This window comes from Pelomonas aquatica, from assembly GCF_026712205.1.
GTDB lineage: Bacteria > Pseudomonadota > Gammaproteobacteria > Burkholderiales > Burkholderiaceae_C > Pelomonas > Pelomonas aquatica.
Genome location: NZ_JAPPUW010000004.1, coordinates 221,206 through 273,808, shown reverse-complemented (window position 1 = coordinate 273,808; position 52,603 = coordinate 221,206). Strand labels below are relative to the sequence as shown.

The following is a 52,603-nucleotide window of genomic DNA, read 5'->3' as shown; positions in this document are numbered from 1 at the left end:
CGAGCTGCGCCGGCTGGACGCGTCGCTGCAGGGCATCAGGCGCAACGAGATCTCGGGGCTCTCCTTCGCGCCCGATGGATCGCTGTGGGTGGCCTCCACGCAGGGCGAGATCTACAAGCTGCACAAATGAAAAAGCACCCTGCGCCAATCCGCGAAATGCCCCCTGGGTACGGGGTGTGGCCTCGCCCGGCCCTTTCTTATCATGGGGAGCCCAGCCTGGACTCAATCGGAGGTCTCGCATGAAGTTCCGAACTCAAACAAAGCGTGTGGCCCAGACGAGCACCGGGCCAGCCGGGCGGGTGTTGCGGGCGATGGCGCTCGGTGCCGGGCTGCTGATGTCGGCGATGGCCTGGGCGGGGCCTTCGGTGACCTATGTCGCCACCCAGGGGGCTGGAATCAGCTGGAGCTACGACTACACCGTCACCGGCCCCATCGACCAGTTCGGCGGCATCGACCTGGTGTTCGGCTACGCCAGCTATGCCAATCTGGCCTCGTCTTCGATCGACCCGTCGATCGTGATCACTCAGCCCGACTCGGTGGTGCTGCTGGATGGCGATGTTTTGGCGACGTTCGATAGTGCCGCTTTGGGCAGTGGCAGCACCGCGATGTTCTCGGTGAGCTTCGACTGGCTCGGTGCCAAAGGGTCCATGCCCGGCCCCCAGGCCTTCAGTATCTTCGATGCGAACGGCGGCTTTGTGCTTGCGGGGCGCACGACCCCTACCGGATCGAACCCCTCGCCGCTCCCCGAGCCCTCGGAAGCCACACTGGCCGTCGTCGCTCTTCTGGCGCTGAGCCTGACCCGTCGCCGCGCCGCCTGAGCCGATGGTTCGCGCTCGGGCAAGCCGACTCCAGGGACTGGCCTTGGCGCTGGGGGGCCTCGGCCTCGCGGCTTGCGGGGGCGGCGGCGGTGGGGGAGGTGGGGGCACGCCCAACCAGCCGCCCGTGGCGTCGGCCAAGTTGAGCGGCGAGGCCGTGCTGAACGCGTCGACCCTGTTCGACATCAGCGCGAGCAAGGATCCCGACGGCAGCATCGTCAGCCACAGTTGGGCCTATGGCGACGGCCAGAGCGGCAGCGCCGACACTCACGTCTACACGGCCACCGGCAACTACACGGCCACGCTGACGGTCACCGACAACGGCGGTGCCACGGCGACGACCACGGTGGCCGTGGCCGTGGCCAAGTGCAGTGCCGCGGGCACCAAGGCCTCGACGCTCAGCCCCTGGCCCAGCGTCTGCGTGCAGACCAGCAAGGGCGAACTGGTGTTCGAGGTCTACGACAAGACCTCCCCGATCACGGCCGCCAATTTCCTGACCTATGTCGGCGAGGGCTTCTACAACGGCGTGATCTTCCATCGCGTGATCCCGGGCTTCGTGATCCAGACCGGCGGCTATGCCAGTGGCCTGGTGGCGAAGCCGCCGACGCACGCACCCATCACGCTGGAAAGCAACAACGGCCTGAAGAACTGGCAGTACACGCTGGCCATGGCGCGCACCAGCGTGCCGGACTCGGCCACCAGCCAGTTCTTCATCAATCTCGTCGACAACCATTCGCTGGACTACGACCCCAAGCAGGCGACGCCCAACGGCTATGCGGTCTTCGGCCAGGTCATCTCGGGCACCTCGGTGGTGGATGCGATCGGGACGGTTGCGACCGGCGCGGCCGGCGGGCTGACCGACGTGCCGGTGCAGGAAGTGCTGATCCGCTCCGTGGTTCGGATGCCATGAGCCATCAGGGCGGCCCGGTCCGGACGATGCGATGGCCCGGCCTGCTCGTGCTGGCACTGCTGGCCGGCGCCGGGCCTGCCGGGGCCGCGGGGTGGCTGTCTGCCGTGCGCGACGACGCGCTCGGCCTGGATCCCGCGGTCGCGGCTGCCCAGGCCCAGCTGCGGGCCGTCGAGGAAAAGGTGGTGCAGGCGCGCGCCGGCTTCGGGCCCACGGCCAACATCACGGTGGATCAGAACCAGACCCATTACGCCGAGACCCTGTCGCGGCGCAGCTTCCATGGCACCGTGACCACGCTGCAGGTCACCCAGCCCCTGCTGCACAACGAACTGTTTCCGGCGCTGAAGTCGGCCCAGGCCCAGTTCGAACAAGCTCGGGCGAGCCTGGCGCAGGTGCGCGACGAGTCCACCGTGCGCCTGCTCGAAGCGGTGTTCGACGCCCTCAAGGCGCGCGATGCGGTCACGCTGGCCAGCGCCCAGCGCCTGGCGGCCGAGGAGCAGCTGGCTTCGGCGCGGCGCAGCTTCACGGTCGGCAATGTCTCGGTCATCGACGTGCGCGAGGCCGAGGCCAAGATCGATACCGTCGATGCCCAGGCCATCGCGGCGGCGGCCGACCTCGCGCTGAAGCAGCAACTGCTGACCGAGCTGGCCGGCCGGCCCCTGCCGGAATTGCTGGAACGCTCGCTCGACGGCGACCGCATGCCCGACCTGCCGCCGGCGTCCATGCTGGAGTGGCTGGCCGATGCGCAACTGCACAACCCGCAGCTGCAGGCGGCGCAGCGCACGCTCGAAGCCTCCGAAGCCGAGCTGCGAAAGGCCTGGCAGGGGCATGCACCCACCGTCAACCTGACCTACACCTACACGAACAACGCCGACACCGGCACCGTGACCAGCATCTTCCCGCGCCAGGGCCAGGCCTCGGCCGTCGGCGTGAGCCTCAACATCCCGCTGTTCGCCAGCGGGGCCACGCAGGCCCGGGTGCGCGAGTCCATGGCCCTGCGCGACAAGGTCCGCGCCGATGTCGATGCCGTCAGGCGCACCGTGCAACTGGGCGTGCGCCAGAACTTCAGCGCGGCCCTCAGCTCGGTGAGCCTGGCGCATGGGCTCGAGACCGCGACCCGCTCGCTCGAAGTGGCCTTCCGGGCGAACCGGCGCGGCTACGAGGTCGGCATGAAGGTGAACGCCGAGGTGCTGGACGCCCAGACCAAGGTCTTCGAGTCGCGGCGCAACCTGTCGCGTGCCCGCTATGACGCCTGGCTGAGCTACGTCAAGCTCAAGTCCTATGCCGGCATGCTCGGCGACGAGGACATCGACGCGCTGGACCGCCTGCTCGTGGTCTCCCCGTCGCAGCAGCCCCAGCCGTCCCGCGCCCGCACGCCGGCGCCGGGCGAGGAGGCGCCGCAATGAGCGCCGCGCCGGGCCGCCCCAAGCAAGGTCGCTCCCGCCTGGCGGGAGTAAGCCCAGGCACCGGATGCCCAGTGGGCATCCGGTGCCTGGCGAACGCCTGGCCGCGTCGTCGGCCAGGCAAGGCCGCAGGCCCAAGGGTGCGCCCATGAGCGCACTGCCCGCACCCAACGCCGATGCGTCCAAGGGCCGCGAGGTCCAGCCTGCGGCCCTGCCTGCCCCCGGCCTGAACGAGGCGATCGAGTCCTGGCGTGCCAGGCTGGCGGGCGCCGGCGTCGCCTGCCGCGCGGTGGCTCTGCACGGCAGCGATCCGCAGTTCCAGCTCAGCCTGCCCGAGACCCTGTCCGAACTGGCGCCGCGCTGGGCCGAGTTGTGCACCCAGGTGCAGGCCGGCGGGCCGCTGGGCCTGGTCCGCGCCGACGAGCGGCCCGGCAGCGACCTGCTGGTCGTCAGCGCTATCCAGCTGCCCGACGGCGAGCTCGGCGCGGTCGGCGCGGTGCTGGCGCCGCCGCATAACGACCGGGTCGTGCAGTTGCTGCTGCTGTCGCTGGGCTGGCTGCAACTGGCGCTGGCGCTGCCCGGGCTGAGGATCAGCCAGCGCGCCACCCGGCTGCTGGAGCTGATGGGCCATGTCGGCGCCCAGTCCGATGCGCGTGCCGCGGCCCAGGAATGGCTGAACCGCAGCGCCGCCTGGGCCCGCGAGGAAGCGGGGGAGCCGCAGCCCGACCTCGGCCTGATGCTGTTCGAAGTGCGCGCCGGGCGCCCGTCCTGGTGGGTCAGCGCTGACAGCGCCTGGACCGAGAAGGCGTCGCCCGCGCTGGAGGCGGCCGCCGAGATCGCCGTGCAGGCCATCGCCGAGCAGCAGGAGGTCAGGCCCGAGGGCGGCTGGGCGATGCCGGTGCACGACGATGGCCGCGTCGTCGCGGTGCTGGTCGCGCGGCTGCAGCGGCCCGCCGGCACCGCGCTGCCCGAGCCGGCCCTCGACGTGCTGCGCGCCAGCCTCGGCCTGGTCGAGCCGCTGCTGCGCCACTGGCGCGAGGCCGACCGCCCGCTGTGGCGGCTCGCGCTGGGCCGGCTGGGGGCCGCGCGGCGCAGGCTGTCCGAGCCCGGCCATCTGGCGTGGAAGCTGGGGTTCGCGTCGGCAGTCGCCGGCCTGCTCGTGCTGCTGGCCGTGCCCGTGACCGACCGCGTGACGGCCAATACCGTCATCGAGGGCCGCCAGCGCCAGCTCGTGACGGCGCCCTTCGACGGCTTCGTCCAGCAGGTCCTGGTGCGGCCCGGCGCCGAGGTCAAGCGCGGGCAGCTGCTGGCGCGCCTGGACGACCGCGAGCTCAAGCTCGAACAGGCCCGCCATCGTGGCGAGCGCGAGCAGGCGGCGGGCCATCTGCGCCAGGCCATGTCCGACCGCGAGGCCAGTGCCGTGGCCCTCGCGCTGGCCGAGGTGCAGCAGGCCGAGGCCCAGCTCTCGCTGGTCGAGGCCAAGCTGGCCCGGACCGACCTGGTGGCGCCGGCCGACGGCCTGCTCGTGAGCGGCGACTGGGTGCAGCAGATCGGCGGTCCCGTCGAGACCGGCAAGGAGATGTTCGAGATCGCTTCCGGCCAGGGCTACCGCGTCGTGCTGCAGGTGCCCGACCGCGACATCGCGCGCGTCCACGCCGGCCAGACGGGCACGCTGCGCCTGACCGGCCAGCCGCACGAGGCCCACGAGTTCCGCGTCGAAACGGTCACCGCCGTCGCCAGCGTGCAGGACAGCGTCAACGGCTTTCGCGTCGAGGCCGGCTGGGTCGGGCAGGCGCCGCCGCTGAGTCCCGGCATGCAGGGCATCGGCAAGATCGAGGTCGGCCGCGCCAACCTGCTGACCATCTGGACGCGCAGCTCCGTCAACTGGCTGCGCCTGAAGCTGTGGTCCTGGTGGTGAGGCGGGCAGGCGATGACGGCGATCTGGTCCGAACACTGGCATGCGGTCCGCTTCCTGCGCCCGCGCCTGCGTGAGGGCGTGCAGGCGGTGCACCGCCGCCTGCGCGGCCGCCATTGGGTGCTGCTGGTGGACCCGCTGACCCAGCGCTTCCACCGCATGCCGCCCTCGGTCTGGCGGCTGCTGCAACTGCTCGACGGCCGGCGCACCCTCGACCAGGTCTGGCATGCCGCCTGCGCGCTGCCGGCCGACGCGGCCGGGCAGGCCGGGCACGAGGCCGTGTCGCAGAACGATCTCGTCCAGCTGCTCGCCAACCTGCACGCCAACGACCTGCTGCAGAGCCAGGTGGCGCCGGACGCGGCCGAGGCGCTGGAGCGCTACAGCCGCCAGTCCAGCCTGCGCGCCCGCCAGAGCTGGATGAACCCGCTGAACATCCGGCTGCCGCTGCTGCACCCCGATGCCTGGTTCCAGCGCCAGGCCGGCCTGGCGCGGCGCATCGTCTCCTTGCCCATGCTGGCGCTGTGGCTGGCCCTGGTGCTGCCGGCCGCCGTGCTGGCCTGGCAGCACTGGAGCGAGCTGACCGACAACCTCTCGGACCGCGTGCTGGCGGCCGACAACGTGGTGCTGCTCTGGCTCGTCTATCCCGTCGTCAAGGCCGTCCACGAATGGGCGCACGGCATCGCCGTCAAGGCCTACGGCGGCACGGTGCGCGAGATCGGCGTGATGTTCATGATCTTCACGCCGGTGCCCTATGTCGACGCGACCTCGTCCTACCGCTTCGCGTCGAAATGGTCGCGCGCCTTCGTCGCCGCGGCCGGCATCATGGCCGAGCTCGCACTGGGCGCCATCGCGATGTGGGTCTGGCTGCTTGCCGAGCCGGGGCTGGTCACGGCCGTGGCCTTCAATGTGGTGCTGATCGCGGGCGTCTCGACCGTGCTCGTCAACGGCAACCCGCTGATGCGCTACGACGGCTATTTCATCGCCTGCGACCTGCTCGAAATACCCAATATGGCCCAGCGCGCCAACCAGTATTGGGTGTACCTGCTGGACCGCTACACCTTCGGTGCGCGCGATGCACAGCCGCCGCTGCAGGTGGGCGGCGAGCGCGCCTGGCTGGCGGTCTACGGCCTCGTGTCGCCGCTGTACCGGGTTTTCATCACGATCAGCCTGATCTGGTTCGTCGCATCGGAATACCTGCTGGTCGGCGCCGTGATGGCCCTGCTGGCGCTCTGGTCGACGCTCGTGCTGCCGGTCTGGAACGGCTGGAAGCATCTGAGCCAGGGTGCCTCGCTGGCGCAGCGCCACGACCCGGCGCTGCGGCGCAGCGGCCTCGCGCTGCTGCTGCTGTTCATCGTCTTCTTCGTGGTGCCCATGCCCTTCCATTCGGTGCATCAGGCCGTGGTTTGGGTGCCCGATGAAGCCATCGTCCGCGCGCCGGTGGCGGGGCAGGTCCGCTCGGCCGGCGTCGAGCGCGGTGCGGCCGTGGCGGCGGGCCAGGTCGTGCTGGCGCTCGACAACCCGAGCCTGAGCGCCGACGTCGCGCGGGCCGCCGGCGCGCTGGCCCAGGTGCAGGCCGAGCTGCGCCGGGCCGAGGTCGAAGCACCGGCGCGGCTGCAGGCGCTGCGCAGCGAATCGGCATCGCGCAGCGCCAAGCTCGGGGATGCCGAAGCGCGCGTCGCCGCCCTGCAGCTGCGGCCCAGCGTTGCCGGCCACTGGGTGCCCAAGGCCGCCACCGAGCCGGTGGGGCGCTATGTCAAGCGGGGCGAGATCGTCGGCTATGTCGTTGCCGGCCCGTCCAGGGTCGTTCGCGTGGCCGTGCCCCAGGAAGACATGGACCTGATCCATTCGCGCCTGCAGGCCGTCCAGCTGCGCCTGGCCCGCGAGCCGGCCGAGGCCGTCGATGCGGAGCTGAGCCGGCGCGTGCCGGGCGGCGACTTCGAACTGGTGTCGCCGGCCCTCGGCACCTCGGGCGGCGGCGAGATCGCGGTCGACCCCGCCAAGCCCGGCGCCGTCCACACCCTCAGACGCGTGTTCGACCTCGAACTCACGCTGTCGCAGCCGACGACCCTGCCGCTCTTCGGCGACCGCGCCTATGTGCGCTTCGACCTGGGCGATGCCCCACTCGGCTGGCAGTGGTTTCTGCGCCTGCGGCAGCTCTTCCTGGCGAGGCTGAATGTTTGAACCCCGACTCGCCCGCAGCGCCGCCGGCAGCCTGTTCCGCCGTGCCGACACCCAGCGCGACGAACGCGCGGGCGAGGCGCCACGGCCGCTGGAAGACCTGCTGCGCAACACGGCGGGCTGGCTGCCGCCGGCACGGCTGTCGCAGCGCGAACTGCGGCAGCTGGTGGATGCGGTCGCCCAGGCTGGCGTGGCCTTGCGTGCCGCCAGCGACGCCGAGGTGGCGAGCCGCTTCCGCGCCGAGGTGCAGGGCCTGCGCAACGGCGACGCCGTCGACTCGCCGCATCTGCCCAGCGTGCTGGCCTGCGTCGCCCAGGCCAGCGAGCGCCGCCTGCAGCTGCGCCCGCACCCGGTCCAGCTGGCCGGCGCGCGCGCGCTGCTGGCGGGCCGGCTGGCGGAGATGCAGACCGGCGAAGGCAAGACCCTGGTGGCGGCCATGGCCGCCACCGCCATGGCCGGCACGGGCGCGGCCGTGCATGTGATCAGCACGAATGACTATCTGGCGCGGCGCGATGCCGAGGGCATGGCGCCGCTGTTCGGCTTCTTCGGGCTGAGCGCCGGCTGCATCCAGGGCGGCATGAGCGAGGCGCAGCGCCGCAGCGCCTACGCCCACCCCATCTGCTATGCGGCGGGCAAGGAAGTCGTGTTCGACTACCTGAAGGACAGCCTGGCCGGCCACGGCCTGCTGCCGGCGCGCGTCAGCCATCTGCAGCGGATGCTCGCCCCGGCCCAGCGCGCGCGGCAGCAGCCGCTGATCCCGGCCCTGCACTTCGCGATCGTCGACGAGGCCGACAGCGTGATGATCGACGAGGCGCGCACACCGATGATCCTGTCCCACCCGGCGCCGCCCTCGTTCGAGGTCGCGCTGCTGGAGTGGGCCATTGCGTCGGCGCGCCGCCTGAAGGCCGGGCGGGACTTCAAGATCGGCGCCGGCCGCCAGCTCGAACTGCGCGCGGGCGCGCTGGCCCATGCGCTGCCGCTGCCGCAGGACACGCCCGCGGCCTGGCAGACCGCGGCCTGGCGCGAGCAGCTGCTGCGCCAGGCGCTGAGCGCGCTGCACCTGTACCGGCGCGACCAGCACTACATCCTCGCCGAGTCCAAGGTCGTGATCGTCGACGAGTCGACCGGCCGCGTGATGCCCGACCGCTCCTGGGAGCAGGGCCTGCACCAGCTGATCGAGACCAAGGAAGGGGTGCCGCTGACCCAGGGCCGCGAGACGCTGGCCCGCATGACCTACCAGCGCTTCTTCCGCCGCTACTACCTGCTGTCGGGCCTGACCGGCACGGCGGCCGAGGCTTCGCGCGAACTGTGGTCGGTGTACCGGCTGCGCGTGCTGCGCATCCCGCCCAACCGGCCCAAGTGCGTGACGCGCCGCGCCGACCTCTGCCTGCCCGACGCCGACGCCAAATGGGCCGCCGTGGCCGCGGCGGCCGTCGGCAGCGCGGCCCTCGGCCGGCCGGTGCTGATCGGCACGCGCAGCGTGCAGGCCTCGGAGCAGATCGCCCAGGCGCTGTCGCAGGCCGGCGTGCCGCATGTCGTGCTCAACGCGCGCCAGGATGCCGAGGAGGCGCAGATCATTGCGCGCGCCGGGCTGGCCGGCCACATCACGGTCGCGACGAACATGGCCGGCCGCGGCACCGACATCCGCCTCGACGAGCAGGCGCTGGCCGCGGGCGGGTTGCATCTCATCCTGACCGAGTTCCACGAGTCGCCGCGCATCGACCGCCAGCTGTTCGGGCGCAGCGCGCGCCAGGGCCAGCCCGGCGTCGTGCAGGCCATCGTCAGCAGCAGCGATGCGCTGTTCGACCACCAGCCGCGGCTGCTGCGCCGCGCGCTGCACCGGCCCGGCTGGCTCGGGCGGCTGATGCTGCGCGGCCTGGTCAGGCTGGCCCAGGCGCAGGCCGAAAGGCGCGCCTACCGCGTGCGCCTGCAGACCCTGAAGCAGGACCGCGAACTCCACCGATTGATTGGCTTTGCAGGGCGGGTGACATGACACAGAGACGAGGGTTGATGGCGGCGGCCAGGGTGCTGTCGGGTGCACTGCTGGCGCCCGGCCTGGTGGCGCCGGCCGCTGCGGCCGAGTTCGACTGCCTGATCGAGCCGGCCCAGGTCGTCGAGGTGCGCAGCCCGGTGGTGGGCCTGCTGGAGCAGGTGCATGTCAGGCGCGGCACGGGCATCCGCCAGGGGCAGGTGCTGGTGACCATCGAGTCCAGCGTCGAGCGCAGCGGCGCCGATGCGGCGCGCTTTCGCGCCGGTGCGCAAGGGCCTTTGCAGCAGGCGCGGCACAAGGTCGCGGCCACGCGCGAGAAGGCGCGCCGCATGGCCGAGCTGTATGGCGAGGAATTCGTGTCGGCCCAGGCCCGCGACGATGCCGCGGCCGATGCCAGTCAGGCCGAGGCCGAGCTCAAGACCGCCGAGGAAAACGCCGAGCTGGCGCGGCTGGAAGAGCGCCAGGCCGTCGACACCCTGAACCGCCGCCAGCTGCGCAGCCCCTTCAACGGCGTGGTCGTGGATCAATACCTCTACCCCGGCGCGCTGGTCGAGCCCGGCGACAACAAGAAGCCCATCCTGAAGATCGCCCAGACCCAGCCGCTGGCGGTGCAGGCCATCCTGCCGTTCCGCTATCTGCCGCAGGTCAAGGTCGGCGGGCGCGCGACGGTGATCCCCGAGAAGCCGTTCACGCGTTCGCTCGACGTGCCGATCACGACGGTCGATCGCGTCGTCGACTCAGCCGCCGGCACCTTCGGCGTCATGCTGCTGCTGCCCAACACGGGGCAGGAACTGCCGGGCGGCATCCGCTGCAGGCTGAGCCTGCCCGGGCTGGATTGAGGGCGGCGGGCCCGCCCGCCTCCTGCAGCCTTCCCCGGCCGTCGCGTCGCACGCGCACCTGATTTCGGACGGGGCCTGCGGCAACCCGCCTTGACCGCGCCCTGTCGTCAGCCCGGTCATTGTTGAACCCCTTGACTCCGTACCCTGTACGGTTCCTAGACTGCGAGGCAACGACGAATTCAGGACTGCCGATGCCAGCGCTCAGGTTCGGGGGACTACTCGCCGCCGGGGCCGCATGCGCCGACCCGACGATGCTCAAGCGTCGGCGGCTGATCTTCCGGATCGTCGGCATCGTGCTCCTGGCCTTGTTGGCGGCGCCCGGGGCGGGCCATCCCTCGACGGTGCGCATATGACCGTCGCGCCCGTGCTCGAATCGGTCCTGACCTGCCCTCGGTGCGGCCATGCCGAGGCCGAGCTCATGCCCACGGACGCTTGCCGGTTCTTCTACGAGTGCGGGCAATGCAAGACCGTGCTGCGCCCGCTGCCGGGCGACTGCTGCGTGTTTTGCTCGTTCGGATCGGTGAAGTGCCCGCCCGTGCAGCTGCAGCAGGGCTGCCCAGGCCGGCAGGCATGAAGGCCGTCCGTGGCGCGGCAGGGGCGCGTCGACCCTGCCCGCCGCCAAGCCGCTCCGGAGCCCCGGCTCAAGCGCAGCAGGCCGCGCCGCCCATGGCCGGGTCGGTGATGCCGTCGCGGCCGTTCTCGATGCGCCCGGCCAGTTCGAACCTGAAGTCGGCGTCACCGTCCACCGTGACGACGAGGTCGTACCAGGCGCCATGGCGCACGGCCGTCCATGCGCCGTGGTGGCTCTCGCCCGGCTGCAGTTCGTGGCTGCGGGTCTCGCCGCTGTAGCGGTCGGTCAGGCGCACGAGGGCGCGCTGCGGCGAGAGGTTGCGGATCCTGATCCGCAGGCCCTGGGCGGCGCGCTCGTAGTGCGAGCGCAGCTCGAGGTTGGCGCGGCTGGCGCCGGCCGATGCGCCGCGGAAGGCGCGCAGGAAGCCGTTGGGGCCGTGCACCTCGAGGTCGTAGCGGGCCAGGCCGGCGGCGCTCCATTGGCCGGTGAGCTGCTTGCCGGGCTCGACGGTGTAGCAGCGCGGCAGGTCCGCGGCGTTGGCCGAGCGCACCTGGAAGGCCGCCGTCGCGGTGCCGCTGTTGGCCATCGCGACGGACAGCTGGCCGGTGGCGGTGTCCAGCGTCGCGTCGGCATGCAGCTCGTAGGGCAGGGCGCGCGACGGGCGCACGCCGCGCTCCTGCCGGGGCAGGGCCTGCGCCGCGGGCACCGCCAGCGCGAGGTCGGGCTGCTTGGTCTTGTCGACCGGCATGTACTGGGACACGTCCATCAGCTTGGGCGGCGCGGCATTGGGCGTGCGGAAGTCGAAGGCCGACAGCAGGTCGCCGGTGATCGCACGGCGCCAGGGCTGGATGTTGCTTTCGACGAGGCCGGGGTGCTCGTCGGCGAAACGCCGCTCGATGAACTTGATCAGCGAGGTGTGGTCGAAGAGCTGGGAGTTGACCCAGCCGCCGCGGCTCCACGGCGAGACGACCAGCAGCGGCACGCGCAGGCCCAGGCCGTAGGGGCCGCTCGGGTGGTGCGCGTCGCCGGGGAAGATCTCGTTCGTGACCGGCACCGTGGAGGCGCCCATGTCAGGCGTGGCCGGCGGCGTCGGCGGCACCATGTGGTCGAAGAAGCCACCCTCTTCGTCGTAGTTGATGAAGAGGGCGGTCTTGCTCCACACCTCGGGGTTGGCCGTCAGCGCGTCCAGCACGCGCGCGATGTACCAGGCCCCGAAGTCGCTCGGCCAGTTCGGGTGCTCGCTGTAGGCCTCGGGGGCCGCGATCCAGCTCACCTGCGGCAGGCGGTCGGCGGCGATGTCGGCGCGCAGGTCGGCCAGCAGCTGCAGCGGGTCGCGGTTCTGCAGCCTGACCTCGGTGCCGCTCTTGGCGCGGTCGGCCAGTGGCGTGCCGGGCAGCGCGTCCTGGTACTGCTTGAAGTAGAGCAGCGAGTTGTCGCCGTAGTTGCCGATGAAGGCGTCGCCGGTCCAGCCCCACCAGACGCTGTCGCTCTGGAACAGGCCGTCACCCTTGTCCTGATAGACCTTCCAGCTGATGCCGGCCTCCTGCAGGCGCTCGGGGAAGGTCTTCCAGCCGTAGCCGGCCTCGGCGTTCGTGATGACCGGGCCGCCGCCCTTGCCGTCGTTGCCGACCCAGCCGGTCCACATGTAGTAGCGGTTCGGGTCGGTGGAGGTCATCGCCGCGCAGTGGTAGCCGTCGCAGACGGTGAAGGCCTCGGCCAGCGCGAAGTGGAAGGACAGGTCGCGGCGCTCGTTGTGGGTCATCGTGACGATGCCCTTGCTGGCGATCCACCGGTCGTAGCAGCCGCGGTTCCAGGCCCCGTGCCCGTCGTTCCAGCCGTGCGGCGGGTCGGGCAGATAGGCCGAGCCCAGATGCGGCACCTGCGGCCGGTAGGGCAGCACGTCGCCGCCCGGCGCGGGCTGCATCCACACCGGCTTGCCCGAGGCCAGCTTCATCGCGCGCGGGTCGCCGAAGCCGCGCACGCCGGCCATCGTGCCGAAGTAGTGGTCGAAGGAGCGGTTCTCCTGCGTCAGGATCACGATGTGCTGGACGTCCTTGATCGTCCCGCTGCGATGGAAGGCCGGCACGGCCAGCGCCCTCGTGATGCTGTCCGGCAGGGCGGACAGCGAACCCGCGGCGGCCAGCGCCTTCAGGACCTCGCGGCGCGAGCGTGAGTCGTTCTTCATGAGCTTCTCCTTGGATGTCGTGCAGGGCCCGGCCGGCGCGGAGCGTCGGACCGCGCGGCCGGCCGGGTGGATGGGATGGGGTTGAGGCGCGGGGCGGCTCAGCGGCGGCCTTCCGCGAACAGGTCGGACATCACGTCGACGCTCGCGTCGCAGGCGTGGTTCAGGCAGGGCAGGCCCAGCGCGCCCTCAATGGTCTTCAGCAGCGAGAAGTGGTTGTAGCGCCTGCTGCTGACGACGCCGTGGGCGCCGTAGTTGGTGTCGACGATCAGCATCACCTGGTTGGTGTTGGGCACGGTGCTGTAGTCGTTCTCGTCCCACAGCACGACGATGGCGCTGCGGCGTTCATCGTTTTTCCAGGCCTTGGACGCGCGGATGGCCTGCACGATCTTGCGCACGGCCACGTCGCCGGCCTGGATCAGCGCCGGGTTCAGGCCGGCCTGGCTGCCGTTGTCGGTCGGGTCGTAGGCGCAGAAGGCGCCGGCGTTGCCGCGGCCATGCTGGTCATTGCACTGGTTGGGCGCGATGAAGGAGAAGCTGGGCACATGGCCGGCGGCCAGGTCCGCATAGAGCCCGCGCTCGCCATCGAAGCCGACGATGTTGCGATAGCCCAGGTTGTGGTCGCTGCCCTCCTGGACGCTGCGGAAGTAGACGAACGGGTTGTGCTTGGCCGCGTACTGCTTGACGATGTTGGCCCTCGTCAGCGGCGGGTTCAGGGCCGGCGTGATCTTCGTGAAGTCGGTCAGGTTGCTGTAGACGCCGTCGCTGTAGTTGATGCGGTCGGCGCCTTCGAGCGGCAGGTTTTCCTGGTAGCTCTTCCAGCTCTTGCCCATGCGCGCGAGCTGGTCGGCGATGCTGATGCCGCTGACGCCCGACATGGCCGGGATGGACTGCACGCCGTCGATGTTGATCGTGCCGGGCGCGCCGCTGGCCTCGTTGGTCGTGTCGATCGCGACGACGGCCGCATCCGTGCCGACGCCGTAGATGGGGCAGATCGCCGGGCTGGGCGGGTTGTCGGTGTTGGCCACGCCGGTGGCGAGGTTGGTCGCGCAGGCGGCGTTGTGCCAGTCCGGGTCGTTGTCGCTGAGCACGCCGAAGTTGGAGCCGCCGACGACCTCGAGGTAGTTGTTCAGGCTCGGGTGGGCGATCGCGAAATAGTTCGCCGACAGATTGGCCGAGCGCGCCAGGCTGTTGATGAAGGGCGCGTTCGGGTTGTTGGCGATCTGGCCGTAGCCGTGGTTCTCCATCATGACGACGAAGACATGGTCGAGATGCGGCACGCCGTGCGGCGTGGCGCCTTCGCCGGCAAAGGCGCCGGAGACGAGGCTGGCCAGCGCGAGGCTGGTGGCGGCGAGAGCGAGCTTCATGAGGTTCTCCTGGTGTGACGTTGGCGGCGGGAGCGATGACGCGTCCAGGGCATTCACGCGGGTCGGGCGACGCGGCGGGTCGGGAACGAACTGCACGTCAGGGCTGTGCCAATGCTTGTTGCCGGCGATGACGGCGCGGTGACATGGGCGTTGCAGGGCGGAGGGGCATGGCGAGGCCGCTCAGCCGCGCCGGGGCCTCGGCGCCTGGGGCGTCGCGGCCCGGTGTCGCGCCGGGCGGGCTCACAAACCGATGCAATTGCGACCCTGCCGTCACCCGAACGCGGGACGCGGTCCGGCGCCCCGCAAGCGTCATCCGCAGCGGTGGATGGCCGCCGCGGCGCGCGTCCTCAAGGCCGGTAGCCCAGCACGTAGAACTCCCGCGCAAACACGAGCCGCTCGGCGACGCCCGGGCGGGTGACCCGGCCCAGCGGCGTCTGGTCGGTGACGTTGAAGTCGCCGAAGTGGCGCTCGTACTCCCGCAGCATCAGCCGCCAGCGTTGGCCTTCGGGCATGGGTGGCAAGGCCATCAGGCCGCTGAAGAGCAGGTCGTTGCGCAGCAGATGCAGGTTCTGCAGCCCGGCCTGGAAGATCTCGGTCGAGATCGCCGACGTGCCGAGCGCCGACGCCGCAACGTTGAAACCCTGGCCGGCAGCGGCCGCGTCCACGGCGCGCCGCGGGCCGCCGGGCGCGATCTGCCCTGGCCTGGCCTCGCCGCCGAGCGGAGGCACGCCGGCGAGGTCTGCCCAATCGAGGTCGGTGGCCAGGCCGCTGGTCTGGTGCTGCACCACCAGCTCGATGCGGTTGCGCCCGCGGTCGTAGCCGAGCAGGGGGCCGAAGGCGTCGGCCAGGCCCGGGTCCGCATCGAGCCGGCCGACGAGTTCGCCGCGGCCGGATGCCGGGCCGATCTCGGGCGCCGGGCCGAAGACCCGAAGCGCCACGCCGGACTGGCGGCCGTGATCGAGCCGGGACAGATGCAGCTCGCGTGTCGGCGGCAACTGGGCGTACTGCGTGTGCTGCACCGGCGACAGCGCGCAGCCCTGCAGGGCATGGGGCTGTACGCGCACGAGGGCCAGCCGCACGAAGGGGCTGTAGCTGGAGCCGGCGTCGATCTCGATGTCGGCGAACCAGAGGCGACGCTCGAAGTCGTAGTGCACCCGGTGGGCGGCCACCACCATGTCATGGGAGGCCTCGGGCAACCACAGCCTGAAGTCGGCGACCCTCGCGCTGAAGGCGCCGGGGTGCATCACCGGCCGCGGCCGGATGCTGTCGAGGATCGGGTCCTGGCCCCACTGCGAGACCAGGCCGACCAGTTCGGGCTGCAGCTGGTCGAAGCGCTGCCGGCTGGGGTCCGACGTGCCGCAGATCACGCCCAGCAATTCGCCCTCGCCGCTGGAGAACCAGGGCCGCTCGAGGTAGACCCGCAGGCCGTTGCCGCGGCGGATGCAGGCGATGCCCTCGGCCAAACTCGTGCCGTGCTCTTCCCAGCGGAAGGTGGGCACCGCATAGGCGATCCTGGGTGCGTCGGGGCGACGGCTGGCGGGCACCGCGCTGCCGGCCCGCGGGGGGCCGGCGTCGTCCAGCAGCGGCGCGCCGAGTTCGACGTCGGGCGGCAGGGCGGCTGGCGGCAAGGCAGCCGGGTCGGGATATTGGGTGGCGTAGTTGGGGGGCAGGTCGAAGCCGCGGCCGGCGAATACCGGCCCGACGCGAATCATCTGGGCCGGGTCCTCGCGCAGCGACGCCGGCAGGTATTCGGCAAAGCGCGTGCTGGCGCGCAGGCTGTACTGCACCAGGCGGAATTTGTGGTCCCCGAACTCGTGGCGGATGTGGGCATGCGCGGCCTCGGCGCCGCCCCTGCCGAGGGCTTCGAGCAGCACGCCGCTGGCGGGCTCCTGGCTGCGCAGCGGCGGCGAGGAGATGTCGACCTGGGGCAGGCGTGCGCTGAAGGCGCGGCGCACCGGGGCGGGCTGGCTCGGGTCGTCCTGCCACTCAAGCCACGCGGCCAGCACCTCAAGCTGCGCCGTGGAGCGAGCGTGGTAGCGCACCAAGGTGCGGCGCAGCTCTGCCCAGGTCTGGCCAGGGTTGCGCATCGGGTTGAGCCGCTCGAACAGCGGTTCGCAGACCGGCTGCTGGGTGGCATGCACCAGGGTCAGGGGCCGGTCGGGCGTGATCATCCAGTGCGCGCCCAGCACGCTCTGGATCGCCACCTTGGCGGGGGTGGCCGCCAGGCGCGGTATCGCGAGCTGGTTGACCGCCTCCGGAGCGATCGCACTGGCGTAGCGCACATGGGCCACTTCGCCCTTGCGCAGGTAGACGGTCAGCACACGCGCCGCGGAGTCCCAGGTCGGCAGCCGGTCGGGCAACTGGGCGCCCACCGCGCAGCCGTCGAAGCCCGACAGCTCATCGGGATGCTCGGCCACCGCCAGGCGCAGGCCCCGCCGCCCGGGCCAGGCGCCGGACAGCGGCACGATGACGACGCACTCCTCGCTGCCCGGGATGCGCACCGCACGCACCTCGTCGGCGGCATCGATCACGGCCTCGGCGAAGACGCCGGGCAGGCCGCGCAGCGCCACGGCCGCGGCGATGGGGTCGGGCAGATAGGGCGTGGCCAGCGCCGCCTCGGTGTGGATCAGGTACTCCCCCGGTGCGAGGCGGAAGCCCTCGGGCGGCGCCACGGCCAGGTCGCGTGCCGGCGAGCGCGGTACCGCGCCGTCCTTGGGCGGGGTGACGATCTGCACCGCGGCGCCGCCGTCGTAGAGGGTGCCGGCCTCCAGCGCGGCGATGAGCTCGTAGGCGTCGGCGATCTGGGCGGGCGTGGCTGCCGCTCCGATGGCGGTCTCGAAGGCGCCATGCTGCTCGGCCATGGACTGGCTGGTCTTGGGCGGCACCATATGCCGCTCGTTGACCGCGGCATAGGCGAAGCCGCTGTCGGTGGGCAGGTTGCCGGCATAGGGGGCGCCCGCGAGATAGCTCGCACAGCTCTGGCCGAAGTTGCTGCGGATGACCATGCGCTCGAGGGACTCGCCCTCGCTGACGCGACCGCGCAGGGACAGGACCGGCGGGTCCAGCGGTTCGTAGCGCAGATAGGCGATGGGTTCGCTGGCCTCCTCGAGCTTGTCCAGCGAGCCGTCGTCGAAAGCCAGACTGTTGCCTGCCAGGTCGACCAGGCGCATGCGCATCCGGTAGGCCTGGCCGAAACGCAGGCGCGGCAGGCTGCCCGGGGCGGCCTTGACGTCGCGGGTGACCGGCGAGCCGTCAGGGTGGGTGTCGGCCGCGGTCTGCTCGTCGACCCTTTCCTCCTGGATCAGGCCCAGCTTGGCGCGAGCGGCGGGCGGCGTGCTGCTGTCCGGAAAGGGGCGGATGCGCCGGCCCGGCCGCGGGGCGACCAGGCTCCAGCCGGCCCATTTCACGAGGGCCTCGTGCAGATAGTGGTCCTGCGTGGCGCCGGGGGGCAGCTCGGCAGCCGGTTTGCTGGTGGTCGATGCGCCGCTCACGTAGCCCTCGTCCCTGGCTTCGTCGAGGGCGGGCGCGGCGGCGTGGCCGGCGGTCCAGCCGTAACGCGCCAGGCGCTGGCACAGCGAGCGCCACTCGCCGCCGGCTTCGCTGAAGATGTCGACCCGGTAGCCGCGCAGCACGTCTTCGGCAAACCAGACGATCTTGTGGCCCTGATGGGCGTCGACCGCGTCGTTCTTCAGGCTGGAGGCGATGGCGTCGTCGGCGACGTGGCCGGCGCGCCCGTGCTCGACCAGCGTGATGCCCTGGCTGCGCAGCGCGGCCAGGCTCTCGCCCTGGCTGGTGGTGTAGCTGAGCTCGCCGGGCCGGCTCAGGGTGCCGGGGTCGCCGGCATCGGCGACCTTGGCGAGATGGTCCTGCAGGCTGAGCGCAAAGCCGACGGTCTTGAGCGCGGCGCCGTCGGGGTCGACGGCGGTGAGGGCGAAGCCGCGGTCCTTGCCTTGCAGCTCCTGGGCCTGGGTGCCGATGGGCCGGGCGCCGCCCAGGCGCAGCAGACCGGCGCGATGGCGATCGGTGCGGGTGTCGCAGGCAAAGCGGCGCGGCGTCAGCCAGAAGGCCGTCGAAGGCAGGCTCTCCTCGGTGCCGACGCTGTAGGCCGGGTGGGCCACTTCCAGCGTCATCGTGGCGCGCAGCAGATGGCCGGGCAGGCCGGCCGCCTGGTCGACGAGCTCGCGGCTGCCGACCACGACGGCATCGAGCACCAGCCCGAGCCGGCGCATCACCGAAGGCGCGTCGGCAAAGCTCGCAGCCATGCGGTGGAAGTCGAACTCGGGCGCCTTGACCGGGGCGCTGGCCGAGCCGGCGACGGGCAGGGCGCTGTAGGGACGGGCGTTCTCGGGGCGTTGATAGAAGCGGTTGGCCTGGTAGAGGGCGTACTCGCTGTCGCTGTGGAACTGGCCGGCCGCCGCGCCGCTCAGATTGGCGGGCAGGGCGCGGCGCAGCTTGCGCGCGCTGACGTAGCTGCTGCCGTTGTCGCGCGGCCTGCCGTCGATGCCCACCACCGTGGGCGGGGCCACGCCCTGGTCGCTGAAGTAGAGCTCGTCGAGCCTGGCTTCGAGTTCGGTGACGCCGGTCTCCTTGCTGCGGCCGTCGCTGAACCAGCGGCCGATGCCGCCCCGCTGCCGCCCGAGGCGGCCGATGCCGATCTCGGCCAGCATGCCCTGCAGGCGGCTGCCGGGGCCGAAGAGGCTGGGCCGATCCAGCCCGTCCGCCTCGGCCAGTTCGCCGTAGTGGGTGTGCAGATAGCTCACCACGGTGCGCACCGGGAAGGAACGCAGGTTCTGCCGCGAGAAGTCGTTGTAGGCGTAGCCGGCAACGGGCAGGCGGGCCGGAAACACCTCCTGCCACACGTCGGTGCCCGGGGTGCTGACCGGCTTGAGCTCGAACGCCCTCGCGCCCACGCGCAGCGCGAAGCGGCTCCGGGCCAGGCGGCCCGGCCAGTCGAGCAGATCGGGGAAGGCCGCGAGGACCTGCTCGTCGGGCGCCTGCGGCGTGAGCCGGAACGAGGGAACCAGCGAGACGATCAGCTCGCCACGCGTGTCGAGGCCCTTGGGCAGGACGGTCCAGATGATGCTTTGCTTGGCCATCTCGGGCTCCTCAGGCGAAGGCTTCGCAGTAGTCGCGCCAGGCGTATTGCGTGGCGGGCGTGATGACGCCGCCGTCGTCGGGGCCCATCAGGGCCGCGAAGGAGGGGTCGCCGCTGGACCCCGCGAACTTGCGCTCGGCGGAGATCTGGACGCTGGCCGAGAAGAACAGCACATGCACTTCGATGGTGAGGGTGGCGTGGCCGATGCACTTGCCCTCCTCGAAGATGTAGACGAGGTCCATGTAGAGCTCGATGGACGCCGAGATCAGGCCCAGCACGTCCACGAAGCCGCCGAGCCGGAAGTAGCCGGTCAGCGAGGCCTTGTCGGGCTCCATCTTGAAATAGATGCCGGCCATCACATGCACGCCGCCGCTGGCCACGCCGAAGTCGATGGCGATGGCCGCGCCGAACTCGAAGCTGGCCTCGAGCTTCTGCACCCCGTGCGGGTCGATGCAGATGCCGAAGAAGCCGCCGCCGCCGAACAGGGAGACCGTCAGGTTGAAGGGCTGTTCGCGGGTGCAGAAGAAGAAGCGCACCGACAGCGGCTGGCCGATGAAGGGCACGCTGAAGCCGGCGCCGAGCGACAGGTTCGTCAGGCTCATCACTCCGACGGCGAGATTGGGCAGGGCCATCGAGAACTGGGCGTCGATGCCGTGCTCGTCGACCGTGAGGCTGGGCGGATCGGAGAAGCCGTCGAGCGGGATCAGCGAGCGCAGCGATTCGACGAAGGACAGCACGCCGATGAAGTGGATGCCGGAGAAGCCGACGTCGACATTGGTCTTGAGCGAGGAGTCGGCGCTGAACTCGATCTTCTCGAACTCGAGCTTGATGAAGCCCGAGTCCTTGTCGCCCAGCAGGTTGAGGTCGAAGTGGGTGAGGGCGCAGCGCACCTTGGCGACCGGCGTGCCGCCGCTTTTCTTCACGCGGGCTTCGACCGCCACCACGAAGCCCTTGGGATCGTGCGGGAAGAACAGGTTCGGGATGCCGCCGAGCGAGAAGGGCTTGAGCGTGGGGTTGAAGGCGAAACGCACGACGATCTCTTCGCCCACCAGCGATTCGAGGATGGGCAGCAGCTTGTCCACCGCGCTCAGCACGGTGTCGAGGTCGGCGATCAGGCCGAGCAGGGTGCTCTTGACCGCCCCCTCGATGAGCTGCAGCGGCTTGAGCGCGCCGGCAAAGCTTCCCAGGGCGGTGTTCAGCGCGGTGAGCAGGGGGCCGAGGGTGCCGGCCTTGATCAGGGCCAGCAGCTGATCGGGGGTGACCAGGACCTGGGTCAGCGCGGTGAAGGCCGCCCTGGCCTGGGTGACGACGGCGGGGATTCGCGTGAAATCGGCCAAGGTGCCCTGCGCCTGCTGCAGCCGCTGCTGCACCAGGGCGATCTGCTGGCGCACCACCTGGATGGTGGCGCCCGAGAGGCCGTCGGCACCCGGGATCGCGAGGGCGGTGTCGCGCGCGGCGAGCGCGCCGGCGAGGGTCTGCAGGGCGTTCAGCAGCGGATCGAGCGCAGTCTGCAGCGCCGCCGGGTTGGACAGCAGGCTGGTGCCCGCGCTGCCCAGTGACGCCGCCACGCTGCCGGCCGCGCTCGCCACCGCCTGGGCCTGCGCCTGGAGTGCCGCGGTGGTGCTGTCCAGCACCGCGAGCTGCCTGGCTGCGGTGTCGAAGGCGAGCTGCATCGCCTGCGTGATGACGGCCTGGGCGGCCTTCTGCACCAGCTCGACGATCACGTCGTCGAGCTTGTCGAGCTGGCCCAGCCGGCTGAAGAGCGCCTCGCCCTCCTGCAGGGCCTCGGTGACGAAATTGGGCATCTCCTTGAAGCCCAGATCGCCGGCGATCTCCTGGATCAGGCCGCCCAGCGGGATGCAGCCGAACAGCAGGGGCGCGAGGCTGCTGAAGAAGTCCGTGGGCTTGAACTGCCCCGCCGCGACCTGGCCCAGGTCGCCCGAGACCGGCCCCTTCAGGCGAGACAGCCCGCTGGGCGCGAGATTGGGCTGCACGAAGCCGCCCGAGCGATGGCCGCAGCTGGTGAAGTCCAGCCCCTGGCCGCCCATGATCCGGGCGTAGACCTCGCCGGGGCCGAAGCCGCTTTGCCGGGCCAGGTAGCCGCTCTCGTAGGCCAGCGCGTTGCTGCCCGCGCCGCCGGTGAGCGCGCCCACCGCGGGCAGCCGCACGTTCGCCTGGAGCAGGCTGGCGCGCATGAAGGGGCTGCTGATCCTGCCCTGCAGGCCCTCGGTCTCGGCACCGAACTCCAGGGAGTCGATCTCGCTGGCGGTGTCGCCGGGCTTGGTCGACGGGGCCAACGCCACCTTCTGGCGGTTGAGCAGAGCCGTGCGCCGGGCGGGTTTGTCGGCCCTCAGCCAGTCGTCGCGGGCGGCGACGAAATGGGGCATGGGGTCGCCATGGCCCGCCGGATTGGCCAGCGTGTTGTCGATGAAGATGCCGCCCAGCCCGAAGCGGATCTTCTTGCCGTCCAGGTCGGTCGCCTCGTACTGGAACTGGAACGGCTCGCCCTGGCCCGGCAAGGTGGGCCAGAACAGGCTTTGGCCGTTGGAATCGATCTGGGTGAGGTTGGGGTCGGCGATGTCGGGCGTGACCTCGGTGAGCAGGCGCACCACGGGGAAGGGCATGGCCCGGTGGAAGTAGTGCGGCTGGCCGCTGACCATCTTGAACAGATTCGTTTCGGGAAACTCGCGCAGCGGTTCGCGCACGATGAAGTACATGCGCTGCAGCACATAGGCGGCGTTGCCCGGCTGCTGGTTCATGAAGAAGCGCTCGCTGACCTTGACCAGCGAGACCCGGTGGCCGAAGGGCAGCAGATAGCCCTTGTAGATGATGCGCACGTAGTGATCGCGCGCCTGGGCCGCGTGGTGCACCCATTGCTCGACCGACAGGCCGTTCGGCACCGCCCAGTTGCCGCGCGCGTCGAGCCAGCCGCCCAGGGAGGAGAGCATCAGGCGCTGGCAGTCGACCGCTTCGTGGTGGCCGCCCGGCAGCGCGAAGTTGCCGCTCAGGTGGGCGATGTTGCAGCGGTCGGCATCGTCCATGGTCTGCCGGAACAGCGGCGCGGGCGTGGGATCGTGCGCGGGCACGACGGGCACGGCAGGCCAGTGGTCGGTGAAGACGCTGTGGTTCGACTCGGGGCCGCCGCGCGCCCAGATCGCACGGATGGGCTCGTCCAGCGGCTGGTGGATGCCGGTGTCGGCCTCGCCGGATTCCGCCAGGCGCGTGTGCCAGAGCGCGGTGTGGCCGGTGGGCGCAAAGGCGGCGGGCCGGGTGTCGTGGGTGAAGCGGGCCACCCCATTGGGCGAGATCAGCAGCCGGAAGGGCAGTTCGAGCGCGGTCTCGTCCGCATTCGGCTTGCGCGGCCTTGGCACGGTCAGGTACTTGGTGGCCGGCGGGTGGAAGACGCTGATCGCCTCGGCGGCGCTGCCCAGCGCCATCGCGCCGAAGGTGCTGGGCAGCCGGGGCGCCTGCGCGCCGGCCGCGGACTTGTCGGTCTGCGAAGCCGCCTCGGCAGCGCCGGCGGGATCGTGGAAGGGGATGTCGGCCCGCCTGAGCAGCACGGTGCCGGCGGCGGTGCCGAGCTGCCGTGCGAGCTGCTGATTGCGTTGGGCGCTGGCCAGCAGGGCGCCGCGCTGGGCCATGCTCAGGGCGGCATGGGCGGCCGCCACGTCGCCCTTGAGCGTGCGCCGGTAGATCGGCCACTTGCGGGGGCGGCGCGGCGGTTGATAGCGGGCGTTGGCCGCCACGTTCAGGGTCAACACGCGGCAGGCCTGCAGGATGCCGGCCTGCGTGTAGGGCACGGGCCAGATGCCGGCCTTGCGCAGCTTGGACTCGTCGAAGATGAACACCAGGCGGCTGGGGTAGGCGATGCGGCTGCCGATCGGCGGCGGCGCCAGGGGTTCCAGCGGCGGCGGAGCCGGCGAGGGCGGCGGCTGGTCGGTGTTGCTGTCGACATGTCCATCCTGGTACTTCAGCGCGGGCGAGGCCGCGAAGAAGACCCGCTCGGCAATCGCCTGGGGCGCGAAGTGCAGCCCGATCAGGGCCGGGCCGCGGCCCGCCAGGGCCAGCACCGGCGGGCCGCCCGCCGGGTCGGGCCAGGCCTGCAGGCCGCTGAGTTCGAGGTGGAAGGAGAGCAGATCCTGCGAGCGCAGCACCCATTGGCCGGGGTGGCGCAGGGCCTCCGGCGTGATCGGCCCGCCGAGCCGCACCGCGGCGATCAGATCGGGCCTGGCGATCAGTTCCTGGAGGAACTGGCTGGCCGCCAGCTGGCGGTGGCGCGCCGGCCGCAGTTCGCCGCGTCTCGGGGTTGGGCTGGCCTCGGCATCGCGGGCGCCGTTCTTCTGGACCTTGCTGTTGACCGGCATATCTGGCCTCCCTGCGTCGCTGCGAGGTTGACGCGCACGGGCTGCCCGTGGCGGCTTGACAGGGCGCACCCACGGCGTGGCTTCACCCATGGCGCGCGATTGCCGCCCTTCCTTGCGCCGCTGTCCATCCCGAGAATCAAGTTGCAGGCGGGAGTCGGGCCGTCTCGCCGCAGGCCCGGCTCGGTCCAGGCATCGCGGGCGACGCGATGCCGTTGCGGCACGCCCCGTCGTTCCGTCGGGGGCGATGGCGAACTGCTTCCCGAATGGCCCCGACTCGCGGACCAAGGCTTCCGCAACCCGGATGTTATTTATGTAATGAGAATGAGTTCGATTCGCATTATGATTTAACAGTTCTTTGCGTTGAACGCTTCCCTCGTCCTAGCCGCCCCCCTTCCGATGCCCTTCTCGTCCGCCCGATTCCCGCGTCCCAGCCTCCTGGCCCTTGCCCTGTCCGCGACGCTTCCCGCCCTGGCCCAACAGGCCGCCGACCCAGCCCTGGAACGCGTCGTCGTCACCGCGACCCGCGGCACCAAGGCCATCGACAAGATCCCGGGCGCCGTCAGCGTCATCACGGCCCAGGAGATCGAAACCCAGACCCTGGTCGCCGAGGACCTGAGCCAGGTGCTGTCCGTGCTGGCACCGTCCTATGCGCCGTCGCGCCAGAAGCTGACGAGCTTCGGGGAGTCGATGCGCGGCCGCACCGCGCTGCTGCTGTTCGACGGCGTGCCCCAGAGCAACCCCCTGCGCAACGGTGCCCGCGAGGGCTACTTCGCCGACCCGTCGTTGATCGAGCGCATCGAGGTCATCAGCGGCGCGTCGGCTGCCCAGGGCCTGGGCGCGACCGGCGGCATCATCAACTTCATCTCGCGCACGCCGCGCGAGGCCGGCACGCGCCAGCGCGTCGAGCTGAAGTACGGCACCCAGGGGCACAGCGACGACGCCCTGTGGAAGGCCGGCTACACGCTGGAACACAAGAGCGGCTTCGACGCACTGCTGCACGTCGGCGCGACGTTGCGCGGCGTCGGTGTCGACGGCGATGGCCGGCGCCTGGGGCTGGAGGCCGTGCAGGGCGACACCCAGGACTCGCGCGCCGGAGACGTCTTCTTGAAGCTCGGCCGCGACTTCGGCCCGCAGCGCCTGCAGCTGTCCGTCAACCGCTTCCGCGTCGCGGGCGAAGGCGACTGGAAGCCCGTCGCCGGCAACCGCGCGACGGCGCTGCCGACCAGTGCCGCACCCGGCACGCCGCCTGGCCGGCCGCCGCGCAACGATGTGCGCACCGTGTCGCTGGACTGGAGCCACGGCGAACTGGCCGGCGGCCAGGCACACGCCCAGGTCTACAAGCAGGACTTCAGCGCCCTGTACGGCGCAACTGCCGCGACGACCTTCCAGGACACGAGCATCGCGCCCCAGGGCCGGCTGTTCGACCAGTCCGAAGTCGTCGCCGACAAGGCGGGCGTCAAGCTGAGCTGGGTTCGGCCGGATCTCTTCGTCGACGGGCTGGAGCTGACGACCGGCCTCGACTGGCTGAAGGACACCTCCCAGCAGCGCCTGGCGCTGACCGGCCGCACCTGGGTGCCGCCGTTGAAGTTCACGAGCACGGCGCCCTTCGCCCAGCTCGAGTACGAGGTCGGCGCCTTCACCGTGCGCGGTGGCGCGCGCCGCGAGAGCGCGAAGCTCGCGGTCGACGGCTACCAGACGCTGGCCTTCTACAAGAGCACCGCGGTGCAGGGCGGCGAGCGCAGCTTCAGCCAATGGGTCAAGAGCCTCGGGGCGGTCTGGCGCCTGGGCGGTGGCTGGTCCACCTTCGTCTCCTACAACGAGGGCTTCGGCGTGCCCGACGTCGGCCTCGTGCTGCGCGCGGTCAACAAGGCCGGCCAGTCCGTCGACAAGCTGATCGCGCTCGAGCCCGTCGTTACCGACAACCGCGAGCTCGGCCTGGCCTGGCGCGGACGCCAGGGCAGCTTCTCGGCCTCGGTCTACGACTCGCGCTCCGCCCTCGGCTCCCAGATCCGCGTCGACGCAGCGACCGGCATCGGCAGCGTGCTGCGCGTGCCGGTGCGCGTGAAGGGCTTCGAGTTCAGCGGCGAAGCGAGGCCGCTTGCGGACTGGACGCTGAGCGCCAGCTATGCCCACACCCGCGGCAAGACGGCCGCCCAGCCCGACACGCCGCTGGACGTCGAGCTCGGCGCGCGCTCGCAGGGGCCGGACAAGCTCGTGCTCGCCGCCGCATGGCAGTTCGCGCCCAAGGGCAATGTGCGCCTGCAGGCCACGCGCCTCGCCTCGCGCGACATCAACGTCGGTCGCGTCGTCGGCACCTCCAAGCTGGAGGAGCACTTCGGGGGCTACACGCTGGCCGACCTGGCCGCCACCTATGGCACGGCCTGGGGCGAATTCGGCCTCGGCGTCGAGAACCTGTTCGACCGCCAGTACATCGGCTACTACGCGCAGTCCAACCCGGCCGGCACCAATGACGATCTGTTCGCCGGCCGCGGCCGCACGCTGACGGTCAGCTGGCGGCGCAGCTTCTGATGCGGCGCTTCTGGCTGAAGCTGCACCGCTGGGCGGCCCTGGCCCTGGGATTGCCGCTGACGGTCGTGGCCCTGCTGGGCAGCAGCCTCGTCGTGCTGAAGCCGCTGGACCGCCAGTTGAATGCCGAGCTGTTCAGCGTGCCCGTCGGCCCCAGTGCGCCGGATCTGCTGGAGCGCACGCGTCGGCGACTGCGGGCCGAGTTCGGCCCGGACGCGTCCTTCGTGCTGCGGCCGCCGCGCCAGGCCGGCGAAAGCCTTCGTGCGATGGTGCGCGGCGGTCCATGGGAGGGCTATATCTATGTCGACCCGCGCGACGCCCGCGAACTGGGGCGGCGCGGGGAGCGCGAGGGCAGCTTCAACTTCGTCTTCGAGTTGCACAGCTCGCTGCTGATGAACGCCGCCGGCAAGCCCCTGCTGGCCGCGTTGGCGCTGACCTATCTGGTGCTGCTGATCGGCGGTCTGGTGCTGTGGTGGCCCAAGCGCTGGAAGCAGGCGTTCGTGCTGGCGCTGGACCGCGGCCTGCTGCGCGGCCTCTTCGACCTGCACCGCACCGGCGGCGCCTTGCTCGGCCTGCTGATCGCCATGCCGGTTGCGACGGGCGCCTATATGGCCTGGAAGCCGCTGGGGCAGGCGCTGACCTCGCTGTCCGGCCAGACGCCGCTGGCGCCGCCCCAGGTCAGGGTCGCCGACCCGGCACTGCCGCCACAACCGCTGGACGTGCTGGTCGCCAACGCAGCGGCAAGCAGCGACGGTGCGCCGGTGGGCTATGTCGCGCTGCCGGCCGACATGGCCAAGCCGGTGCGCGTGCGGCTGAAGCTGCCCGACGACCCGCACCCCAACGGCCTGACCTCGGTCTGGATGCACCCGCAGACGGGCATCGTGCTGCGCACGGATCGCTGGAGCGAACTGGACCCGGGCGCGCGTTTCAACAGCGTCATCTATCCGTTGCACACCGGCGAACTCGGCGGCTTCGCACTGGAGACGCTGAACGTGCTGCTGGGCCTGGCGCTGGCGGCGCTGGGTGTGGCGGGCCTAGGGCTGTGGTGGCTTCGGCGGACTTGGAGCCGCTGACGAAACCCACCATCCGCTGCGACTCGAGAATCGTTGAGGCAGATGCCTTCATGGCATCCACGTAGCCCAGGAAGCCCAGCCGGACCAGTTCGCTATGAATGGGCACGGAGCGCAGGCCGGCCTCGGTCTTGACCGTGGCTCCTTCAGCTTCCTCGGTGATGTGCAGGAAGGCGCCCGCCTCGGTCTGCTCAATGTCAGCGACCCGGAGCTGGCACAGCTCGCCTACGCGGGCACCTGTGAACAGGCCAAGGAGCGGAATCCAGTAAGCGGCGGCGCCTGCGGCCTTGGAGTCCTTCGGCAGCTCATGGGCAGTGAAGAGCGGCAGTTCAAAGAAGGCTCGGAGCTGGTCGCCCTTCCACGGCATGCGCCGGTTTTCGGTCTTGTGCGCTACGTCCAGGCCCTCCCACGGGTTGCTGGGGATGACCTCCAGGTCACGACGGGCGTACTTCAGCAGTGACTTCACCCAGGTCATGCGGTCATGCTTGGTCTTCGATGCGAGGTCCAGTGTCAACAGGTGGGCGCGGAAGGCGTCCCCGGTGGCCCGGGAAATCTCCTTCAGGCGTGGGTGTCCGAACTTCTCTTCAAACAGGGCTAGGGAGCGGTCGCAAGCGTTGACCGAATCCGGTGAGCGGGTCTTGGCAGCCTTCCAGCGAGTGAAGACCTCCCGCAGGTTCTTGGGCACGCCGGCCGGTGCGGAAACCTGGGCTACCTCTGCTGTGCCTTGGATGGCGCCCAGGGCTGGGAGCTGGGGCTCCGGCGGGGTCTCCACCAGCTCGCCCGAGTGGCGGGACTGTCGAGCCTGGATGGCCCTCAGGCGGGCTTTCACCAGCTCACGGGCCAGGGCAGGGCGAAGCGGGTCCGCTGCGCTGACCTCCATCCCGAGGGCCATCAGCCAGTTCGGGAGGATGTTCTCTACCGGCTCGGCAGAGCCTGTGGCGTAAGCACGCTTCAGTTGTGCGGCTTCCAGCTCCAGTGCGAGGGCCTGGGTTTCCATGTTGGTGGGGTTGAGACCGGCCATGCGGACCGTCTCGTCCGATTCCAGCATGCGGGCGTGCATCAGGTCGGCAGCCTCGCGGATCAGCTCGGGGGTGAGCAGGATGGGTGCCGGCCCGGCTGCTTGCCGCGTGCCGGCCTCTCGCTGCTGGGCAAACCGGGTCAGCCACTGCGCACGCAGGACCGCGGCCCGCTCATTGGCTGTTCTCAGGTCTGAGGTGTTCAGGGAGCCGCGGTGTGCCCACTGCCCCGGGTAGCGCTTCTGTAGGTCCTTGGGGGCCTTGATGCCCCAATGCCAGATGCTCGATCCTGGCCGCTGGTGAACCCCGGGGGCTCTCTTCATCGCTTCGCTCACTTTTGTCATGAGCGAACCCCGGAAGTACACATCAAAAGTACACAGTCGGCTCGGTCTAAGTCCTTGTCAGATCAAAACTATTTGTCGATCAACGACTTAGGGTAAACGAGGTGACGAGCCTTACCCCCGGCACTGGTTGCAACGCTTAGGGCTGCTTGGTTCCCCACCTGACCCGGTTGGGCGCGCTTCCATGCGGGGAGGCCCGTCGAGGGGTATTGTAGTTCGAGCTTCAGAGGTCCAGTTCCGACAGGCCCGGATGGTCGTCGGGGCGGCGGCCCAGGGGCCAGAAGAACTTGCGTGCATCGGCGGCGATGGGCAGGTCATTGATGCTGGCGAAACGGCGTTGCATCAGGCCTGCGCCGTTGAACTCCCAGTTCTCGTTGCCGTAGGAGCGGTGCCACTGGCCGCTGTCGTCGTGCCACTCGTAGGCGAAGCGGACCGCGATGCGCGCGCCATCATGTGCCCACAGCTCCTTGATCAGGCGGTAGTCCAGCTCGCGCGCCCACTTGCGCGCCAGGAACTGGGTTATTTGATCGTGACCCACCGGGAACTCGACGCGGTTGCGCCAGCGGGTGTCCTCGGTGTAGACCTGCACGACGCGTGCGGGATCGCGGGAGTTCCAGGCGTCCTCGGCGAGGCGGACCTTCTGGACGGCCGATTCGTGGGTGAACGGAGGCAGGGGTGGCTTGGTGGTCATGGCTTTCGTGTGCGGCCTGAATGTAGACAGGTCTGTCTGCGTGGCCAGTCTAGGTGATGTAGACAGATCGGTCTACACTGGCGCCATGTCGACCGTCGCCGCCGCGCCCGATGCCCTGCCTCGCGAGCGCATCCTCGCCGCCGCCCATGGCCTGTTCTATCGGGACGGCGTGCGCGCCACCGGCATCGACCGCGTGATTGCCGAGGCGGGCGTCACCAAGGTCACCTTCTACCGCCAGTTCCCGAGCAAGGACGACCTCATCCTGGCTTTCCTTGGACGCCGGCATGCGATGTGGATGGAGTGGTTCACCGACGCATTGCAGCGCCATGGCGGCACGGCCGCGGCCGTCGTCCCGGCCTTGCGCGAGTGGTTCGGCAGCGAGGACTACCGCGGCTGCGCGTTCATCAACAGCGTCGGCGAATTGGGGCCCGTGCAGCCGGGCGTGCTGGAGGCGGCACGGTCCCACAAGCGCGAAATGACCGAGGCGCTCGCTGCACTGCTGCCCGCGAGCCGCGGCCGCGCCGCGCAGGCGCGTGCGATGGCATTGGCGGTGGACGGCGCCATCGTCAGGGCGCAGATGCTGGCGCAGCCCGAGGACGCGCTGGCGTCCCTGTCGCTGCTGTTGAAGGCGCTCAACCGGGCAGGAACTGCCGGTTGATCGAAAGGTCCATCGCGAGCGCCAGCAGCGCGAGCGCGGTCAGATAGCCCAGCAGGTGCAGGCGCGTCTGGCTCATCGCCCAGTGGCCGCAGACCAAATAGCCGACCAGCGCGACGAGCTTCACGCCCAGCCACCAGTCGGTCATGGGGTTGTAGCCGATGGAGCCCCACAGGCTCAGGCCCGTGACGACGAGGCAGGCGTTCACGCCGAACACCAGCACCATCAGGCGCGCGTCCTGCGCAATCTCCTGCATGGCCGGCGTGCCGAACTGGAACATCAGGCCACGCGTGAAGAAGAGGGCCACGCTGCACCAGGCCAGCAGCACATGCCACTGGACCATCTGCGAATAAAACCACGTCATGGCCGGGGCGGCGCGGGGCTCAGCGCAGCGCGAGGTCGTCTTCGCTGAAGCGGATGTTCAAGGGCTCGATCAGCAGCTGCTTCTCGCCCGCCTCGACCGTGCCGGCCACCCAGGCAGCGATGCCGCAGTCGCGCGCGACCTGGGCCGTGCGCTCGGCGTCCGCGGCCTTGACGAAGATCGCGAAGCCGGCACCCATGTTCAGCGTGGAATAGGCCTCGCGGTCGTCCTGGCCGGCCTGCTTCTGGATGAAGTCCAGCACCGCGGTCTTGGGCGGCACGGTGTGGATGCGGTAGGTCAGCGCGCTGGGGTGGCGCAGCAGCTTGCGCCAGCCGTGGCCGGTGATGTTGGCGCAGTAATGCGGCGCGATGCCGGCCTTCCACAGCGCCTCGGTCACCGGCGAGTACAGCGCGGTGGGCGCGAGCAGGGCTTCGCCGTAGGTCAGGCCCGGTTCGATCTCGGTCAGATAGCCCCGGGGCAGGCGCTCGGCGAGCTTGCGGGCCAGGCTCAGGCCGTTGGCGTGGATGCCGCTGGAGGCCAGCAGCACGATGGCGTCGTCGGCGCCGAGCTTGTCGCCGACCGACAGCCTCTCCTTGGGGTTGATGAGGCCGGTGCAGGAGGCGGCCAGGTCGATGCGGCCGTCCTCGACGATGCCGGCCAGGGCCGGCGTCTCGCCGCCGCCCCAGGCGACCTGGCAGGTGTCGCAGGCGGCCTTCCAGCCGGCCACCAGGGCCTGGGCGCGCTGCGCGTCGCCGAACCAGTCGCTACCGCCGGCGGCCCAGTAGGCCTGCACGACCAGCGGCGTCGCGCCGACGGTGATGAGGTCGTTGACCGCCATCGCGATCGTGTCCTGCGCAATGCCGGCGAAGAAGCTCTTGCCGGTCTGCCTGGCCATTTCGTCGGCGACGAGGGTCTTGGTGCCCAGGCATTCGACGATGGACGCCATGTAGAACGGCCCCACGTCCACGACATAGGCCGATTCGCCGCGCGACGCCTTGACCTCGCTGAAGCCGTGGCCGGCGAGGTGTGACGCGGTGGCCGCGGCGGCGCGCTGGGCCGTGATCTTGAGCGGATCGATCAGGTCGTAGTTGACGCCGGCCTGGTCGTAGGTGAGGGGTGCTTGCGAGGTCATAGGGCGGATTATCCGCGGTGACCCCGACCCTAGAATCCCCGCCATGAGCTATCTGGTCCTGGCCCGCAAATACCGTCCGCAGAGTTTCGAGCAGCTCGTCGGCCAGGAGCACGTCGTGCAGGCGCTGGCCAATGCGCTGACGCAGGGCCGGCTGCACCACGCCTATCTGTTCACCGGCACGCGCGGCGTCGGCAAGACGACGGTGTCGCGCATCCTCGCCAAGAGCCTGAACTGCACCGGGCCGGACGGCACGGGCGGCATCACGGCGCAGCCCTGCGGCGTCTGCGCGGCCTGCCGCGACATCGATGCCGGCCGTTTCGTCGACTACGTGGAGCTGGACGCGGCCTCCAACCGCGGCGTCGAGGAGATCTCGCAGCTGCTGGACCAGGCGGTCTACAAGCCCGTCGTCGGCCGCTTCAAGGTCTACATGATCGACGAAGTGCACATGCTCTCCAACACCGCCTTCAACGCAATGCTGAAGACGCTGGAGGAGCCGCCTGACTACCTGAAGTTCGTGCTGGCCACGACCGACCCGCAGAAGGTGCCGGTCACCGTGCTGTCGCGCTGCCTGCAGTTCAACCTGCGCCCCATGGCCGCGGCCGACGTGCAGAGCCACCTGGGCAATGTGCTGGGCGCCGAGAGCGTGCCGGCCGAGCCTGGCGCGCTGCGGCTGCTGGCGCGCGCGGCGCGCGGCTCGATGCGCGATGCGCTGTCGCTGACCGACCAGGCCATCGCCTTCGGCGCCGGTTCGCTGACCGAGGCCGGCGTGCGCCAGATGCTGGGCAGCGTGGACCGCGGCCATGTCGTGGCCATCGTCGACGCGCTGGCGGCGGCCAGCGGCGAGGCCGTCGTGGCCCAGGCCGATGCGCTGCGCGGCGCGGGCCTGTCGGCCGCCGGCACGCTGGAAGACCTGGCCACGCTGCTGCAGCAGATGGCCCTGGCCCAGGCCGCGCCGACGGCCCTGGACGACGGCGACAACGAGACCGCCGAGATCCGCCGCCTCGCCGCGCTGCTGCCGGCCGACGAGGTGCAGCTGATGTACAGCATGGCCCTGCATGGCCGCGCCGAGCTGCATCTGGCGCCGGACGAATACGCCGGCCTGCTGATGGTGCTGCTGCGCATGCTGGCTTTTCGGCCCGCCGGCACCCAGCCCCGGCCCGTGAAGGCCGCGGCGCTGGTGCGCCCGCCGGTGGTGGCCAAGGCCGTCGTCGCGGTGCCGCTGCCCAAGGTGGCGCCGCCGGCACCCGTCGTCGCATCGCCCGTTGCCGTCGCGCCCGTGGCGGCGCCGGCCGCGGCACCCCGGCCCGTGGCCGCCCCGCCCAAGCTGGCCGAGCCCGCGGCGCCCAGCTTCAGCGACCGGCTGCGTCCGCGCCCCGTCGAGCCGTCGGCCGCGGACCAAGACGACATGGCCTTGGGCGACGGCCCGCCACCCGACGACGCGCCGCCGCCGTGGATGGAGGCCGACGACGCGCCTACGGTGCCGGCCCCGCGCGAAGCCGAGGCGCCGCGCCGTGTCGAGCTGCGCGAGACGCCCGAAGGCGCACAGTGGGCCGAACGCATCGCCGGCCTGAACCTCGTCGGCATGACCGGTGAGCTGGCCCGCCAGGCCCAGGCCCTGGGCTGCCAGAGCGTCGATGGCCGCGAGGTCTGGACGCTGCGCGTCGAGCGCGAGTCGCTGCGCGCGCCGGCCCTCGTCGACAAGCTCGCGGCGGCGCTCGATGCGCGGCTGGACATCCAGGCCGGCGTCGCCGAGGACTCGATCGCGCTGCGCAGCGTGGCGCGTGCCGAGGCCCAGCAGCGCGCCGCCGAAGACCTCGCCGCGTCGCACCCGATGACGCGCACGCTGCTTTCCCAATTCCCGTCGGCGCGCATCCTGCCCGGATCCATAACGCCGATCACTCACTGACAAGGAACCAACACCATGATGAAGGGTCAACTGGCCGGCCTGATGAAGCAGGCCCAGGCGATGCAGGACAACCTGAAGAAGGCGCAGGAAGAACTCGCCCACATCGAGGTCGAGGGCCAGAGCGGCGCCGGCCTCGTGAAGGTGGTCATGACCTGCAAGAACGAGGTCCGCCGCGTGACCATCGACCCCTCGCTGCTGGACGACGACAAGGACATGCTGGAAGACCTCGTCGCCGCTGCGTTCAACGACGCCGCCCGCCGCGCCGAGGCGACCAGCGCCGAGAAGATGGGCAAGCTGACCGCCGGCATGCCGCTGCCCCCCGGCATGAAATTCCCGTTCTGAAGACTTCGTGACCGCGCTTGAGACGTTGATCGAGGCGCTCAAGCGCCTCCCCGGCGTGGGCCAGAAGTCGGCCCAGCGCATGGCCTACCACCTGCTGCAGCACGACCGGCTGGCCATGCCGCGCCTGGCCGAGGCGCTGACCGCGGCGGGCGAGTGCATCGGGCACTGCGAGCGCTGCCACACCTTCAGCGAGACGCCGATCTGCGCCGTCTGCGCCGACCCCGAGCGCGACCGGCGGCTGCTCTGCGTCGTCGAGACGCCGGCCGACCAGGCCGCGCTGGAGCGCACCGGCTCCTACCGCGGCTACTACTTCGTGCTGCTGGGCCGGCTGAGCCCGCTGGACGGCGTCGGCACGCAGCGCATCGGCGCGGCCGAGCTGCTGGCGCGCGCGGCCGAGGACGGCGTGGACGAGGTCATCCTCGCCACCAGCTTCACGGCCGAGGGCGAGGCCACGGCCCATGTGCTGGCCGAGGCGCTGCGCGTGCGCGGCATCAAGTCCACGCGGCTCGCGCGCGGCGTGCCGGTGGGCAGCGAACTCGAATACGTGGACCTGGGCACCATCGCCCATGCCTTGTCTGACCGTCGCTCAACCTAGGCCATCCATGACCATCGCCCAGCTCTGCCTGCTCGCCGCCTGCCTGCTGCCCATCGGCTGCGCGGCCATCGCCAAGTCCAGGGGCTTCGGCAAGCGCCGCCGCGACGGCGGCTTCGACAACAGCCGGCCGCGCGACTGGCTGGCCCGGCAGGAGGGCTGGCAGGCGCGTGCCAACGCGGCCCAGGCCAACAGCTGGGAGGCGCTGCCGGTCTTCATCGCGGGCCTGTTCGTCGCCGGCCAGCACCAGGCCGCGCAGGCCACGGTGGACGCGCTGGCGCTGGGTTTCGTCGCGGCGCGCCTGGCCTACATCGGCCTCTACCTGGCCGACAGGGCCTGGCTGCGCTCGCTGCTGTGGACCGCCGGCATGGCGACCTGCGTCGCGCTGTTCTTCGTGGGTTGAACCCGTCGGGGCCTCAGCAACTGCCACGATTTGCGGAGACATCGACAGGCATCTGGCCGTCCAGCACCTGGAGCAGTTGGCGAAAGTCGATGGGCTTGGTCAGGTAGCCCTCGAAGCCCTGATCCATGGCGGCGCGAATCTGTTCCGGAAGGGCGTCGGCCGACACCGCCACCAGGCGCACCCGCGCCGTCGCCGGGTGGCGTTGCAAGGCCTGCGCGAGCTCCAGCCCGGTCATGTCGCCCAAGTGCATGTCGACCAGCATCAGGTCGGGGGGATCATTGCGGGCCTCGATGAAGGCCGTCGCCCCGTTGGGCGCCACGCGCAGGTTGACCGCCGGGCGAAAGGACACGACCTGGCGCACCAGCTCCACGTTGACCTCGTTGTCTTCCGCGTAGAGCACGTTCAAGCCCTTGCCATCGAGCTGGGCATGCATGCTTGGCGCAAACGGAGCCGGCGCGAGCGGCGCCGCAGCCTGGGCCCGTTGCAGGCTCACGGTGGCCACGGTGCCGAGCCCGGCGGCGCTCTCGATGACCAGGCGGCCGCGCATCAGCTCCACCAGATGCCGTGACAGCACCAGTCCGATGCCCGTGCCTTCAACGCCGGTACGCTCGGCGCCCAGGCGATTGAAGGGCTCGAACAGGTGCGCCAGTTGCACTGCCGTCATCCCGCCCCCGTCGTCCCGGATCGTGCAGTCGATGCTGCTGCCGTTCGATTCGAAGTCGAGCGCGACGTTGCCGCCGCGACGGTTGTACTTGACGGCATTGCCCAGCAGGTTGACCAGCACCTGGCGCAATCGCACGCGGTCCGCGACGACCCATGCCTCGCGCTCGACGCCGGCCTTCTCGGCGAATGGCCGGTGAATGCGCACGCCGGCGTTCTTCGCCAGCATTTCGACCATCGAGGCCGCTTCGTCCGCCACGGCCTGCAGGGCGACGGCTTCGAGCGACAGGTTCAGCCGGCCCGACTCGACCCGCGACAGATCGAGCACGTCGTTGACCAGGGCCAGCAGATGATGTCCCGCATGCTCGATGTGCCGGACCTGGTCCAGCTGGGCCTGCGCCAAGGCAGGCTGCTTGGTCATCCTGAGCAGCTGCGCGAAACCCAGCACCGCGTTCAGCGGCGTGCGCAACTCATGGCTCATGCGGGACAGGAAATCCGTCTTCGCACGGCTGCTGGCTTCCAGCGCCTCGCGGGCCTTGCGCTCCTCGCGCATCGCCAGATGCGCGCTGATGTCGCGCAGCACCACCGTCGTCAGCACGCTGCGGCCCATCGAAAGCCGGGACAGCGAGGCCTCCATCGGAAACTTCTCGCCGCTGGCCCGCCTGCCCACCAGTTCATGCAGGCCGTTGTGCGCTGGCATGCCGTTTCCCTGGCCCGGGGATCCGGCCATCAGGGCGCGCAACTTCGGTCTGTCGCCGTTCGCGAAATAGCTTCCGATCGGCTGGCCGAGCGCCCGCTCGGCGGTCGTCTCGAAGGCCCGCTCCGCCGCCCGGTTGAACAGCACGATGCGTTCATTGCCATCCACGGCGATGACGCCGTCGGCCACCGTGTCGATCAGGCGCGACAGACGCTGCTCGCTCTCGCGCAAGGCGGCCTGCGTCCGCAGTCGTTCGGTCACGTCGAAGAAGGTGGCCACCGCACCGCTGACGAGGCCGTCCTGCATCACGGGATGCGACCAGTATTCGACCTGGAACGACGTACCGTCGCGCCGCCAGAACACCTCGTCGACGACATGCACCCTATCGACCTGGCGCATCGCCTGGTACATGCGGCATTCGTCGGCCGGATAGACCCGGCCGTCGGCGTGCGTGTGGTGGATCAGTTCGTGGATGCGCTGGCCGACCAGGTCCGACTCGCGCTCATAGCCCAGCATCATCAGTGCCGAGCGGTTGACGAAGGTGCAGCGTCCCTCGGTGTCGATGCCATAGAGCCCCTCGGCTGCCGAGTCCAGAAGCAGTTGCAGGGACTCCTGCCGGCGGCGCACCTCGGCCGCCGCCGCCGTCCGCGTGCGCAGGCTCAGGCGCACGATGTGCAGGCTGGTCAGCGCGAGCGCGGCGGCCAGCGCCAGGTTGAGCGCGAGGAGCAGGCTCTTGGTCTGCCGGGAGGCAGCGCCCAGCTGATCCGTGAACTGTCGTTCGAGTTCCGTCAGGCGCTGGTTCAGCAATGGCGCCTGCGTCGCCATTTCTTCCACCTCCCGGCCGCCGGAGCGGCCGGCTTCGATGCGTTCGCGCGCCCTTTCCACCAGCGCCAGCATCTGGGCAATCACCCGGTCCCCCTCGGTCCAGGTGGCGATCGGGCGGGCCATGAAGGGCACCGAGTGGAACCAGCGGAACAGGCGGATCATGCCGTCGATGTCGTCGGGGTGATTGGCTCCGGCCAGGAAGCCCTCGCGCGCGGCCTGCTCGTCCGGCGGGTCGAGTTGCAGGGCTTCGCGCGCCTTGCGGTCGCCCAGCGGCACGGCCAGCGACTGGGAGAACAGCCGGTAGTCTTCGTCGCTGCGGGAGCGGGCGTAATGCAGCAGGTGGAGCTGGGCATTCTTTTGCCCCTTGGAATACAGGCTCTCGCCGGTCACATAGGCGCGCACGGCCGACAGCACCTCGATGCTCACGGCCGCCAGCATGACCTGAAGACCAATGACGCTACCCAGCACGGTCGCCACGGGCCATATGGCGGATCGGCGGGACGGGGGCGGGGGTGTGAGCATGCTGCGCAGGCCTGGGTTCGCTCCTCGGCGCCTCTACCGCCCGCCCCGATGCCTCGCCGAGACGATCAGGCGCGCCTGCGCTCTGCGGCATGGCACGCGGCCGAATTGCACCTTGAGCAGGTTCCGTGCCATGGACTGCGTGAGCCGTTCGACCACCGGCCACGCGCCCACCAGCAAGGCGCCGATCCGAAGGCGGCCGGGCCTCGCGTCGCGCATGCGCTTGAAGAACCCGTGCTGCGCGACCCTCTCGCGCCACGGCGCGCGGGCCTGCACCAGATCCTGGGTCCAGGCGGGGTAGCTCCGGATGTCCCGCAGAGGCCCTTGAAGAGTGAACAAGTCGGCCACGCTAACGTTCTCCCTGCAGTCCTTACTGCGAGAACTGCAGGGGCAATCTATCAACATGCGGCCCGATCTGCAACCGATCGACCGTTCGTTTACGGATCGCGCGCCACCGAATGCGCCGCCCGGGCGGGCGTCTTGCCCGCCGGCACCGGCCGTCCCGGCCGGACAGGACGAATCAGGGGGTGGCCGCGGCCACCACGGTGCGGCCGCGCCCACCCTTGGCGGCCTTGGATGGGTGCCTGGCGTTGGCCAGCTTCAGCGGCTTGGTGGCGGGGGCGGCGGCCATGGCCGTGTACACGACGACGGCATGGCCCGGCTTGAAGCGGGCGCCGTCGGCGACCTTGTTCCACAGCGCCACCTGCTCGGCCCTGACCTTGTAGTGCGCGGCCACGCTGGCCACGGTGTCGGCCTTGCCGGCCTTGAAGCTGATGCGGTGCAGCGGCGGTGCGTCGGGCGCGAGCTTGAGCGCGGCCGTGTCGGCCAGGCGCCCGGACACGTCGGCCACGACATGCTCGCCGCGCGGCACCAGCAGCGTGGAGCCGGCCTTGACGAGCATCCTGGGCGGGATGCGGTTGACGTCGCGCAGCACGGCCTCGGTCATGCCGGTGCGCCGGGCGGCCTCGGCCGGGCTCATGGTCCTGGGCACGACCCAGGCGGTCCAGCTCGCCATCGGGCCGGTGTGGCGGGCCAGGTTCTCGGCGAAGGCGCTGGCCTGGTCGTAGGGCAGCAGCACCTGCGGCGTCGCGGCGGCGAGGATGACCGGCTTGTTCATCTGCGGGTTGAACTGCTGGAAATCCTCCAGCGGGATGCCGGCGAACCGGGCGGCCAGGGCGACGTCGACGTCGCGCTCGATCCTGACCGTCAGGAAGTAGGGGTGGTTGGCCACCGGCGGCAGCGTCAGCGCGTAGCGTTCGGGCGCCAGCACGATGTTCTTCACGGCCTGCAGCTTGGGCACGTAGTAGCGCGTCTCGTCGGGGATCTTCAGGCTCTCGTAGTCGGTCGGCAGGCCCAGGCGCTGGTTGCGCGCGACGGCCTTCTGCACATTGCCCGGGCCCCAGTTGTAGGCGGCCAGCGCGAGGTGCCAGTCGCCGAACATCTTGTAGAGGCGGCCGAGGTAGTCGAGCGCGGCGCGCGTGGAGGCGAGCACGTCGCGGCGGTCGTCGCGGAAGATGTTCTGCTTGAGGTCGAAGTCGCGGCCGGTGGCGGGCATGAACTGCCACATGCCGGTGGCCTTGGCGCTGGACACGGCATGCGTGACGAAGGCGCTCTCCACGAAGGGCAGCAGGGCCAGCTCGGCCGGCATGCCGCGCTTGTCGACTTCTTCGAGGATGTGGAAGAGGTAACGGCTGCCGCGCGTCGTCATGCGCTCGACGTAGTCGGGCCGCGCGCTGTACCAGGCCTCGGCCTTGCGCACCCAGTCGTCGTCCAGGTCCTGCAGCTGGAAGCCCCGGCGCACGCGCACCCAGAGGTCGGCGCTGGCGTCGGGGGCGTCGAGGTCGACCTTCTCGCCGGGGCGCAGGTTGTCCTCCAGCAGCGTGGCCGCGGCCTCGCGGCTGGGCACGGTGGCGGCCGGCAGTGGCGCCGGCGCGGGGCCGGCTTCGGCGGCAAGGGGAGGCGGGGAGGGTGGGGTGGCCGGGGCGGTCGCCTCGGCGGGTGGGCGGGTTGTGGCGCAGGCGGCGAGCAGCAGGGCGGAAGCCAGTGGCGTGAGGCGGGAGAGCAGTGTCATCGGAATCCGTTCTTCCATTCGCGCAGCGTGGCGAAGACATCGACCGGGCTGGGCTCGGCCGGGAGTTTCAGGGGGGCGTGGCGGCGGGCGGCGTCGCGCAGCGCGGCTTGCGCGCAGCGCAGGAAAGGGTTGATGCGCAGTTCGGTGCCGATGCGGCCGGGCAGCGTCGGGCGACCGGCGGCGCGCTCGCCTTCGCACCAGGCCGCGTAGGCGGCGAGGTCGGTGTTGTCCGGGTCGACCTCGCGTGCGAAGCGCAGGTTGGACAGCGTGTACTCGTGGGCGCAGCAGACGCGCGTGTCCGGCGGCAGCGCGGCCAGCGACTGCAGCGAGGCATGCATCTGAGCCGCCGTGCCCTCGAACAGCCGGCCGCAGCCGGCGCTGAACAGGGTGTCGCCGCAGAACAGCAGTGGGCCTGGCTCGCCCGCGTCGGCCGCGAAGTAGGCGATGTGGCCAGAGGTATGGCCGGGCACGTCCATCACGGCGAAGCGCAGGCCCAGCAGCTCGATGCTGTCGCCGCCCTGCACCCGCTGCACGGGTTCGGGCATCTTCTCGGTCACTGGCGCATAGACCGGGCCGCGCAGCCGCGGACGCAGTGTATCCACGCCGCCGACGTGATCGCCGTGGTGATGGGTCAATAGAATGCCCGCGAGCGTCAGGCCGCGGGCGTCGAGCGCCGCGGCCACCGGGGCGGCGTCGCCGGGATCGAAGACCAGGGCCTCGCGGCCGTTATCCAGCAGCCAGAGGTAGTTGTCGTCGAAAGCGGGCAGAGGCGTGAGCGTCAAACCGAGCGTCAATGTGGCGCCAACCCATGACAGATAAAGCGCCGAGTATAGATTTGGCCGCCTGGTTGCAGACCCCGCCCGGCCGCTATCTGCTGGCCTGGGAGCAGGCCCAGGTCGACGCGGCCGTGGCCGACCTGTTCGGCTTCCATGCGCTGCAGCTCGGCCTGCCCGGGCTGGGCGGGCTGCAGGCCAACCGCATGCCGCATCGCTGGGTGGTCGGCCGGCACCTGCATTGCGAGTTCGAGGCCCTGCCTTTCGAGAGTGCCAGCCTGGACCTCGTGCTGCTGCCTCACGCGCTGGAGCAGGCCTGCGACGCCCATGCGCTGCTGCGCGAAGTGGAGCGGGTGCTGCGTCCCGAGGGGCGGCTCATCGTCTTCGGCCTGAACCCGGCCAGCCTGTGGGGGCTGCGCCAGAAGCTGGGCCGGCTGAAGCGCCGCGGCGAGCCCTATCTGCCGCGCGATGGCGATTTCATCGGCTACTGGCGGCTGCGCGACTGGCTCAAGCTGCTGTCCTTCGAGGTCGAGGCGGCACGCTTTGGCGTCTACCGCCCGCCGCTGCGCACCGAGGCCTGGCTGCAGCGCTGGCAGTGGGCCGAGGGCGTGGGCTCGCGCTGGTGGCCGGTGCTGGGCGCCGTCTACTTCATCCAGGCGGTCAAGCGCGTGCACGGCATGCGCTTGATCGGCCTGGCCAAAAACTCGCGCCTGGCGGCCAAGAAAGCGCCCGCCGTCGCATTGAACAACCATCACAGGAAACATGACTGAAACGTCCAAGCCTGCCGTCGCCATCAGGCGCCCGCAGGTCACCATCTACACCGACGGTGCCTGCAAGGGCAACCCCGGCCCCGGCGGCTGGGGCGCCTGGCTGTCCAGCGGCGGGCACGACAAGGAACTCTTCGGCGGCGAGCCGGGCACGACGAACAACCGCATGGAGCTGATGGCGCCCATCGAGGCGCTGGCCTCGCTCAAGCGCAGCTGCGACGTCGTCATCTACCTGGACAGCGAATACGTGCGCAAGGGCATCACCGAGTGGATCGTCAACTGGCAGCGCCGCGGCTGGAAGACGGCCGACGGCAAGCCGGTGAAGAACGTCGAGCTCTGGCAGCGCCTGGACGCGCTGCGCAAGCTGCATTCGGTGGACTGGCGCTGGGTCAGGGGCCATGCCGGCGACCCGGGCAACGAGCGCGCCGACGCGCTGGCCAACAAGGGCGTGGCGTCGCTGGGCCGGGCGCGTCAGTAAAGTCCGCGCCAGCCCCAACTCCCCGCGAGACTCCGATGAAGCTGCTGCCCACCCTGCTCGCCGCGCTGCTGATGGCCGCTGCGGTCCAGACCCAGGCCCAGGCCCAGACCTACACCGTGCTGTGCAGCAAGGTGGCCTGCGGCCGGCTCCTGGTCGCCGAGTCGGCCGGGCGGGTGGAGGTGGACTACAGCTACCGCAACAACGGCCGCGGCCCCGACCAGAAGGAGGTCATGGCCTTCGCGCCCGACGGCGCGTGGATGAGCTATCGCACCGAGGGCGTGTCCAGCTATGGCGCGCGCATCGCCGAGAGCTTCGAGCGCCAGGCCGACGGCAAGGTGGCGTGGCGCTCACCCGTGGACAGCGGCGAGCGGCCCGGCGCCGCCCGCGATGCGGTCTATCTGCCGGTGCAGGCCAGCCCGGCCTGGACCGCGCGGCTGGCGCAGAGCCTGCTCGCGGCCAGGGCGCCGCGCATCGAGGCGCTGCCGGTGGGGCGGCCGGCCATCGAGCGCCTGCAGCAGCTCGCGCTGCCCGGCCAGGCCTACGAGATCGGCCTCTACGTCATCACCGGCCTGGACCTGGAGCCCACCTACCTCTGGCTGCGCGAGGACAACCATGCGCTGTTCGCCGAGGTCTACCCGGGCTGGGGCGGTACGCTTCAGCAGGGCTTCGAGGGCGAGCTGGAGCGGCTGACCGACGCGCAGAAGCAGGCCCAGCTCGCGCGCCTGCAGCGCCTGGCCAGGGAGCTGCCGCAGCCGCTGCCGGGGCTGACCGTCATCGAGGGCGTGCGCTGGTTCGACGCGCAGGCCGCCGTGCTGCGCGGCCCGTCGGACGTCTATCTGTACGAAGGGCGCATCGCGGCCATCGCCAGGCCGGGCCGCTTCGCCAATGCCGCACCGGCCCAGCGCATCGCTGGCCGCGGCCGCACGCTGCTGCCCGGCCTCGTGGACATGCACGCCCACCTGACCGCCGGCGAGCTGCTGCTCGACCTGGCCGCCGGCGTGACGGCGGTGCGCGACGTGGGCAACAGCAATGCCGAGCTCGCCGAGCTGCGCGGGCGCGTCGAGCGCGGCGACGTGCTCGGCCCGCGCATCGCGGCCAATGGCTTCATCGAAGGCAAGAGCCCGTTCTCGTCGCAGGCCGACTTCGTCCCCGACAAGCTGCCCGACGCCCTCGCCGCCATCGACTGGTATGCCGCCCACGGCTACCGCCAGCTCAAGCTCTACAACTCCATCCGGCCCGAGTGGGTCAAGCCCATGGTGGCCCATGCGCGGAGCTTAAGCCTGCGCACCGGCGGCCATGTGCCGGCCTTCATGACGGCGCGCCAGGCGGTGGAGGCGGGCTTCGACGAAGTCCACCACATCAACCAGATCACGCTGAACTTCCTCGTCGGCAAGACCGACGACACGCGCACGCTGCTGCGCTTCAACCTCGTCGGCGACAAGGCGGCCGACCTCAGGCTCAACGACGCCCGCACCCGCGACTTCATCGCGCTGCTGAAGAAGCACGGCACCGTCGTCGACCCGACGATGACGGCCTTCGAGTCCCAGTACACCCAGCGCCAGGGCCAGCCCAACCCGAGCTATGCGATGGTGGCGGCCAACCTGCCGGCCGTCGTGCAGCGCGGCCTGCTGTCCGCCGAGGTCGACATGGACGACGCCAAGGCCAGGCGCTGGCGCGCGAGCTGGAAGGTCATGATGGACCTGCTGCGCCGCATGAATGCTGCCGGCATCCCGCTGGTGGCGGGCACCGACGCGACGCCGGGCTTCGCGCTGCAGCGCGAGCTGGAGCTGTATGTGCAGGCCGGCATCCCGGCTGGCCAGGCGCTGAAGATCGCGACCTGGAACGGCGCGAAGTACAGCGACCGGCTGGGCGACATCGGCAGCATCGCGGTGGCTAAGCGCGCCGACCTGCTGCTGGTGGACGGCGACCCGGTGGCCGACATCCGCGCCATCCGCCGCGTGGCCCTGGTGTTCCGAGGGCTCAACGGCCAGACCCAGGCGCTGTCGCCCGCTGCCCTGTACCAATCGATGGGCATCCTGCCCTTCGTGCCCGCTGCGGAGATCGCCAAGTGAGGCGCGTGGCTGCGCTGCTGCTTGCGCTGCCGCTGCTGGCGGGCGCCGACACGACGCTGCGCTTCTGCACCGCCGGCAGCCCCAAGACCTTCGACCCGGCGATGACCGACAGCTATGTCGATCACGTCGCCCACGCGCCCGTCTTCGGCACGCTGATCGAACTCAGGCGCGGCACGGACCAGCTCATCCCGGGTCTGGCCACCGGCTGGAGCGTCAGCGCCGACGGCCTGGCCTACACCCTCGACTTGCGCCGTGGCGTGGCCTGGCAGACGGTCGAGGGCTTCAAGCCCACGCGCGAGTTCAATGCCGACGACGTGCTCTTCACCTTCGGCCGCCTGCTCAGCCGGGACAGCGAGTTCGCCAAGGCCTTCCCGAACGTGTCGCCCTATGTGCTGTCCTTCGGCTGGGAGGAGCTGATCCGCAAGGTCGAGAAGCTGGGCGACCACCAGGTGCGCTTCACGCTGGCCGAACGCGACGCCTCCTTCCTGTCGGCGCTGAGCTTCACGTTCACGATGATCCAGTCCGCCGAACTGGGTGCCCAGTTGCTCAAGGCCGGCACGCCGCAGCGCATCGCGCAGATGCCGGTCGGCACCGGTCCCTTCCAGCTCAAGAGCTTCCGCGCGGACAGCGTCATCCGCTACGTCAGGAACCCGACGTGGTGGCGCGGCGACGAGCGCCCGCGCGCCGACCAGCTCGTCTTCGCCGTCACGACCGACGCCAGCGTGCGCGCCCAGCGCCTCAGACGCGACGAGTGCGACGTCGCCGCGCCGGTCGGCCCTGCCGAGCTGGACGAGTTGAAGAAAGACCCCGCCATCAAGCTCGCGACGGCGCCCGGCATGAACATCGGCTACCTGGCCTACAACACCCGGCGTCCGGCCCTGGCCAAGGTCGAGGTGCGCCAGGCGCTGGACATGGCCATCGACAAGGCCGCCATCCTGCGCGCCGTCTACGGCGATGCGGGCACGCTGGCCCGCAGCATCGTGCCGGCCGCCAACTGGGCGCACGACGACACCCTCCAGCCCAAGCCCTACGACCCGGCCCGCGCCAGGGCCCTGCTGCAGAAGGCCGGCGTGCTGCCGCTGAGCCTCACGCTGTGGGCCATGCCCGTGGTGCGCAACTACAACCCCAACGGCCAGCGCATGGCGCAGATGATCCAGGCCGACTGGGCCAAGGTCGGCGTCACGGCGCGCATCGTCAGCTACGAATGGGGCGAGTACCTGCGCCGCATCGATGCCGGCGAGCACGACGCGGCGCTCAGCGGCTGGAACAGCGACCCCGAACCCGCCAACACCTTCGGCCAGCTCGGCTGCAAGGCCAACAGCGGCACCTCCTGGTGCAACGCCGCCTACGACGAGCTGCTGGCCCAGGCCCGGCAGGCGTCCACGCGGGCCGAACGCAAGGCGATCTACGCCAAGGCCCAGCGCATCGCGATGCAGGAACTGCCCTGGACCCCCATCGCCCACGGCCGGCTCGCGGTGCCCGAACGCGCCACGGTCAAGGGCTTCGTGCTCGACCTGGATGGCGGCATGAATTTCGACGGGGTTCTCCCCCGCTAAACAAGGAAGACGAGATGAGCATCAAGAGCGACAAATGGATCCGCCGCATGGCGGAGCAGCACGGCATGATCGAGCCCTTCGAGCCCGGCCAGGTGCGCGAGCACGACGGCCGCAAGATCGTCAGCTATGGCACCAGCAGCTATGGCTACGACATCCGCTGCGCGCCCGAGTTCAAGGTCTTCACCAACATCCACAGCACCGTGGTGGACCCGAAGAACTTCGACGAGAACAGCTTCGTCGACATCAACAAGGACGTCTGCATCATCCCGCCCAACAGCTTCGCGCTGGCCCGCACGGTCGAATACTTCCGCATCCCGCGCAATGTGCTGACCGTCTGCCTGGGCAAGAGCACCTATGCGCGCTGCGGCATCATCGTCAACGTGACGCCCTTCGAGCCCGAGTGGGAAGGCTATGTGACGCTGGAGTTCAGCAACACCACGCCGCTGCCCGCCAAGATCTACGCGGGCGAGGGCTGTGCCCAGGTGCTGTTCTTCGAGAGCGACGAGGTCTGCGAGACCAGCTACAAGGACCGCGGCGGCAAGTACCAGGGGCAGGTGGGGGTGACGCTGCCGAAGACCTGAGTCTCCGGGGCCGCGTTCAACGGGCCCCTGCGAGGTGGCGGATCAGCCCCAGCCGCCCCGCCCGCATCACCCGCCTGTGGTTCCACCGGAACAGCGGCGCCAGCAGCGGCGCCGTCCAGCGCAGCGGGCCCGGCGGCAGCATGACGCGCCAGACGAAGGTCAGGTCGGTGTGCCCGCCGGCCTCGGGCAGGGCCTGGTGCAGCAGCCAGATGCCTTCGCCGGCCAGCGTGCCGGCCGCGTGGGCGCGCAGGCGCTGCTCGCGCAGCACCTCGGTGACCTCCAGTTCCAGCAGCAGGCGATAGCCCAGGCCGGTGCGGAAGTGGATCTGCTGCACGCGGCCGACGCCGAGTTCGTCACCGTTTTTCAGCCGCTTCACGGCGACGACGCCGGGCCACCAGCGCGGCCAGTGCTCGGTCTCGGTGATGGCCCGCCAGACGCGCCCGACCGGTGCGTCCAGGCGCCAGTGGCTGACGAGGTCGAAATGGGAGGTCTGAGGCATGCGTCGAGGGGATACGCCGGGCTGTTCAGGGTAGATGCCAGGAAGTACGCTGCATCCAAAACCCAAGCCACAGCGTAGCCCCTCCCATGACCTCGACCGCCGCCACCCCCGCCCAGGCCCGCGCCATCCGCAGGCGCCTGCTGGAGCGAGTGGCCGACACCGACGACAGCCACCTGACCGTGCCCGCGGGCGCGGCCGGCTGGCAGCCTTTCGGCGACGGCGTGCAGATCAAGATCCTGCACGAGAGCGAGGGTATTCTGAGCTATCTGCTCCGGTTCGCGCCCGGCGCCCGCCTCGACGCCCACCGCCACCCGGTGGACGAGGAGTGCCTCGTGCTCGAAGGCGTGCTCAAGGTCGGCAGCCGCATCGAGGTCGGCGCGGGCGGCTACCACCTCGCCCGGGCCGGCAGCCTGCACGCCGGCATCAGCACCGAGGCGGGCGCGACGATCTTTCTGCGCGGCGCCGAGCCGCAGGTGGACCAACTTCTGGTTTGAGGTTTGCCATGACCCTCCCACACCCGACCGAGTCCGCGGACGAACCGCCCGCGCACGCGCTGCTGTTCGACGAAAAGGCCGAGCTGCATGAGGCGGAGGCCGAGGAAGCCTGCGCCGCGGCCGCCAAGCCCGGCTGCCCGCCGCTGGACGACGCGCAGCTGCAGGCCTGGATCGCCGCCATCGTCGACCACGACGAGCGCGCGCTGCTGGCGCTCTACGAGGCGACGCTGTCGCGCGTCTACGGCCTGGTGCTGCGCCTGGTGCGCCGGCCCCAGTTGGCCGAGGAGGTGGCCGAGGACCTCTACTTCCAGGTCTGGCGCCAGGCGCCGCGCTTCGACCCCGGGCGCGGCCGGCCGCTGACCTGGCTGCTGGGCATGGCGCGCTCGCGCGCCATCGACGCGATCCGCCGCGAGGCCCGCTTCCAGCATGAGGAGCTGGACGAGCAGGCTGCGGCGCTGGCCACGCCGACGGCCGAGTCGGGCGACGAGTTGCTGGCCGTGGCCCAGGGCCATGCCGAGCTGCACCGCGCGTTGCTGCTGCTCAAGCCGCAGCCGCGCCAGCTTGTGGCGCTGGCTTTTTTCAACGGCCTGTCGCACGAGGAGATCGCGAGCCAGACCCGCCTGCCGCTGGGCACGGTCAAATCGCAGATCCGCCGCGCGCTGGCCACGCTGCGCGAGGCGCTCGGCGACACTGGCGCCCATGCGCTGCCGGCCTGAGGGCGACGCCATGACCACGACGATGCCCACCCCTCCCGAATCCAACGACGACGACCTGAGCCCGCTGCTCAGCGAGCCCTTCGCGAGCGCCTGGGCCGCACCGGCCGAGCCGGGCCGCATGGGCGGGCGCCTGAACGACCGCCTGCAGCGCTCGCTCGAGGCCGAGCGCGGCATGGTGACCGTGCGCCGCCGCAATGCCGCCCCAGCCGAGGCGGGCTTGCGTTGGCTCTACCGCGCGCCGGCCGGCCGCCCGCTGCGCCCCGGCGAGCCGCGCAGCGTCTGCCTGATCGAGCTGCAGGCCGGCCAGTTCCTGCAGTTCGAGAAGACGGACGGCCCGAGGGAGTTCCTCGTGCTGCGAGGCCGCGTCGAAATCGACACCGAGGCCCTGACGGCGCGCGACTTCCTGCTGCTGCCCGCCGGCAATGCGGCTCGGCTGATCAGCCTCGAAGGCGCGCAGCTGTTCATGCGCGAGGCCGATGCCACGGTCGCGGCCCGGCGCACGCTGGTGCGCGACGCCGAGGCCGGCTGGCCCGAGTTCGCGCCCGGCATCCGCCGCCGCGTGCTGTGGGCCGGCGCCGGCCAGGCCGCACTGCTCTACCGCGCCGAGCCCGGCGCCGGCGTGCCCGGCCATGGCCACGGCCATGACGAGGAATGCCTGATGCTGCAGGGCGAGCTCTTCCTGGACGACCTGCTGCTGCAGCAGGGCGACTACCAGCTCGCCCCCGCGGGGACGGGCCACCGCATCACCGAGACCGACACCGGCGTCATCATCTACGCCCACGGCGACCTGGACCTGCAGTTCACTTGAGGCCGGTCAGCCGGAGCCAGGCCGATGCTCCGGCGGCATCGGATCTGCTGCGCTTCGGCCAGTTGATGAACGACGCCAGGCCGGGCATCGACCCCACGCGCACGCTCCGTGGCCGCCCGGCGGACGGCCCGGCAGCGAGCAGAGCTGGCGCTGGGCCTGTTCGAGGCCTGCCGCGTCGGCGGCGAGCGGATCGGCCTGGTGCCTGATCTCAGGACTTTCCCCGAGCCGAAACCTGCCTTTCCTCACCCCGGCGCCGCGGCCCGGCGCGATTACCCTCGCGGATTCGTTTTTCACCGATCCGCTCCATGATCCGTCACACCCTCACGCTGCTGGCCACGGCCACGCTGGCCGTCACCGCCGCCCATGCCGACGAAGGCATGTGGATGCCCAAGCAGCTGCCGCAGATCTCCAAGGCGCTGAAGGCCGAGGGCCTCGCGCTCGACTCCGCCGCACTGAAGGACCTGACCGCCTTCCCGATGGGCGCCGTCGTCTCGCTGGGCGGCTGCACGGCCAGCTTCGTGTCGCCCCAGGGCCTGGTCGTCACCAACCACCACTGCGCCTACGGCAGCCTGCAGTTCAATTCCACGCCGCAGCGCGACCTGCTGAAGAACGGCTTCTACGCCGCCACGCTGGCCGACGAACTGCCCGCGGCGCCCGGCAGCCGCGTCTTCGTCACGGTCGACATGCGGGACGTCAGCGCCGAGATCCTGAACGCCAGGACCCGCGCGCTGGCCGGCAAGGCCCGCACCGACGCCATCGAGGCGACCGAGAAGCAGCTCGTCGCCGCCTGCGAGGCCGACCCGGGCCACCGCTGCAATGTCTACGCCTTCTTCGGCGGCCTGCAGTACCAGCTCATCAAGCAGCTCGAGATCCGCGACGTGCGCCTGGTGCATGCGCCCGCGGCCGGCGTGGGCGTGTTCGGCGGCGACGCCGACAACTGGATGTGGCCGCGCCACACCGGCGACTACAGCTTCTACCGCGCCTATGTCGGTGCGGACGGCAAGCCCGCCGACTACAGCAAGGACAACAAGCCCTATGTGCCCAAGTACCACCTGAAGCTGGCCTCCAGCCCGCTGGACGCCGGCGACTTCGTCATGGTCACCGGCTATCCGGGCCGCACCAACCGCCACCGGCTGCCGCGCGAGGTGGCCTTCACCTTCGGCTGGGAACAGCCGGCCGTCGTGAAGGCCATGGGCGAGTCCATCGACATCATCAAGGCCGAGACGGCCGGCCGCCGCGACGGCGAGATCAAGATGGCCGCGCGCATGCAGGGCCTGCAGAACTACTACAAGAACCGCCAGGGCCAGCAGGCCAGCTACGACAACAGCGATTTCCTGCTGCGCAAGACTGCGGCCTTCGACCAGCTCAAGGCCTGGGTCGACGCCTCGCCAGAGCGCAAGGCGCGCTACGGCGCCGACGTTGCCGCGACCGACGCGCTGCTGACCGAGCGCGAGGCCATCTCGCGCAAGGAATACCTGCTGGGCTTCATGATGCCCGCGATGCTGAAGGCCGCCAGCCAGCTCTACGAAACCGCCCAGCAGCAGGCCAGGCCCGACGCCGAGCGCAAGAGCGGCTACCAGGAGCGCGACCTGCCGCGCCTGCGCGCCGCCCAGCAGCAGCTCGACCGCCGCTACGACGAGCCCAGCGACAAGCGCCTGGCCGCCCACTTCCTGGCCCAGTACCTCGCCCAGCCGGCCGACACGCTGAACCCCGCCTGGCTGAGCGCCCTCGGCCTGAAGGCCGGCCAGGACGAAGCCGGCGTCCGCGCCCAGCTCGACAGGCTCTATGACGGCAGTAAGCTCGCCGACAACGCGGCGCGTCTGGCCTGGATGGGCAAGGACGCCGCCGCCTTCCAGGCCAGCGACGACAGCTTCGTCAAGGCCGCCGTCGCCCTCTACGACGACGACCAGCGGCGCGAGAACCGCGACAAGGAGCTGGCCGGCAAGCTGCAGAAGGCCTATGCCGGCACGCAGCAGGCGCTGATCGACTTCCACGCCAGCCGCGGCGAGGCCGTCTACCCCGACGCCAACAGCACGTTGCGCATCAGCTTCGGCAAGGTGCAGGGCCGCGACGCCGGCCGCGACGGCGAGACCTGGACCCCGTTCACGACGCTGCGCGGCATCGTCGCCAAGCACAAGGGCCCGGACGAAGCCGGCGGCGAGTTCGACGCGCCGGCCAACGAGTTGGCCGCGATCAAGGCCAGGCAGTACGGCGACTACTACATGAAGAGCCTGGACTCGGTGCCGGTGAACTTCCTGGCCACGCTGGACACGACCGGCGGCAACTCCGGCTCGCCGGTGCTGAACAAGAAGGGCGAGCTCGTCGGCCTGCTGTTCGACGGCACGCTGGACGCCGTCATCTCCGACTGGGACTTCAACCCCAAGGCCGTGCGCAGCATCTGCCTGGATGCGCGCTACATGCTGTGGCAGATGAGCGTGGTCGACAAGGCCACGCGCGTGCTGCAGGAGATGGGCGTCTAAGCCCGGACCCGGCCCGCGTCTGGCAATCCGGCACGGCAGCGTTTCGCTGCCGTGTTTCTTTTGGGGGCTACTCCTTGGCGACGGCCTCCACCTGGATGCGCAGGCCCACGTCCATCTTGAACCCCCAGTCCTTGCCCGCCGCGAGGCCGAAGTCCTCGCGGTTGAAGCTGCCGGACGCGTCGGCGCCGCACCAGTCGCGCTTGAGCATGGGGTGCGTGGTGCACCTGAGCTGGTGGATGGCCAGCGTCACGGGCCTGGTGCGGCCGTTCAGCGTCAGCTCGCCGACCAGCTGGCCCGGCACGCCGTCGAAGCGGCCCTTGAAGTTGGCGGTGGGGGCGTTCTTCTCGAGGTTGAAGAAGTCCTTGCCCCTGGCCCATTCGTTCATCGCGGCCAGGCCGAAGTCGATGCTGGCCAGGTCCATCTGCACGTCCACGCTGCCGCTGCCTTCGGCCTTGTCGTAGACGATGCTGCCGCTGTTCTTCGTCAGCTTGCCGCGCCAGTAGGACAGGCCCATGTGGTCGGCCTCGAAGCTCGGGTAGGTGTGCGTCGGGTCGATCTGGTAGCTCACCGGCGCGGCCTGCGCGAGGCTGGCGGCGAGCAGGGCGGCGATCAGGGGCAGGCGTTTCATCGGGATCCTTGTGGGCGGGGGGAGAGGGCGGCGATGCCTGACACTACGACGAACCAGGCGCGGCGATTTCGACAGGCGCCCATCATCTCCTCGCCATGATCCTTAGACGCCCGCTGCTCGTCCTGCTGACCCTTGCCCTCGCCGCCTGCGCGCCATTGCGCCCGCCTTCCGCCGAGAAGCGCTACAGCGCCGCCGAGCTGCTCGCGCTGAAGCCCGCGGACCTGTCCTGGCCCGCCGCGTCCACCGACGGCGAACGCGCGCTGCGCGAGAGGGCGCTCGCCGGCATCCGCACGCGCCTAGCGCTGCCGCCCGGCCCCGAGCGCGACGCGGCGCTGCCGGCCCTGTTCGACGCCGTGGCCCAGTACAACGCGGAGATCGACGCGGCGCGCCCGCTGCTGCTGGAGGCGCTGCCCACGCTCGGCAGCCGCGACCCCGACATGCAGCGCGCGCTGCTGACCGCCGCCCACACCCTCTACCCGGCCGAGTCCGCGCCGCTGCTGTGGCCGCTGCTGCCCCAGCTGACGGCGAGCAAGCCCTTTGGCATCGCGGCCTACACGCTGCTGCGGGCCGATCCCGGCGCGGCGCCGCGGCTGGCGGCCCTGCTGCCCCAGCAATTCCCCGCCTGGGCCGACGACCCGCGCCTGACCGCGCTGATGCAGCGCCTGCAGCCCATTGCCGCCCCCCAGCCGCCGCTCGCCGAGCTGCTGGCCGCACCGCTGCGGCCGGGCTATCCGGTCATCGTCAGCCTGCAGCGCCCGGGCCGCCAGCAGATGGGCCTGGCCCTGGTGCGCGCGGCCGACGGCCGCTTCGTGCGCGACGCGGCGGGCCGGCTGTTCGCGTCGCCTCAGCTCGCGCTCGCGCGCAGCGGCCTGCCCGGCACCCTCACCAACGGCAACACGCCGCAGGGCCTGTTCACCATCGTCGGCGCCGGCACGGCCACCAACCCCAACATCGGCCCCACGCCCTATCTGCACAGCAAGCTGCCCATCGAGGCCACGCCGGCCGAGTTCGAGCATGTCGACGCCACCGGCGCGGCCGACTGGAGCGAGGCGCTGTACGAGAGCTATCTGCCCGAGAGCTGGCGCGGCTGGGCGCCGTTCAAGGAAGCCTGGCTGGCCGGCCGCGCCGGGCGCGACGAGCTGCTCGTGCACGGCACGACGATCAACCCGGCCTACTACGCCGGCAGCGCCTACTTCCCCGGCACGCCGCAGCAGGGCTGCATGATCTCCAACGAAGACTGGGACCCGGCCAGCGGCCGCCTGCTGGCGAGCCGCCAGCTCGCGCTCGCCCAGGCCTATGCGGCGGCCGGCGCGCGCGC

General features: G+C 70.8%; 38 protein-coding genes, 1 other RNA gene and 1 pseudogene (1 of these 40 cut by a window edge). 25 read left to right on the top strand and 15 right to left on the bottom strand.

Going from position 1 to position 52,603, the window contains the following annotated elements; translation table 11 throughout:
• The first annotated feature begins 239 nt into the window (after nt 1–239).
• The 8 genes from NYP07_RS06260 to NYP07_RS06225 all read left to right on the top strand — a co-directional run bounded on the left by NYP07_RS06260 (nt 240) and on the right by NYP07_RS06225 (nt 10,621).
• Entirely contained in the window at nt 240–818 is a 579-nt protein-coding gene (locus NYP07_RS06260; RefSeq protein ID WP_268148542.1) for a hypothetical protein, read from the top strand.
• A gap of 4 nt (nt 819–822) precedes the next feature.
• Nucleotides 823–1,725: a peptidylprolyl isomerase gene (locus NYP07_RS06255; RefSeq protein WP_276596962.1), complete on the top strand. Its 903-nt coding sequence runs from the start codon at nt 823–825 to the stop codon at nt 1,723–1,725.
• Nucleotides 1,722–3,128, top strand: coding sequence for a TolC family outer membrane protein (locus NYP07_RS06250; protein ID WP_268148538.1), 1,407 nt, complete (start codon nt 1,722–1,724; stop codon nt 3,126–3,128). The genes NYP07_RS06255 and NYP07_RS06250 overlap by 4 nt, the downstream gene beginning before the upstream one ends.
• Nucleotides 3,129–3,273: 145 nt before the next feature.
• The gene (locus NYP07_RS06245; RefSeq protein ID WP_268148536.1) at nt 3,274–5,043 is read left to right on the top strand and encodes an HlyD family efflux transporter periplasmic adaptor subunit; all 1,770 of its coding nucleotides are present in this window, start codon (nt 3,274–3,276) and stop codon (nt 5,041–5,043) included.
• 12 nt (nt 5,044–5,055) lie between these two features.
• Nucleotides 5,056–7,221 carry a site-2 protease family protein gene (locus NYP07_RS06240; RefSeq protein WP_268148534.1) on the top strand — a complete coding sequence of 722 codons (2,166 nt, stop codon included), beginning with the start codon at nt 5,056–5,058 and terminating at the stop codon, nt 7,219–7,221.
• Nucleotides 7,214–9,211 (top strand): preprotein translocase subunit SecA, encoded by a 1,998-nt coding sequence (locus NYP07_RS06235; RefSeq protein WP_268148532.1) that lies wholly within the window; start codon nt 7,214–7,216, stop codon nt 9,209–9,211. The genes NYP07_RS06240 and NYP07_RS06235 overlap by 8 nt, the downstream gene beginning before the upstream one ends.
• Complete coding sequence (locus NYP07_RS06230) at nt 9,208–10,047, top strand: efflux RND transporter periplasmic adaptor subunit (protein WP_268148530.1); 840 nt, start codon at nt 9,208–9,210, stop codon at nt 10,045–10,047. Before NYP07_RS06235 ends, NYP07_RS06230 begins: the two co-directional genes overlap by 4 nt.
• A gap of 349 nt (nt 10,048–10,396) precedes the next feature.
• Nucleotides 10,397–10,621, top strand: a complete 225-nt coding sequence (locus tag NYP07_RS06225; protein WP_268148529.1) for a GDCCVxC domain-containing (seleno)protein — start codon at nt 10,397–10,399, stop codon at nt 10,619–10,621.
• A 67-nt stretch (nt 10,622–10,688) separates the two neighbouring features.
• On the opposite strand, the gene NYP07_RS06220 is transcribed toward NYP07_RS06225, so the two are convergent.
• The 4 genes from NYP07_RS06220 to NYP07_RS06205 form a co-directional block, all read right to left on the bottom strand.
• Nucleotides 10,689–12,803, bottom strand: coding sequence for a phosphocholine-specific phospholipase C (locus tag NYP07_RS06220; RefSeq protein WP_268148527.1), 2,115 nt, complete (start codon nt 12,801–12,803; stop codon nt 10,689–10,691).
• Nucleotides 12,804–12,901: 98 nt separating this feature from the next.
• The gene (locus tag NYP07_RS06215; protein WP_268148526.1) at nt 12,902–14,167 is read right to left on the bottom strand and encodes an alkaline phosphatase family protein; all 1,266 of its coding nucleotides are present in this window, start codon (nt 14,165–14,167) and stop codon (nt 12,902–12,904) included.
• A gap of 347 nt (nt 14,168–14,514) precedes the next feature.
• Nucleotides 14,515–19,263 (bottom strand): hypothetical protein, encoded by a 4,749-nt coding sequence (locus NYP07_RS06210; protein ID WP_268148524.1) that lies wholly within the window; start codon nt 19,261–19,263, stop codon nt 14,515–14,517.
• 10 nt (nt 19,264–19,273) lie between these two features.
• Nucleotides 19,274–23,626, bottom strand: coding sequence for a hypothetical protein (locus tag NYP07_RS06205; RefSeq protein WP_268148522.1), 4,353 nt, complete (start codon nt 23,624–23,626; stop codon nt 19,274–19,276).
• Nucleotides 23,627–24,022: 396 nt separating this feature from the next.
• On the opposite strand from NYP07_RS06205, the gene NYP07_RS06200 reads away from it, so the two are divergent.
• Together NYP07_RS06200 and NYP07_RS06195 are read left to right on the top strand one after the other, a co-directional pair.
• On the top strand, nt 24,023–26,155 hold the full coding sequence (locus NYP07_RS06200) for a TonB-dependent receptor (RefSeq protein WP_268148520.1): 2,133 nt from the start codon (nt 24,023–24,025) through the stop codon (nt 26,153–26,155).
• On the top strand, nt 26,155–27,225 hold the full coding sequence (locus NYP07_RS06195) for a PepSY-associated TM helix domain-containing protein (RefSeq protein WP_268148518.1): 1,071 nt from the start codon (nt 26,155–26,157) through the stop codon (nt 27,223–27,225). The genes NYP07_RS06200 and NYP07_RS06195 overlap by 1 nt, the downstream gene beginning before the upstream one ends.
• 1,147 nt (nt 27,226–28,372) lie before the next feature.
• Here NYP07_RS06195 and NYP07_RS24030 read toward each other — a convergent pair.
• The 3 genes and pseudogenes from NYP07_RS24030 to NYP07_RS06185 form a co-directional block, all read right to left on the bottom strand.
• Nucleotides 28,373–28,561: pseudogene (locus NYP07_RS24030) on the bottom strand (DUF6538 domain-containing protein); the annotation flags it as partial.
• Nucleotides 28,562–28,682: 121 nt separating this feature from the next.
• Nucleotides 28,683–28,780, bottom strand: an RNA gene (gene ffs / locus NYP07_RS06190) — signal recognition particle sRNA small type.
• 22 nt (nt 28,781–28,802) lie between these two features.
• Entirely contained in the window at nt 28,803–29,270 is a 468-nt protein-coding gene (locus tag NYP07_RS06185) for a nuclear transport factor 2 family protein (protein WP_268148516.1), read from the bottom strand.
• A gap of 85 nt (nt 29,271–29,355) precedes the next feature.
• Between NYP07_RS06185 and NYP07_RS06180 the strand changes: the two genes are divergently transcribed.
• Nucleotides 29,356–29,928 (top strand): TetR/AcrR family transcriptional regulator, encoded by a 573-nt coding sequence (locus NYP07_RS06180; RefSeq protein WP_268148514.1) that lies wholly within the window; start codon nt 29,356–29,358, stop codon nt 29,926–29,928.
• On the opposite strand, the gene NYP07_RS06175 is transcribed toward NYP07_RS06180, so the two are convergent.
• Together NYP07_RS06175 and NYP07_RS06170 are read right to left on the bottom strand one after the other, a co-directional pair.
• Nucleotides 29,903–30,289 (bottom strand): SirB2 family protein, encoded by a 387-nt coding sequence (locus NYP07_RS06175; RefSeq protein ID WP_268148512.1) that lies wholly within the window; start codon nt 30,287–30,289, stop codon nt 29,903–29,905. The genes NYP07_RS06180 and NYP07_RS06175 overlap by 26 nt on opposite strands.
• Before the next feature lie 19 nt (nt 30,290–30,308).
• Nucleotides 30,309–31,418 (bottom strand): AIR synthase related protein, encoded by a 1,110-nt coding sequence (locus tag NYP07_RS06170; protein ID WP_268148510.1) that lies wholly within the window; start codon nt 31,416–31,418, stop codon nt 30,309–30,311.
• Between the two features lie 43 nt (nt 31,419–31,461).
• Between NYP07_RS06170 and dnaX the strand changes: the two genes are divergently transcribed.
• The 4 genes from dnaX to NYP07_RS06150 are packed head-to-tail and all read left to right on the top strand — an operon-like array spanning nt 31,462 to nt 34,661.
• Entirely contained in the window at nt 31,462–33,324 is a 1,863-nt protein-coding gene (dnaX, locus tag NYP07_RS06165; RefSeq protein WP_268148508.1) for a DNA polymerase III subunit gamma/tau, read from the top strand.
• A 15-nt stretch (nt 33,325–33,339) separates the two neighbouring features.
• Nucleotides 33,340–33,666: a YbaB/EbfC family nucleoid-associated protein gene (locus NYP07_RS06160; RefSeq protein WP_268148506.1), complete on the top strand. Its 327-nt coding sequence runs from the start codon at nt 33,340–33,342 to the stop codon at nt 33,664–33,666.
• A 7-nt stretch (nt 33,667–33,673) separates the two neighbouring features.
• Nucleotides 33,674–34,261 (top strand): recombination mediator RecR, encoded by a 588-nt coding sequence (gene recR / locus NYP07_RS06155; RefSeq protein ID WP_268148503.1) that lies wholly within the window; start codon nt 33,674–33,676, stop codon nt 34,259–34,261.
• A gap of 7 nt (nt 34,262–34,268) precedes the next feature.
• Nucleotides 34,269–34,661, top strand: a complete 393-nt coding sequence (locus tag NYP07_RS06150) for an MAPEG family protein (RefSeq protein ID WP_268148501.1) — start codon at nt 34,269–34,271, stop codon at nt 34,659–34,661.
• A gap of 13 nt (nt 34,662–34,674) precedes the next feature.
• Here the strand turns inward: NYP07_RS06150 and NYP07_RS06145 are convergent, their stop codons facing one another.
• From NYP07_RS06145 to gloB, 4 genes are all read right to left on the bottom strand, one after another.
• Nucleotides 34,675–37,320, bottom strand: coding sequence for a PAS domain-containing hybrid sensor histidine kinase/response regulator (locus NYP07_RS06145; protein WP_268148499.1), 2,646 nt, complete (start codon nt 37,318–37,320; stop codon nt 34,675–34,677).
• Nucleotides 37,321–37,398: 78 nt separating this feature from the next.
• Nucleotides 37,399–37,710: a hypothetical protein gene (locus tag NYP07_RS06140; RefSeq protein ID WP_268148497.1), complete on the bottom strand. Its 312-nt coding sequence runs from the start codon at nt 37,708–37,710 to the stop codon at nt 37,399–37,401.
• A gap of 172 nt (nt 37,711–37,882) precedes the next feature.
• The gene (locus NYP07_RS06135) at nt 37,883–39,433 is read right to left on the bottom strand and encodes a transglycosylase SLT domain-containing protein (protein WP_268148495.1); all 1,551 of its coding nucleotides are present in this window, start codon (nt 39,431–39,433) and stop codon (nt 37,883–37,885) included.
• Nucleotides 39,430–40,215 (bottom strand): hydroxyacylglutathione hydrolase, encoded by a 786-nt coding sequence (gloB, locus tag NYP07_RS06130; protein ID WP_268148493.1) that lies wholly within the window; start codon nt 40,213–40,215, stop codon nt 39,430–39,432. The genes NYP07_RS06135 and gloB overlap by 4 nt, the downstream gene beginning before the upstream one ends.
• A gap of 53 nt (nt 40,216–40,268) precedes the next feature.
• On the opposite strand from gloB, the gene NYP07_RS06125 reads away from it, so the two are divergent.
• From NYP07_RS06125 to dcd, 5 genes are read left to right on the top strand one after another with little or no spacing between them, the layout of a single operon-like run.
• Nucleotides 40,269–40,976 carry a class I SAM-dependent methyltransferase gene (locus NYP07_RS06125; protein ID WP_378989568.1) on the top strand — a complete coding sequence of 236 codons (708 nt, stop codon included), beginning with the start codon at nt 40,269–40,271 and terminating at the stop codon, nt 40,974–40,976.
• Nucleotides 40,969–41,451 carry a ribonuclease HI gene (gene rnhA, locus NYP07_RS06120; RefSeq protein WP_268148489.1) on the top strand — a complete coding sequence of 161 codons (483 nt, stop codon included), beginning with the start codon at nt 40,969–40,971 and terminating at the stop codon, nt 41,449–41,451. Before NYP07_RS06125 ends, rnhA begins: the two co-directional genes overlap by 8 nt.
• Before the next feature lie 35 nt (nt 41,452–41,486).
• The gene (locus NYP07_RS06115) at nt 41,487–43,523 is read left to right on the top strand and encodes an amidohydrolase family protein (RefSeq protein WP_268148487.1); all 2,037 of its coding nucleotides are present in this window, start codon (nt 41,487–41,489) and stop codon (nt 43,521–43,523) included.
• A complete protein-coding gene (locus NYP07_RS06110) occupies nt 43,520–45,079 on the top strand; it encodes an ABC transporter substrate-binding protein (RefSeq protein ID WP_268148485.1) in 1,560 nt (519 codons plus the stop codon). Before NYP07_RS06115 ends, NYP07_RS06110 begins: the two co-directional genes overlap by 4 nt.
• Before the next feature lie 14 nt (nt 45,080–45,093).
• Nucleotides 45,094–45,660, top strand: a complete 567-nt coding sequence (gene dcd / locus NYP07_RS06105) for a dCTP deaminase (protein ID WP_268148483.1) — start codon at nt 45,094–45,096, stop codon at nt 45,658–45,660.
• 16 nt (nt 45,661–45,676) lie between these two features.
• Here dcd and NYP07_RS06100 read toward each other — a convergent pair whose 3' ends face one another.
• The gene (locus NYP07_RS06100; RefSeq protein WP_268148481.1) at nt 45,677–46,159 is read right to left on the bottom strand and encodes an SRPBCC family protein; all 483 of its coding nucleotides are present in this window, start codon (nt 46,157–46,159) and stop codon (nt 45,677–45,679) included.
• A gap of 86 nt (nt 46,160–46,245) precedes the next feature.
• Between NYP07_RS06100 and NYP07_RS06095 the strand changes: the two genes are divergently transcribed.
• From NYP07_RS06095 to NYP07_RS06080, 4 genes are all read left to right on the top strand, one after another.
• Nucleotides 46,246–46,653 carry a cupin domain-containing protein gene (locus NYP07_RS06095; RefSeq protein ID WP_268148479.1) on the top strand — a complete coding sequence of 136 codons (408 nt, stop codon included), beginning with the start codon at nt 46,246–46,248 and terminating at the stop codon, nt 46,651–46,653.
• A gap of 8 nt (nt 46,654–46,661) precedes the next feature.
• Nucleotides 46,662–47,369: a sigma-70 family RNA polymerase sigma factor gene (locus NYP07_RS06090; RefSeq protein WP_268148477.1), complete on the top strand. Its 708-nt coding sequence runs from the start codon at nt 46,662–46,664 to the stop codon at nt 47,367–47,369.
• Between the two features lie 10 nt (nt 47,370–47,379).
• Complete coding sequence (locus NYP07_RS06085; protein ID WP_268148475.1) at nt 47,380–48,177, top strand: cupin domain-containing protein; 798 nt, start codon at nt 47,380–47,382, stop codon at nt 48,175–48,177.
• A gap of 305 nt (nt 48,178–48,482) precedes the next feature.
• A complete protein-coding gene (locus tag NYP07_RS06080; protein WP_268148473.1) occupies nt 48,483–50,657 on the top strand; it encodes a S46 family peptidase in 2,175 nt (724 codons plus the stop codon).
• Between the two features lie 67 nt (nt 50,658–50,724).
• On the opposite strand, the gene NYP07_RS06075 is transcribed toward NYP07_RS06080, so the two are convergent.
• The gene (locus NYP07_RS06075; RefSeq protein WP_268148471.1) at nt 50,725–51,285 is read right to left on the bottom strand and encodes a YceI family protein; all 561 of its coding nucleotides are present in this window, start codon (nt 51,283–51,285) and stop codon (nt 50,725–50,727) included.
• Between the two features lie 95 nt (nt 51,286–51,380).
• Between NYP07_RS06075 and NYP07_RS06070 the strand changes: the two genes are divergently transcribed.
• On the top strand, nt 51,381–52,603 hold the 5' portion of the coding sequence (locus NYP07_RS06070) for a hypothetical protein (RefSeq protein WP_268148470.1). Its footprint extends 97 nt past the window's final position; the window shows 1,223 of its 1,320 coding nt (coding positions 1–1,223); its start codon is at nt 51,381–51,383; its stop codon lies beyond the right edge, outside the window.

Coding starts and splice junctions, on each gene's coding strand:
- NYP07_RS06260 (WP_268148542.1), top strand. CDS start 240: ATGAAGTTCCGAACTCAAACAAAGCGTGTGGCCCAGACGAGCACCGGG.
- NYP07_RS06255 (WP_276596962.1), top strand. CDS start 823: ATGGTTCGCGCTCGGGCAAGCCGACTCCAGGGACTGGCCTTGGCGCTG.
- NYP07_RS06250 (WP_268148538.1), top strand. CDS start 1,722: ATGAGCCATCAGGGCGGCCCGGTCCGGACGATGCGATGGCCCGGCCTG.
- NYP07_RS06245 (WP_268148536.1), top strand. CDS start 3,274: ATGAGCGCACTGCCCGCACCCAACGCCGATGCGTCCAAGGGCCGCGAG.
- NYP07_RS06240 (WP_268148534.1), top strand. CDS start 5,056: ATGACGGCGATCTGGTCCGAACACTGGCATGCGGTCCGCTTCCTGCGC.
- NYP07_RS06235 (WP_268148532.1), top strand. CDS start 7,214: ATGTTTGAACCCCGACTCGCCCGCAGCGCCGCCGGCAGCCTGTTCCGC.
- NYP07_RS06230 (WP_268148530.1), top strand. CDS start 9,208: ATGACACAGAGACGAGGGTTGATGGCGGCGGCCAGGGTGCTGTCGGGT.
- NYP07_RS06225 (WP_268148529.1), top strand. CDS start 10,397: ATGACCGTCGCGCCCGTGCTCGAATCGGTCCTGACCTGCCCTCGGTGC.
- NYP07_RS06220 (WP_268148527.1), bottom strand. CDS start 12,803: ATGAAGAACGACTCACGCTCGCGCCGCGAGGTCCTGAAGGCGCTGGCC.
- NYP07_RS06215 (WP_268148526.1), bottom strand. CDS start 14,167: ATGAAGCTCGCTCTCGCCGCCACCAGCCTCGCGCTGGCCAGCCTCGTC.
- NYP07_RS06210 (WP_268148524.1), bottom strand. CDS start 19,263: ATGGCCAAGCAAAGCATCATCTGGACCGTCCTGCCCAAGGGCCTCGAC.
- NYP07_RS06205 (WP_268148522.1), bottom strand. CDS start 23,626: ATGCCGGTCAACAGCAAGGTCCAGAAGAACGGCGCCCGCGATGCCGAG.
- NYP07_RS06200 (WP_268148520.1), top strand. CDS start 24,023: ATGCCCTTCTCGTCCGCCCGATTCCCGCGTCCCAGCCTCCTGGCCCTT.
- NYP07_RS06195 (WP_268148518.1), top strand. CDS start 26,155: ATGCGGCGCTTCTGGCTGAAGCTGCACCGCTGGGCGGCCCTGGCCCTG.
- NYP07_RS06185 (WP_268148516.1), bottom strand. CDS start 29,270: ATGACCACCAAGCCACCCCTGCCTCCGTTCACCCACGAATCGGCCGTC.
- NYP07_RS06180 (WP_268148514.1), top strand. CDS start 29,356: ATGTCGACCGTCGCCGCCGCGCCCGATGCCCTGCCTCGCGAGCGCATC.
- NYP07_RS06175 (WP_268148512.1), bottom strand. CDS start 30,289: ATGACGTGGTTTTATTCGCAGATGGTCCAGTGGCATGTGCTGCTGGCC.
- NYP07_RS06170 (WP_268148510.1), bottom strand. CDS start 31,418: ATGACCTCGCAAGCACCCCTCACCTACGACCAGGCCGGCGTCAACTAC.
- dnaX (WP_268148508.1), top strand. CDS start 31,462: ATGAGCTATCTGGTCCTGGCCCGCAAATACCGTCCGCAGAGTTTCGAG.
- NYP07_RS06160 (WP_268148506.1), top strand. CDS start 33,340: ATGATGAAGGGTCAACTGGCCGGCCTGATGAAGCAGGCCCAGGCGATG.
- NYP07_RS06150 (WP_268148501.1), top strand. CDS start 34,269: ATGACCATCGCCCAGCTCTGCCTGCTCGCCGCCTGCCTGCTGCCCATC.
- NYP07_RS06135 (WP_268148495.1), bottom strand. CDS start 39,433: ATGACACTGCTCTCCCGCCTCACGCCACTGGCTTCCGCCCTGCTGCTC.
- rnhA (WP_268148489.1), top strand. CDS start 40,969: ATGACTGAAACGTCCAAGCCTGCCGTCGCCATCAGGCGCCCGCAGGTC.
- NYP07_RS06115 (WP_268148487.1), top strand. CDS start 41,487: ATGAAGCTGCTGCCCACCCTGCTCGCCGCGCTGCTGATGGCCGCTGCG.
- dcd (WP_268148483.1), top strand. CDS start 45,094: ATGAGCATCAAGAGCGACAAATGGATCCGCCGCATGGCGGAGCAGCAC.
- NYP07_RS06100 (WP_268148481.1), bottom strand. CDS start 46,159: ATGCCTCAGACCTCCCATTTCGACCTCGTCAGCCACTGGCGCCTGGAC.
- NYP07_RS06095 (WP_268148479.1), top strand. CDS start 46,246: ATGACCTCGACCGCCGCCACCCCCGCCCAGGCCCGCGCCATCCGCAGG.
- NYP07_RS06090 (WP_268148477.1), top strand. CDS start 46,662: ATGACCCTCCCACACCCGACCGAGTCCGCGGACGAACCGCCCGCGCAC.
- NYP07_RS06085 (WP_268148475.1), top strand. CDS start 47,380: ATGACCACGACGATGCCCACCCCTCCCGAATCCAACGACGACGACCTG.
- NYP07_RS06080 (WP_268148473.1), top strand. CDS start 48,483: ATGATCCGTCACACCCTCACGCTGCTGGCCACGGCCACGCTGGCCGTC.
- NYP07_RS06075 (WP_268148471.1), bottom strand. CDS start 51,285: ATGAAACGCCTGCCCCTGATCGCCGCCCTGCTCGCCGCCAGCCTCGCG.